This is a genomic window from uncultured Arcticibacterium sp. (assembly GCF_964021845.1).
In the GTDB taxonomy this organism is placed as follows: Bacteria; Bacteroidota; Bacteroidia; order Cytophagales; family Spirosomataceae; genus Arcticibacterium.
In genome coordinates this window covers 576,714-634,384 of the sequence record NZ_CAXHZC010000002.1, presented here as the reverse complement: position 1 = coordinate 634,384, position 57,671 = coordinate 576,714, and the positions used below count along the sequence as shown (strand labels likewise).

Annotated in this window: 49 protein-coding genes (2 of these 49 cut by a window edge); 23 read left to right on the top strand and 26 right to left on the bottom strand. The window is 36.9% G+C overall.

What is annotated here, in order from left to right; genetic code table 11:
• A protein-coding gene (locus AADJ06_RS09410; RefSeq protein WP_341226183.1) for a response regulator transcription factor crosses the window boundary here: on the top strand, positions 1–427 show its 3' portion. The gene continues 218 nt to the left of window position 1, outside the view; 427 of the gene's 645 nt are visible here — the last part of the coding sequence; its start codon lies off the left edge, out of view; the stop codon is at positions 425–427.
• 121 nt (positions 428–548) lie between these two features.
• Here the strand turns inward: AADJ06_RS09410 and AADJ06_RS09405 are convergent, their stop codons facing one another.
• The gene (locus AADJ06_RS09405) at positions 549–2,435 is read right to left on the bottom strand and encodes a hypothetical protein (RefSeq protein WP_341226182.1); all 1,887 of its coding nucleotides are present in this window, start codon (positions 2,433–2,435) and stop codon (positions 549–551) included.
• Between the two features lie 222 nt (positions 2,436–2,657).
• Between AADJ06_RS09405 and pfkA the strand changes: the two genes are divergently transcribed.
• A complete protein-coding gene (gene pfkA, locus AADJ06_RS09400; protein WP_341226181.1) occupies positions 2,658–3,632 on the top strand; it encodes a 6-phosphofructokinase in 975 nt (324 codons plus the stop codon).
• On the opposite strand, the gene AADJ06_RS09395 is transcribed toward pfkA, so the two are convergent.
• Entirely contained in the window at positions 3,633–4,400 is a 768-nt protein-coding gene (locus AADJ06_RS09395) for a YdcF family protein (protein WP_341226180.1), read from the bottom strand.
• A 126-nt stretch (positions 4,401–4,526) separates the two neighbouring features.
• Here AADJ06_RS09395 and AADJ06_RS09390 point away from each other — a divergent pair, with 126 nt between their 5' ends.
• Positions 4,527–5,951, top strand: a complete 1,425-nt coding sequence (locus AADJ06_RS09390; protein WP_341226179.1) for a redoxin domain-containing protein — start codon at positions 4,527–4,529, stop codon at positions 5,949–5,951.
• A 121-nt stretch (positions 5,952–6,072) separates the two neighbouring features.
• Positions 6,073–6,930, top strand: coding sequence for a M23 family metallopeptidase (locus AADJ06_RS09385; RefSeq protein ID WP_341226178.1), 858 nt, complete (start codon positions 6,073–6,075; stop codon positions 6,928–6,930).
• Here AADJ06_RS09385 and pssA read toward each other — a convergent pair.
• Together pssA and AADJ06_RS09375 are read right to left on the bottom strand one after the other, a co-directional pair.
• On the bottom strand, positions 6,901–7,584 hold the full coding sequence (pssA, locus tag AADJ06_RS09380) for a CDP-diacylglycerol--serine O-phosphatidyltransferase (protein WP_341226177.1): 684 nt from the start codon (positions 7,582–7,584) through the stop codon (positions 6,901–6,903). The genes AADJ06_RS09385 and pssA overlap by 30 nt on opposite strands.
• On the bottom strand, positions 7,584–8,222 hold the full coding sequence (locus AADJ06_RS09375; protein WP_341226176.1) for an MBL fold metallo-hydrolase: 639 nt from the start codon (positions 8,220–8,222) through the stop codon (positions 7,584–7,586). The genes pssA and AADJ06_RS09375 overlap by 1 nt, the downstream gene beginning before the upstream one ends.
• A 182-nt stretch (positions 8,223–8,404) precedes the next feature.
• Between AADJ06_RS09375 and AADJ06_RS09370 the strand changes: the two genes are divergently transcribed.
• Positions 8,405–8,977, top strand: coding sequence for an NUMOD4 domain-containing protein (locus AADJ06_RS09370; protein ID WP_341226175.1), 573 nt, complete (start codon positions 8,405–8,407; stop codon positions 8,975–8,977).
• Here AADJ06_RS09370 and AADJ06_RS09365 read toward each other — a convergent pair.
• The gene (locus AADJ06_RS09365) at positions 8,974–12,675 is read right to left on the bottom strand and encodes an ATP-binding protein (protein WP_341226174.1); all 3,702 of its coding nucleotides are present in this window, start codon (positions 12,673–12,675) and stop codon (positions 8,974–8,976) included. The two genes, AADJ06_RS09370 and AADJ06_RS09365, sit on opposite strands and share 4 nt — an antisense overlap.
• A 200-nt stretch (positions 12,676–12,875) precedes the next feature.
• Between AADJ06_RS09365 and AADJ06_RS09360 the strand changes: the two genes are divergently transcribed.
• Positions 12,876–13,400: a hypothetical protein gene (locus AADJ06_RS09360; protein ID WP_341226173.1), complete on the top strand. Its 525-nt coding sequence runs from the start codon at positions 12,876–12,878 to the stop codon at positions 13,398–13,400.
• A 53-nt stretch (positions 13,401–13,453) separates the two neighbouring features.
• Positions 13,454–13,756: a YtxH domain-containing protein gene (locus AADJ06_RS09355; RefSeq protein ID WP_341226172.1), complete on the top strand. Its 303-nt coding sequence runs from the start codon at positions 13,454–13,456 to the stop codon at positions 13,754–13,756.
• A gap of 39 nt (positions 13,757–13,795) precedes the next feature.
• Here AADJ06_RS09355 and AADJ06_RS09350 read toward each other — a convergent pair whose 3' ends face one another.
• The 3 genes from AADJ06_RS09350 to AADJ06_RS09340 form a co-directional block, all read right to left on the bottom strand.
• Positions 13,796–14,926: an MBL fold metallo-hydrolase gene (locus tag AADJ06_RS09350; RefSeq protein WP_341226171.1), complete on the bottom strand. Its 1,131-nt coding sequence runs from the start codon at positions 14,924–14,926 to the stop codon at positions 13,796–13,798.
• A gap of 170 nt (positions 14,927–15,096) precedes the next feature.
• Positions 15,097–16,659, bottom strand: coding sequence for a RagB/SusD family nutrient uptake outer membrane protein (locus tag AADJ06_RS09345; protein ID WP_341226170.1), 1,563 nt, complete (start codon positions 16,657–16,659; stop codon positions 15,097–15,099).
• 30 nt (positions 16,660–16,689) lie between these two features.
• Positions 16,690–19,902: a TonB-dependent receptor gene (locus tag AADJ06_RS09340; protein ID WP_341226169.1), complete on the bottom strand. Its 3,213-nt coding sequence runs from the start codon at positions 19,900–19,902 to the stop codon at positions 16,690–16,692.
• Positions 19,903–20,317: 415 nt separating this feature from the next.
• Here AADJ06_RS09340 and AADJ06_RS09335 point away from each other — a divergent pair, with 415 nt between their 5' ends.
• Positions 20,318–20,572 (top strand): type II toxin-antitoxin system prevent-host-death family antitoxin, encoded by a 255-nt coding sequence (locus tag AADJ06_RS09335; RefSeq protein ID WP_341226168.1) that lies wholly within the window; start codon positions 20,318–20,320, stop codon positions 20,570–20,572.
• 1 nt (position 20,573) lies between these two features.
• The gene (locus tag AADJ06_RS09330; RefSeq protein WP_341226167.1) at positions 20,574–20,828 is read left to right on the top strand and encodes a Txe/YoeB family addiction module toxin; all 255 of its coding nucleotides are present in this window, start codon (positions 20,574–20,576) and stop codon (positions 20,826–20,828) included.
• Between the two features lie 58 nt (positions 20,829–20,886).
• Here the strand turns inward: AADJ06_RS09330 and AADJ06_RS09325 are convergent, their stop codons facing one another.
• Both AADJ06_RS09325 and AADJ06_RS09320 read right to left on the bottom strand, forming a co-directional pair.
• Positions 20,887–21,168: a pyrimidine/purine nucleoside phosphorylase gene (locus AADJ06_RS09325; RefSeq protein ID WP_341226166.1), complete on the bottom strand. Its 282-nt coding sequence runs from the start codon at positions 21,166–21,168 to the stop codon at positions 20,887–20,889.
• Between the two features lie 115 nt (positions 21,169–21,283).
• Complete coding sequence (locus AADJ06_RS09320) at positions 21,284–24,958, bottom strand: class I tRNA ligase family protein (protein ID WP_341226165.1); 3,675 nt, start codon at positions 24,956–24,958, stop codon at positions 21,284–21,286.
• A 136-nt stretch (positions 24,959–25,094) separates the two neighbouring features.
• Between AADJ06_RS09320 and AADJ06_RS09315 the strand changes: the two genes are divergently transcribed.
• Positions 25,095–26,345: a glycosyltransferase N-terminal domain-containing protein gene (locus tag AADJ06_RS09315; protein WP_341226164.1), complete on the top strand. Its 1,251-nt coding sequence runs from the start codon at positions 25,095–25,097 to the stop codon at positions 26,343–26,345.
• Here AADJ06_RS09315 and AADJ06_RS09310 read toward each other — a convergent pair.
• Together AADJ06_RS09310 and AADJ06_RS09305 are read right to left on the bottom strand one after the other, a co-directional pair.
• A complete protein-coding gene (locus AADJ06_RS09310; RefSeq protein ID WP_341226163.1) occupies positions 26,339–27,202 on the bottom strand; it encodes a dienelactone hydrolase family protein in 864 nt (287 codons plus the stop codon). The two genes, AADJ06_RS09315 and AADJ06_RS09310, sit on opposite strands and share 7 nt — an antisense overlap.
• Before the next feature lie 90 nt (positions 27,203–27,292).
• On the bottom strand, positions 27,293–28,312 hold the full coding sequence (locus AADJ06_RS09305; RefSeq protein ID WP_341226162.1) for a DUF3500 domain-containing protein: 1,020 nt from the start codon (positions 28,310–28,312) through the stop codon (positions 27,293–27,295).
• An 89-nt stretch (positions 28,313–28,401) separates the two neighbouring features.
• Here AADJ06_RS09305 and AADJ06_RS09300 point away from each other — a divergent pair, with 89 nt between their 5' ends.
• The 3 genes from AADJ06_RS09300 to AADJ06_RS09290 all read left to right on the top strand — a co-directional run bounded on the left by AADJ06_RS09300 (position 28,402) and on the right by AADJ06_RS09290 (position 31,121).
• The gene (locus AADJ06_RS09300) at positions 28,402–29,190 is read left to right on the top strand and encodes a Rossmann-like and DUF2520 domain-containing protein (protein ID WP_341226161.1); all 789 of its coding nucleotides are present in this window, start codon (positions 28,402–28,404) and stop codon (positions 29,188–29,190) included.
• On the top strand, positions 29,187–30,164 hold the full coding sequence (locus AADJ06_RS09295; protein WP_341226160.1) for a formylglycine-generating enzyme family protein: 978 nt from the start codon (positions 29,187–29,189) through the stop codon (positions 30,162–30,164). The genes AADJ06_RS09300 and AADJ06_RS09295 overlap by 4 nt, the downstream gene beginning before the upstream one ends.
• A 165-nt stretch (positions 30,165–30,329) precedes the next feature.
• Entirely contained in the window at positions 30,330–31,121 is a 792-nt protein-coding gene (locus tag AADJ06_RS09290; RefSeq protein WP_341226159.1) for an AAA family ATPase, read from the top strand.
• Here the strand turns inward: AADJ06_RS09290 and dnaB are convergent, their stop codons facing one another.
• The 4 genes from dnaB to AADJ06_RS09270 form a co-directional block, all read right to left on the bottom strand.
• A complete protein-coding gene (gene dnaB, locus AADJ06_RS09285) occupies positions 31,122–32,582 on the bottom strand; it encodes a replicative DNA helicase (RefSeq protein ID WP_341226158.1) in 1,461 nt (486 codons plus the stop codon). It abuts the gene before it with no gap.
• 34 nt (positions 32,583–32,616) lie between these two features.
• Complete coding sequence (locus AADJ06_RS09280; RefSeq protein WP_341226157.1) at positions 32,617–33,480, bottom strand: ParB/RepB/Spo0J family partition protein; 864 nt, start codon at positions 33,478–33,480, stop codon at positions 32,617–32,619.
• Positions 33,470–34,306, bottom strand: coding sequence for an AAA family ATPase (locus AADJ06_RS09275; protein ID WP_341226156.1), 837 nt, complete (start codon positions 34,304–34,306; stop codon positions 33,470–33,472). The genes AADJ06_RS09280 and AADJ06_RS09275 overlap by 11 nt, the downstream gene beginning before the upstream one ends.
• A 271-nt stretch (positions 34,307–34,577) precedes the next feature.
• Positions 34,578–35,492: a prolyl oligopeptidase family serine peptidase gene (locus AADJ06_RS09270; protein WP_341226155.1), complete on the bottom strand. Its 915-nt coding sequence runs from the start codon at positions 35,490–35,492 to the stop codon at positions 34,578–34,580.
• A gap of 261 nt (positions 35,493–35,753) precedes the next feature.
• On the opposite strand from AADJ06_RS09270, the gene AADJ06_RS09265 reads away from it, so the two are divergent.
• Positions 35,754–36,689, top strand: coding sequence for a hypothetical protein (locus AADJ06_RS09265; protein ID WP_341226154.1), 936 nt, complete (start codon positions 35,754–35,756; stop codon positions 36,687–36,689).
• 73 nt (positions 36,690–36,762) lie between these two features.
• On the opposite strand, the gene AADJ06_RS09260 is transcribed toward AADJ06_RS09265, so the two are convergent.
• Together AADJ06_RS09260 and AADJ06_RS09255 are read right to left on the bottom strand one after the other, a co-directional pair.
• On the bottom strand, positions 36,763–37,179 hold the full coding sequence (locus AADJ06_RS09260) for a response regulator (RefSeq protein ID WP_341226153.1): 417 nt from the start codon (positions 37,177–37,179) through the stop codon (positions 36,763–36,765).
• A gap of 6 nt (positions 37,180–37,185) precedes the next feature.
• Positions 37,186–38,556 (bottom strand): ATP-binding protein, encoded by a 1,371-nt coding sequence (locus tag AADJ06_RS09255; RefSeq protein ID WP_341226152.1) that lies wholly within the window; start codon positions 38,554–38,556, stop codon positions 37,186–37,188.
• Between the two features lie 218 nt (positions 38,557–38,774).
• Here AADJ06_RS09255 and rpoN point away from each other — a divergent pair, with 218 nt between their 5' ends.
• The 4 genes from rpoN to AADJ06_RS09235 are packed head-to-tail and all read left to right on the top strand — an operon-like array spanning position 38,775 to position 43,671.
• Positions 38,775–40,115, top strand: a complete 1,341-nt coding sequence (gene rpoN / locus AADJ06_RS09250) for an RNA polymerase factor sigma-54 (RefSeq protein ID WP_341226151.1) — start codon at positions 38,775–38,777, stop codon at positions 40,113–40,115.
• 3 nt (positions 40,116–40,118) lie between these two features.
• Entirely contained in the window at positions 40,119–41,507 is a 1,389-nt protein-coding gene (locus tag AADJ06_RS09245; protein WP_341226150.1) for a sigma-54 dependent transcriptional regulator, read from the top strand.
• Positions 41,507–42,244: a HAMP domain-containing sensor histidine kinase gene (locus tag AADJ06_RS09240; protein WP_341226149.1), complete on the top strand. Its 738-nt coding sequence runs from the start codon at positions 41,507–41,509 to the stop codon at positions 42,242–42,244. The genes AADJ06_RS09245 and AADJ06_RS09240 overlap by 1 nt, the downstream gene beginning before the upstream one ends.
• A gap of 11 nt (positions 42,245–42,255) precedes the next feature.
• Complete coding sequence (locus AADJ06_RS09235) at positions 42,256–43,671, top strand: ATP-binding protein (protein WP_341226148.1); 1,416 nt, start codon at positions 42,256–42,258, stop codon at positions 43,669–43,671.
• Positions 43,672–43,885: 214 nt separating this feature from the next.
• Here the strand turns inward: AADJ06_RS09235 and AADJ06_RS09230 are convergent, their stop codons facing one another.
• Together AADJ06_RS09230 and AADJ06_RS09225 are read right to left on the bottom strand one after the other, a co-directional pair.
• Complete coding sequence (locus AADJ06_RS09230) at positions 43,886–44,872, bottom strand: alpha/beta hydrolase (RefSeq protein WP_341226147.1); 987 nt, start codon at positions 44,870–44,872, stop codon at positions 43,886–43,888.
• Between the two features lie 95 nt (positions 44,873–44,967).
• On the bottom strand, positions 44,968–45,510 hold the full coding sequence (locus AADJ06_RS09225) for a TetR/AcrR family transcriptional regulator (RefSeq protein WP_341226146.1): 543 nt from the start codon (positions 45,508–45,510) through the stop codon (positions 44,968–44,970).
• A gap of 372 nt (positions 45,511–45,882) precedes the next feature.
• On the opposite strand from AADJ06_RS09225, the gene AADJ06_RS09220 reads away from it, so the two are divergent.
• Genes AADJ06_RS09220 through AADJ06_RS09210 form a run of 3 tightly spaced genes read left to right on the top strand, consistent with a single transcriptional unit; the run spans position 45,883 to position 49,145 of the window.
• Positions 45,883–46,479, top strand: a complete 597-nt coding sequence (locus AADJ06_RS09220) for a hypothetical protein (RefSeq protein ID WP_341226145.1) — start codon at positions 45,883–45,885, stop codon at positions 46,477–46,479.
• A 41-nt stretch (positions 46,480–46,520) separates the two neighbouring features.
• A complete protein-coding gene (locus AADJ06_RS09215) occupies positions 46,521–46,991 on the top strand; it encodes a (2Fe-2S)-binding protein (RefSeq protein ID WP_341226144.1) in 471 nt (156 codons plus the stop codon).
• Between the two features lie 3 nt (positions 46,992–46,994).
• Positions 46,995–49,145: a molybdopterin cofactor-binding domain-containing protein gene (locus AADJ06_RS09210; protein ID WP_341226143.1), complete on the top strand. Its 2,151-nt coding sequence runs from the start codon at positions 46,995–46,997 to the stop codon at positions 49,143–49,145.
• Positions 49,146–49,148: 3 nt separating this feature from the next.
• On the opposite strand, the gene AADJ06_RS09205 is transcribed toward AADJ06_RS09210, so the two are convergent.
• Positions 49,149–49,916, bottom strand: a complete 768-nt coding sequence (locus AADJ06_RS09205; protein WP_341226142.1) for an HNH endonuclease signature motif containing protein — start codon at positions 49,914–49,916, stop codon at positions 49,149–49,151.
• 246 nt (positions 49,917–50,162) lie between these two features.
• On the opposite strand from AADJ06_RS09205, the gene dcm reads away from it, so the two are divergent.
• Entirely contained in the window at positions 50,163–51,431 is a 1,269-nt protein-coding gene (gene dcm, locus AADJ06_RS09200) for a DNA (cytosine-5-)-methyltransferase (RefSeq protein WP_341226141.1), read from the top strand.
• Here dcm and AADJ06_RS09195 read toward each other — a convergent pair.
• From AADJ06_RS09195 to AADJ06_RS09180, 4 genes are all read right to left on the bottom strand, one after another.
• Complete coding sequence (locus tag AADJ06_RS09195) at positions 51,380–52,090, bottom strand: PmeII family type II restriction endonuclease (protein ID WP_341226140.1); 711 nt, start codon at positions 52,088–52,090, stop codon at positions 51,380–51,382. The genes dcm and AADJ06_RS09195 overlap by 52 nt on opposite strands.
• A gap of 227 nt (positions 52,091–52,317) precedes the next feature.
• Complete coding sequence (locus AADJ06_RS09190) at positions 52,318–53,061, bottom strand: DUF1080 domain-containing protein (RefSeq protein ID WP_341226139.1); 744 nt, start codon at positions 53,059–53,061, stop codon at positions 52,318–52,320.
• A 46-nt stretch (positions 53,062–53,107) separates the two neighbouring features.
• The gene (locus AADJ06_RS09185; protein WP_341226138.1) at positions 53,108–53,965 is read right to left on the bottom strand and encodes a lysylphosphatidylglycerol synthase transmembrane domain-containing protein; all 858 of its coding nucleotides are present in this window, start codon (positions 53,963–53,965) and stop codon (positions 53,108–53,110) included.
• A complete protein-coding gene (locus tag AADJ06_RS09180) occupies positions 53,958–54,899 on the bottom strand; it encodes a glycosyltransferase family 2 protein (protein WP_341226137.1) in 942 nt (313 codons plus the stop codon). Before AADJ06_RS09180 ends, AADJ06_RS09185 begins: the two co-directional genes overlap by 8 nt.
• Before the next feature lie 125 nt (positions 54,900–55,024).
• Between AADJ06_RS09180 and AADJ06_RS09175 the strand changes: the two genes are divergently transcribed.
• The gene (locus AADJ06_RS09175; RefSeq protein ID WP_341226136.1) at positions 55,025–56,698 is read left to right on the top strand and encodes a glycosyltransferase family 39 protein; all 1,674 of its coding nucleotides are present in this window, start codon (positions 55,025–55,027) and stop codon (positions 56,696–56,698) included.
• 5 nt (positions 56,699–56,703) lie between these two features.
• On the opposite strand, the gene AADJ06_RS09170 is transcribed toward AADJ06_RS09175, so the two are convergent.
• Positions 56,704–57,671 carry the 3' portion of an NAD-dependent epimerase/dehydratase family protein gene (locus AADJ06_RS09170; RefSeq protein ID WP_341226135.1) on the bottom strand. The gene runs 58 nt beyond the window's last position, so only the last 968 of its 1,026 coding nucleotides appear in the window; its start codon lies beyond the right edge, outside the window; its stop codon occupies positions 56,704–56,706.

The window sequence follows — 57,671 nt, the reverse complement described above, 5'->3', positions numbered from 1 at the left end:
GTTTCCTTTCATTAAAATAATGGCTCTCTCTGTGGAGGATGAAGAGGAGTCTATTATAAAGATGCTTCGCTGTGGGGCAAAGGGGTACTTACTTAAAGATTCTGATACTCAGGACTTAAGGCTGGCCCTGGATGAACTAAGTTCAAAAGGTTATTATCACAGTGATTTAGTGGCAAATACGCTTTTGTCTTCTTTGAATGGAAATAAGAAAGCGGTAAAAGTTTCACAAATAAACTATCAAGCTCGTGAGTTTGAATTTCTTCAAATGGCCTGTTCAGAACTTACTTATAAAGAAATAGCAGATAAAATGTGTATTTCGCCAAGAACTGTAGATGGCTACCGAGAAAATCTATTCTATAAACTTGATGTAAAGAGCAGGGTAGGTATGGTGCTTTTCGCTATTAAGAATGGCATAGTCCAAGTATAAGGCAACTCCGGGAAGTAGGGGTTTAATTCTTTTAGACACAGGACACAGGACACAGGACACAAAAAACAAAAAACCACCCTGATTTCTCAAGGTGGCTGTATTATAGATTCAATCCGTAGAATTATTTTAGCGTAGCTATTTCTTTTTCTAATTTCTCAATTCGCTTATTAGCGTCTATTAAATATAGCGTAAGTTCTTCAATTTTTTCCATTTGTTTGGCTGCCATTTCTGCCATGTCAATTCCTGTATCCGCTACCTCGTCTGCTGATGGTACATTTGGCAGGTGGTCGTTTTCGTTAATGAATTTTTCAACTTCGTGTAAAGGCATCAAATTGTAATCATCTTTGAATACATAATCTGCCCATTTAGAAGAAGTGGATACTGCTACTCTTACTCTTTCTGCTAAGATCCCTTTCTTAACATAAAGTAAGTAACCATCAGGAAGCGTTTGAAGACCAGAACCTATAGCTACTTTATTATCTCCAGGCGTAAAAATGATGTTTCCAGATTGACTCCATTTACTGTCTCCGCTGCCTGAACTTGCTCCAGTGCCTCCATCAGAATTTTTTGTTAAAATTACATTTCCATATTCATCTAATGAGAGAGCCAAGCCATTTGATGGGAATGGGGTCGCATAGGTCGAATTTAATTCAGTAAACTTAATTCCACCCCAAGCTACACTCATTCCAAACATTTGAACTCTGTTAGAATGGCCTATGGTGGAGATTAAATCTCCGGCTCCATCTACATACCAAAAGTCTGAACCTGTACCAGAACCGCCACCTGTGTTAGCTGTTGGCATATTTACTGTGATTACGTTACCGTCATTATCAAGGCCCAATATTTTATTAGATTGATTTTCAAAAGGAAGTTTTAATCCTCCAGAGCCTAAGGTTAATTTATTGGCAGCTAAATTACCTCCAACGTTAAGGTTATTTTTAATTCCAACAATTCCAGAATTGCTGTTTTCAATATTGTTTCCAGTAATGTTCCAGAAAGTAGACGTAGATTGACCAACCAAATCAGAAGTTAGAATTACTTCTCCGTTTGCATTTACAGTTAGCACTTTTCCTGAAGGATTAGCAGCAGGCGACTGACTATTTAGTTTTAGAAAACGCAAGCCACTAGCATTCGCTTCGTTGCTATTAATATTTACAGTAGATGTTAATTCTTGAGTATTAAATCCGATTTTTCCTGAGAGGAAATCACCGTATATCAATGGTGTTCTGTTGGCGTCGTTAGAAATAACTAATTTATTACTGCCTTGCTCTGAGTATCCAGATTGAAAACCAAGAAACACATTACTGCTTCCAGTAGCTTTATAACCAGAGAGGGAACCTATGGCTACATTATTATTTCCTGTAATATTCGAAACTAAGGTACCTGTTCCTATCCCAATGTTATGTCCACCACTTTCATTGTTAAACATTGATTGGAAACCAAGTGCAATATTATTGCCACTTGAATTGGCCTTTTGCATGGCTAGCGAGCCAAGAACGACAGAGTTATATGCTGCGGAATTTTGTCCTGAACGATATCCTAAAAACAGGTTGCCTCTTTCAGGGTCAATTAAACCCGACTTATAATTATTAACTTTGAAAACAAGAGCTGTCTCGTCTGTTGTTCCTATAAAATTGTTGTCAGCACTTAAGCCTGCATTTCCAAGGGTACTCCATATAGAAGTGTCTTCTGCCGTTAATCTTGCTTCATTTTGGTTTACACTTGACCAATTTTTGCCATCGTAAACGTACAGCCCTGACATGAAATTAGTTTGGTAAACAATCAAACCTTTAGCGGGTTCTACTATAGCGGCTCTTTCTTTTAAAGACATTCTAGGCAATAGTAAACCTTTGTTATTTGAACTTAGATCTAGTATTGCTGAGTTGTCTGGATCGGTAGTCCCAATCCCTACACCTCCACTGCTCTGAGCCTTAACTTGCTTATTTACAAGTGTTAGGCTAGATATTAACAGTGTTAGGATAGCACTTTTCTGTAATAATCTATTCATTTTCCCTTTTTGACGTAAATCTTTTTATTTGACATTTTTTAGCGTACGGGAATGCAAATCCCAAAAAGCGTGCCAAGGGATAGTAAAAGGAAAAGAAGTATGGTCAGATAATTGTTTTTGGATTAAAAATTTGGTATTCCAGCATAATGATTTGAGTCTTGATGGTGATAATCCCCAATTCTCATTATTTTTGCGACGTTTGTTGAAACCATATTACGTTAAATGAAGAAAGTAGCAATTTTTACATCGGGTGGTGACGCCCCAGGGATGAACGCTTGTATAAGAGCGGTAGTGAGAGGTGGTATTTACCATGGTTTGGATATGTATGGTATAGTACGTGGGTATTCTGGTATGATTTCCGGTGATATTAAAAAGATGGATTCACGCTCTGTTAGTAACATTGTGCAGCGTGGTGGAACGGTTTTGAAATCAGCGAGAAGTATGGAGTTCATGACTCCTGAAGGAAGAAAGAAAGCTTATGATACCTTAATGTCTCATGGAATTGATGGTCTTATCGCTATTGGCGGTAATGGTACATTTACAGGAGCAGAGGTTTTTTATAATGAGTATCAAATCCCTACTGTAGGCTGTCCAGGTACTATTGATAATGATTTATACGGAACAGACTATACCATAGGTTTTGATACTGCAGTAAACACCTCTTTAGAGGCTATTGATAAAATTAGAGATACTGCAGATTCGCATGATAGAGTTTTCTTTATTGAGGTAATGGGTAGAGACTCTGGTTATATAGCTATTCAGTCTGGTATTGGCGGAGGTGCCGAAATAGTGATGGTGCCGGAAACTCATACACCACTAAAGAAAGTTATTTCTACACTTAAGGATGGTTGGAAAAGGTCTAAGTCTTCTTCAATAGTTGTGGTGGCCGAAGGTGATGAAGAAGGACATGCTCCTGAGATTGCTGAAAAAATAAAAAAACAAGTAGGAGATAAACTGGATATTCGAGTAACTACATTAGGACACATTCAGCGTGGAGGTGGCCCAACAGCTTATGATAGAATCTTGGCAAGTAGGTTAGGCCTTGGGGCTATTGAAGGTTTAATAAATGGAGAAAAGAATGTAATGGCGGGTATTGTTAATAATAACCTCGTTTACACGCCATTTATTGACACTATTCAGAGACCAAAGCCTATCCATGAAGATTTATTAAGAATGGTACATATTCTTAGTATTTAATTAAGCATAGCCCATAATCTTATAGATAGTTAAGCCTATTATTTCTTTAAATATTCTACTATTGACAAGTAGCGAATCGGTAGAAGGAAGAAAATCTAGGATAAAGGTATTACGATAAGAACTTATAACATTTGAAGGAAAAGAGGAGACACTGACTCCTCTTTTTTTGAAACAAGCCACTGCTCTTTTCATATGAAAAGCTGAGGTAATGATAAGGCAAGATGCGTCTTTAAATTTCTCATTTAAAATTGTGCTTGAGTTTATGGCGTTCTCATTCGTGTTTCTAGCTTTCTTGTCTAAAAGAATAAGCTCTTTAGCTACTCCATTTTTTATTAAAAACTGGTAGGCATACTCTATCTCGGTTCTTTCTGACTTATTTATGAGAGAAATGTTTCCTCCAGAAATTATGATGTGTTTTATTTTACCTTCTTTAAACAAATGAAGTGTTTGCCAAAGCCTATCGCCAGAAGTATCAAGGTTGAGGTTGTCGGGGTATTTGGTACTTGAGTTAATTAAACCTCCAGTAAGTAATATGCCAACTTCATACGTTGCCAGGTTGTCTATATTCTTTTGAGGAGTTTCCCAATATTTAACCAATGCGTTTTCCAAGATTGGGACACTGAAAAGATATGTTAACAATAAGGTAAGAAAACCGAGTTTTTTAGCTTTGGTACGATTTTTACAAACTATTACACAAAAGGTTAAAACCATGATAATGCCAAGTGGCATCAATAGAAAGGTAAAGAGCTTAGAAACAATGTAGAACATAAAGAAATGTTAATATTGAGAAAAAGTTTTCGTTAATAATTAAATTTGTAAGACTGCATTCTGTTTTTTTAAAAGTGTGGGAAAACAAAAATACATGTCAACTATAATAGTTTTAAAATCAAACCAATGAAAAGATTTACAGTAAGTGCTATTCTAATATTCTCTCTGATCTTTAGTTTATCTGCACAGGAAGGATATGACATCAAAATTAAGTTAGACGGTGGGCCTAAAGATAAGATGGTTTATCTAGCTCACTTTTTTGGTTACAACCAATATATAAAAGTGGACTCTACCATGCAGCAAGATGGTGTATATCATTTTAAAGGAGAAGAGCCTCTTAAAGGTGGTATTTACCTTATAGTCTTGAATCCATCAAAGTACTATGATTTTATTGTGAGCGGAGGAGAACCACAGTTTTCAATGGCTGCCGATACCGTCAATTTTGTGAAGTCGGTATCTTTTACTGGTTCTCCAGAAAACGAAATACTGTTTGGATATAGGAAGTTTTTATCATCAATGAACGATAAGGCCTCGGCAATTAACGCGAGTATTAAAGCTGACGACCCAAATGCAAGTACGCTCAAAAGAGAAAAAATGATGGAGCTGCAGGAAGAAGTAGCAAACTATATTGACAAAACCACAACGGATAATGAAGGCACTTTTGCTGCTAAGGTAATTGCGGCAAATAAGGAGATAGAAGTTCCGAAAGAAATACCTTTAAATGCAGATGGTACCAAAGACAGTACTTTTGCTTTCAGGTATTATAAAGCTCATTATTGGGATAACATAGACTTTAGTGACCCAAGGAATTTAAGAACGCCTTTTTTCTTGTCAAAACTTGAAAAATATTTTAAAGACCTAGTATATCAAGTTCAGGATAGTATTATCACCAACGCCGATCATGTAATCACTCTATCTAAGCAAGATCCAGAGATGTATCGTTATGTGCTTTGGTGGGTAACTAATAAGTATGAAAACAGTGAGATAGTGGGGCTTGATGGGGTTTTTGTTCACTTAGCAGAAGAGTATTACCTTAAAGATGCCGATTGGTTAGATGATGAGCAGAGAAAGAAGTTTCAGGATCGTGTCAAAATTTTAAAACCATTAAGAACAGGTGAAGTCTTCCCTAGGTTGCTGGTTTATGATTTAGAGGGTAATGCTCGGACTGTTCAAGACAGTAAGGGGAAATATACCATTGTGTATTTTTATAGCCCAGACTGCGGTCACTGTAAAGATGCGGCCCCAGAGTTAGTGGAGTATAATGCAAAAGCAAAAGAAAAAGGTATTGTCATCTATAATGTATCTGTGGATTACGAAACTGAAAAGTTGAAAGAGTTTATTGATAAATATAAAACTGGTGACATGTTAAACCTTTGGGATAAAGGGCATCACTACTATTTTAGAGAGAATTATGATGTTTATGCCACGCCTACATCTTTTATTCTAGATTCCGAAAAAAGGATAATAGGTAAGCGAATTCCTATTGAGGAGTTTGATAGGTTTATAGAATTTCATGAAAAACAAATGGCTCGTAAAAGTCAAACTAAGTAAGGAATAAACTTACTTTGTAATTGAGAGTCGCTCCAGGGTGACTCTTTTTTTGTTAATTATCTTCTCAACTTAAGTATTTATTATATTTGGGTAAACTGAGAACCACTCAATGCTGTCAAATTTGTCATACATTTTTTGTATTTTATTAACGCTACTTTCTGGTGGGTGCCGGTCTGATAGCACAGGGGAAACTTTAGAGCGTCCGCCAAGTTTCAAAGAGCTTCTAACTAAAATTAGAGAGCAGGAAATCACGCCAACGGAGGCAGAGACCGAGTTTAAAAGAATAATGGCCGATTGGAACGCCAAGTATCCTAGTCAACCTTACGATTCGCTAAGTATGGATCTAGTTTTTCCTTTAAAAAGGAAGAATTATAAATCTGTAGGTGGGCGTGGTAGGGGTTTTTATGGAAGACATTTTGACCTTTTTGATCATTCAATAGCCAAAAGCCATCCAGCACACGACATCTTTATTTATGATTTAGATAAGGATGATAAAGATGATACTGAGAATGCTTATGTTGATGTTTTAGCGGTGAATGAGGGAGTTGTTATAGCTACAGAAAAGAATTGGACAGAGGGGAATGGATTTAAAGGAGGTAACTATGTTTGGCTTTACGATTTTAAGTCTGGTGGGCTGTGGTATTATGCCCATCAGCGGGAGGTTTTTGTGGTAGAGGGCCAGTTGGTAGAGCAAGGTGATAAGATAGGAGAGGTAGGTAGGACAGGCTTTAGTGCGAAAACGAATAGGTCAGATACGCACTTACATTTAATGTTTTTAAAATTAGATAGTGCTTTTAATCCAACACCTGTAAATCATTACCCGTGGCTTAAAAAAGCTAGAACAGTATTTAAAACGCAGCTGCCAAAGCATTACCCAAGAGAGAGTCTTTCTGCTTCTGAACTAGATGAAATTGAAATGAAACCTTTCAGAAACTCTTTTAAATTAAATCTAGGAAGCGTCTTGGTTAGTCCTAAATAGTAAAGACAAGGCGATGTAAAGAGCTAAGATTATTGGAATAGCTTTAAACTGAAAAAAGACCAAAAGGATTAGTGAACTTATAAGAAAGAGGTACCTGATTTTATTTGGGACCCACTGAAAATTCTTAAACTTTAAAGCTAACATTGGTATGTCTGAGATAAGAATGAAACTTATTAGGACAGAATATATGGCCAAGGTTAAATTTAGGGTATCTGGCCCTAAGAAAGAAAGATCATTATCAAGTATATATGGGAATGAAGCCACTACCATGGCATTAGCTGGGGTAGGCAAGCCTCTAAAGCCATTTGTCTGTCTTGTGTCAATGTTAAACTTTGCAAGCCTTAAAGCGGAGGAAAGAGCAGGTAGGAAGCTTAAATACTTAAGATATTCCGAGTCTTTGAATAAATAAAATAGGATTAAGCTAGGTAGTACACCAAAACTCACCATATCAGCAAGTGAATCTAGTTGTTTGCCAATTTCAGAGTGAGAATTAGTGATTCTGGCTACAAAACCGTCGAGGAAATCTAGAATTAGTGCTATCAGAATTAAAATGGCAGCTTCCTTAATTTGGCCGTTATGGAGAAAAATAATTCCATAAATGCCACAAAGGAGGTTTCCTAGGGTAATGAAATTGGGAATAGTAAATATTTTCATTAGCTAAAAAAGGGGTTACTTTTCTTTTCTTCACCAATAGTGGTTGGTTCCATATGTCCGGCATATACCACGTATTCATCTGGCAATGTAAAGAATTTGGTTTGAATACTTTTCATCAGCTCGGCAGCACTACAAAGTGGAAAATCTGTTCTACCAACACTTCTTTTAAATAAACAGTCTCCACCAATTATATACTTTTCTTCATGATTGATGAAAGCTATGTGTCCAGGTGCGTGCCCCGGAACAAAAACTACATCTAATTTAGTATTACCAAAAGTAAAAGTATCGCCTTCATCTAAAAAGGAATCTGGCTCTACGGGTTCATAACCGGGTATTCCCCATGTTTTACATCGAAGTTCTACATCTGCTAAAACGGGTAAGTCTGCCTTATGCATGTACATTTTTATGCCATATTTTCTTTTGACAAAAGCACTCCCGAAAACATGGTCTAGGTGGGTATGGGTTTGTAGCAAAGCTACAGGCTTGAGGCCTTCTTTACTTATATAAGCATGAAGTTCTTCCTTCTCCGCTTGCGATAGACATCCAGGGTCTATAATTACGGATTCATCTTTTTCGTCTGATATGACGTATGTGTTTTCGCTGAAAGGTGAAAATGTAAAAATTTTTATTCGATGCATGTTACGTTTAACTAAAATCAGAGTCAAAAGAACAAATTAACGAAATGAAATTAGCACAATAGTAATATGATGTTTCATTTAATTTTGGAATGTTGTCGCCGTTTAATAATTTTGTCTCTTTAGTTTTCACAATATCAATCATTTAGCTAACTAGCACTTTAATAAAAAAAATAAACCCCAAAATGATCCAGCCCAACCATACCGGTGAGCAATGGCAAAGAATTATTATTGATGTTCCAGATTTAGAAAATCCACCACATTATGAGGTATCTAGTTTTGGAAGATTGAAAAGTTTCCAGAATAGTCCAGAAGGAAAACTCCTGAAGGGCTCTGTAATACAAGGATATCGTTCTTTGAATATTCGGCTTCCAAAAGGTAAATCCTTCAACCGCTACATTCATAAATTAGTGGCTACTTTCTTCACAGAGAAACCCTCTGATGAACATAATTTTGTCATTCACCTTGATTTTGACAAATTGAATAACATTAATTCCAACCTTAAATGGGTAACAAAGGAAGAAATGCTAGAGCATAATAGGAGTAATCCTAATGTTATTAATAGACCAAGACCTGTTAAATCAAAAAATTACAAGCTTAATGAGTCAAAGGTTCGCATGATTAAGAAGATGCTAAAGTCAGATAAGTCTAGACTTAAGATGATAGCAAAGCAATTTGGTATTACACATACACAACTTAATAGGATTAGATCAGGTGAAAACTGGGGTCACGTGAAATTAGAGGTAGAGGAGGCTTAGGCCTCGTTTGCCAGCGGTAAGTCTACATAAAAAGTGGTGCCTTGCCCTATTTCCGTTTCGAACCAGATGTTTCCACCGCTATGTTCTACGCCACGTTTAGCCATTGCTAAACCTAGGCCGGAGCCACCTATTTTAGTACTGAAGTTAGGAATAAAGACTTTGTTTCTAACATTTTCAGGTATTCCGCTTCCATTATCTTTTACCTCAATAATGGCAAATTTGTCTTTATCGTTTCGATAAACCTTGATTTCTATCTTTGGTTTTCTGTCTTCGGTTACAGATTGTATACCATTAATAACCAGATTAGTCACTACTCTGTTTATTAGTTGATGGTCGCTTCTCACATAAAGTTCTTTCTCTTCTGAAGTGAAAGAAACGTCCACTTTATTGTTTTGAGCATATAGATATGAGGTTTTTTGGACTAGACTAGCTAGTTCAAAAACCTCACTTCGTGGAACGGGCATTTTAGCAAACTCTGAAAAGGAGTTGGCTATTTCTGAAATATTGTCAATTTGTTCAGTTAATGAACCAAGAGCTCTTTCTATTCTTTTTTGAGATTTCTCATCTAAGGATGGAAGAGTTCTTTGTAGTTGTTGGATTGATAGCTTCATAGGAGTTAGTGGATTTTTAATCTCATGTGCTACCTGTTTAGCCATTTCCCTCCAGGCTGTTTGTTTCTCACTTTGTGAGAGAGCATCTTTACTTTCCTCTAACATTTTGAGCATGTTATTATAGGATTTAGTAAGTACACCTATTTCATCATCTGCTTCCCATACTATAGGCTCATTCTGCTTGTTTAAGCTAGTTTTAGTTATTTTTCGAGCCACCATTTTTAGGGGGTTGGTCAGATGGTTTGAGGCAAAATATGATAAAACTAAAAGTATCAAGAAAAGGGCAATACAAATACTTAGAATAGTTGTAAAAACCTCTTTTAATTGCAATTCTAAAGTGTTAGATGAATCAAAAAATGGTATTCCAATAACACCTAAGGGTTTATTTACCTTATCTTTTATTGATAAATAAACAGCCTTATATTTTAGCTCTCCTAAAGATTCTTTAAGCAGAATCTCATTTTCATGTTCCTCAATTATTGCCTGATAGGCACTTGAGTTAACTCTATTAGAAAGTAGGTTGTATTCATAAATTAATGGCCTTGAGCTATACGCTAGTCTACCATCTAAGTCAAAATAGTTAATATCAGATTTAGTATCTTGAGCTAGTTTGTTAATTTCTTGTTTGAAAAATTCAGGACTACTTTTTCCTTCATCTAGATTTTGTAAATGAAGCCTTACTGTAGAGCCTATGTTCTTAGTGTTTTCTAAATAAAAGTTACTCTGAATAGTCAGTAATGTACTTCTTATGACACCAATAATGGCAAATAAGATAAGTAAGAACGGTAACAAAAAGGCTGCATTAAGGTATATCTGAATTTTGGTTGAGAAGTTCATTCTAAGTCTTCTAAGTCCAATTCTTATAGCGTAAATTAAAATCAAGAATGAAATAATAAGAACCAAGAATAGGTATAAGAAAGAAAAGTCAGATAGTAATGAAATAATAATATTCCGCTCGGACGAAATGATGATCTTTCTCCCGTTTTGACCTTTTACGCCTAAATGGTCGTAGTCGTCTATTTGTAGACCTGTTGTAAATAGTTTTGGGTTACTTAGTATTTTTGTGTCGGTTGATTTTAAATAATTAAACCTTCCACTGGTGAAAACCAATTCATCTTTTTCATTGAAAATAGCGTAACTGTAATTCTTAGAGTCCGGGTTTTGAACAAACCTCTTTTCCATCAAGAGCTCAGGATATACGCTTTCGGCGTAGCCATCTCTTTGCTTTAAATCTAAAACTACCGTTCCTGAGCTTTCTTTTAGAGGGACAAAAACGATATATTGTTTTATAAACTGAATGCCTGTTTCGTTTACAAAATAGATGTTAGGATTATCAGTTTTATACTTCTCTTGCTTGTATTTACTTACAAAATCAAGCAAGTTTGGTAGATCTTCTTCTATGCCTAGCTGTTTGCCGTTTCGGTCAAACGAAAGGACACTGGTATTATACTTATCGAAGTAAAGGTCTAGGTGTTTCTCTTTTACAAGAGCCTCAACGGCTTGTTTGGGAAGTAATTCCCTCTTTATACTATTTTGTACATTGGTGTCAGCTTTAATTCCTTGAATAACCTTAGTCAGTAGGCCTTCTCCTAGGGCGTCATTTTCGGCAAGGTACCTTAATCCATAATTCTGTTTGTCAAAAACATTCTTTTTTACAGACTCATTTCTAATAACTAATACAGTTATTAAAGTGTAAACAAAAGCTCCAAGAAAGAAGTAGATAGAAGTATTATACTTAAACGAGTGGAGGAATCTAGTAAGTTTAAAATAATAAACTATAAGGAAATAGAGAGCCCCTAATAGGTAAACCCAAGAAATCTGGTCTAAATAAATTAAGATAAAGAAGGCAAGTAAAGACCCATAAAGCCAATGGATAAAGCCTGTTTTTTTGTTGACATTTATCCTTGAAAAAGTGTTTATCAAAAAATGCTGCGTCAAGAAAAAGACAAAACCTAATAAAATAAAAAAGAGGATTGCGGCTATCTTTAAGTTACTGAATGACGTACTAAATGATAAGTCTAAAAGGAATGACGAATTCTCATATATAGACGATAGACGGTTGAAAATATAGTAAGTACAAGTGACGCTTAATACAATATTAATTACTGATATGACACTTTTAAAAGTACTAGACGACCTTATTAAGTTCTGATGAATTTTTGATCTATAAAAGTATGCAACAAAGAAGAAAACGAATATTCCTAGAAACGCGACATTGACAATGAGGTCACCTAGAGAAGGTGAAATGCTATTAATGGCAAAGAACTTAGGATTGAATAAATCCCACTCATATGAAGAGAAAGGTAAACTATTGGCTAGCATAAACCATCTGGTCAGTACCAAATAGCTTAATAATATAAACGCCGCCAGTTCTATGTTCTGGGTCGTTATTAGTTTGCGAATCAAGAGAAAACAATAAATGCCCAAAAAAGCAAAACCCAAAATCATTAGAATAAGTGTTTCTAAGGTGATTTCGCTCGAGTTTAAATTCTCGGTTCTTGGAGGAACCACAGAAAATAGAAACCTTTCATTTGCATCATGAATGTTGAGATATGAAAAACTACTTGCTGTATTTTCTATCGTTAGCGGACTGGTCGGTAAGATCCTTTTTTCAAATCCAGACTTTAAGTAGTCGTTTTCATTTCTATATTTTTGATATACAGGAATTAAAGAGACCAGTTCTACTTTTTCTTTACGGTAATAAAACGACTGTTTCTTAACTAGGCTGATATGATTGCTCTTAGCTAAAAGGCCATCATTGAAAATTCCAGAAATCCAGTTATACTCTGGTATGTAGCGATGGTCAGACCAATAGATTAACTTACCAGCTTTAAAAATGAAATAAGGAAAGGTGGTTTCTGAGTTCAAAGCCGCAAAATTAACAGTATTGCTCTTTTGAAATAAACCCGTGATCTCGGTAAGTTCAGTGTCGGCTAGTTTTAAGCTCTGTAATACTTTTTTTTGAACAGCTTCTCCGTAGTGTTTTTCGGAAGCTTTTGGGCTATTCTCCTCTAATAGCTGGCTACTCACCAATGCCGTAGCAAAACTGAGTAAAGCCAGAATTAAAAAAATATGTTTTTTTACCAATGAGGAGATCATGTAAATGCTTAACCTAGCTAATTCTATGTACCAATCGAAAAAATCGTGCCAATGGGAGATGTATATACTTATTAGCGAAATTATTTAGATTGATTAGAAAACGAGGGTAGCAAATAGTTATTAAGAAAAGCGTGTAATAGTTTCAGAGAAAGGAATATTATAGGAAATTTAGGCTCAATTGATTTGATATGGAAATAATGGTAGAACTCTTAAAAACAATAATCCCTTTAGGCTTATTGATGATGGGAATGTACTTTTTGGCGAAGACTTTTTTAAACAAACAGTACGAGCAAAGAAAATTAGAATTAAATAGTAAATCGAAGGAGGTTATAACCCCTTTGAAGTTACAAGCTTATGAAAGAATGACGCTTTTTTTAGAGCGAATTACGCCCAATTATATGCTTTTAAGGTTGTACGAAAGGGCAGAGTTAGTTGGTGACTTTCAGGCTATTTTATTGAAAGAAATAAGAGAAGAATATTATCATAACTTAGCACAGCAAATATATGTTTCTCCTGAAGTTTGGGAAGAAATAAAAACTGCAATGAATGACATACTTTCTTTAGTAAATCAATCTGCTGCTGAACTTAAACCTGACGATGGTGCAATAAACTTATCGAAAAGGATATTTGATAAAGTAGTTAATGAAGACATTGACCCTACCAAAAAACCTTTGTTAATGTTAAAACAAGAAGTACAAGAGCTATTTGAATAGTGATTATTAAATGTTTTTTGACTAAATTACTAAAAACAAAGAAGTGAATTAATATGGCGGTTACATCAAAACATTTAGCAACATTTATCCTTGGAGCCGCGGCTGGCGTGGCTATGCATAAGTACCTTCAAACGGAGGAGGGAGAAAAGCTTATGGAGGATTTAAAAACAAAAGGAAACCAACTGAAAGACGAGGCCGAAGATGCTATTGAAAAGGCCCCCGAATATTTTGAGGAATTAAAAGGCGAAGCCTCAAATAAGCTTGCTGATACATTGGCCATGCTAAAAGAAAAATTTCCAGAAGCAGAGGAAATGATAAAGGAGATTATTGGAGGTGCCAAGCCTAAGGCCGTTTAATGCTAAACAAAAGGCGAGCCTTTAAACTCGCCTTTTGTTTTAAAGGTATTTCTCCCACCATTTGTCATTTGGCAGTAACTCTTCATTTATAGCTATAGTTTGCCCAATTTGTGGCAATACCATTTTTACATTCTTTTTTTCAGCTGCTGCTGTAGCTCTTTCTACAGACTCTTGCCACGGATGTAAGGCAAGTGTAAAAGCTCCCCAGTGAATAGGCATCATTTGCTGAGCTTTGATGTCAATACTGGCTTGTACAGTTTCTTCTGGCATCATGTGAATGTTGTCCCAGCGTTCATTATATTGTCCACATTCCATCATAGCAAAATTAAAAGGACCATATTTTTCGCCAATTTCTTTAAAATGCGGGCCATAGCCACTGTCACCACTAAAGTAAATGTTATCTTCTGTTCCTTTTATAACCCATGATGCCCAGAGGGTGGTAAATCTATCGGCAACTCCTCTTCCAGAAAAATGCCTAGCAGGAGTGCAGGCGAGTTTTAAGCCTTTATAATCTGCTTCATCCCACCAGTCAAATTCTTTTATTTTTTCTGGTAAAACGCCCCATTTCTCTAAATGACTTGCCAAACCAAGTGGTACGTAAAACTGTTTTACTTTGTCTTTTAAAAGTAAAATAGATTCATAATCGAGGTGGTCGTAGTGGTCATGGGAAAAGATTACTAAGTCAATTTCGGGAAGTTGTGCTATCTCTATTGGTAATTCTTTACTGTATCTTTTTGAACCTAGAATGGCAACAGGAGAAGGGGTAGCTCCCAGCATGGGGTCAAGTAGTATTTTTAGGCTTTCCATTTCTAAAAGAAAAGAGGAATGCCCAAACCATGTAATTTGAGTACTGTCGCCTATCCTTTTTTGAATGTCTAAAGAGTCTATTTTTAGAACTGGTATGTCAACTTTAGGTTCTCGTCCTTCTTTACTAAGATATTCTGGAATCATTTTGATGGCTTCCCAGGTGCCCATTTCCATATTAGTTTCTATGGCATTTTTAAAGAGTCCGTTGGTATAGTTGTCAGATTTCTTGTAGGATTCCTTTTGAGCTACTGTTGGCTTTCCGCCAAAAACTGGATGGAAATTCATAAATATAGCTGTTCCAGCTATGAGCATAACTAGAATAACCGCAATCGAGAGAAATACCATTTTAAGTGTTTTTTTCATTAGTATGTGAGTAATCACTTACAAAAAGGTTTTTTATATTCTATTAGTTCATTTGTGCTGTCAAATTATTAAAATAATATTTCTATAGTGCGAGATTGTCAAAAAGAAAAAACTCCCTGTCAAAGAATTATGACCGGGAGTTTTATGAAAAGGGAGTGGGTATTTACTTACTATTCTGGATATCCAGTGTTTTGAGGTCTCAAATTAGGATTATTCAGCATTTCTTGTTTTCCTAATGGAAGTAGTAGGTGTTTTTCCTGAAGTGCTTGATTCGAACTCAAATTGATATGCCCTACAAAGGCGTCAAAACCATCAGTGTTTTCATTGTACACCTGTCTTAGTCTCACCATATCAAACCAAGTGATTTGCTCGTAACACAGCTCATGCCACCTTTCTTTCCATACAGCTTCTCTGAAAGAACTTTGGTTAAACTCTCCTAAAGCTGGGGTAGATAAAGTGGCTCGGTCTCTAATTTTCTTTAGAGCGTCATAAGCTTCCTGGGTAGGAGAGCCTAATTCGTTTTGTGCTTCAGCAAATAATAACAATACTTCAGCATATCTTATTTGAGGTACGTTCAGGTTATTTGTTCTAGAGCCTGGAGCATCTTTAGTTCCATTGGCAGTTCTATTAAAGTGTTTGAAGATATAAGAAGCCCCTAGGTCAAACTCTTCACCACTACCATTTGTATAATAAGTGTTATAGAAGTATCCCTCTTGGTTTTTTGCTCTTAGGTCACCGTCTTCATAAGAGTTGTAAAAAGCGGATGTAGGTACTGTACTTCCTGTTCCTGAAGGTCCGTTATAAGTTACAGGCTTAAAGTTTGGGTACATATTACCCATAGGGTTACTTGCCACCACATTGTTATACTGAAGCATGAATAAGTGTTCTACAGTATTTTTTAGGTTTTCTTGATGAACTTCTTCATATGTATCGAAAAGACCTATGGAAGACGGATTGCTATTAGCGTAGTCAATTATCTCCTTAGCTTTTGATGCAGCTAATTGATAATGCGACGCCCCTTTTTGTAAAGGAAAACCAGCCATAGTTAAGTATACACGGGCTAGTTGAGCTTTTACAGCTGCTAGTGATATTCTACCACTTGGGTCCATCCATGCTAGGCCAGCAGATTCAGCAGTTTTTAAATCAGATTCAATTAAGGCATAGATTTCTTCTTGAGAAGTTCTACCAGGCAAGAAATCTTCGGAAGCGGCAGTCTGAGGGTCTGTAATTAAAGGTATGTCACCCCATAATCTTACCGCAGTGAAATAGGCAGTAGCTCTTAAAAAACTGGCTTCACCCAGAATTTTCTTTTTTTGACTTTCATCCATTGGGCTAATGTCTGGAACCTTAGCAAGTACTTGATTTGCCTGAGCAATGACCTTATAAAGACCGTTCCAATAGTTTACTACATGGGCAGTGTTGCCATCATGAACTAAACCATAAAGGTTGTTCAAGTCTGAGTTTTGAGCAGTTTCCGTGGTAGATGTGCCTGAAAGTGCTTCTAAAAGTTGCCAGTTAGAAGAAAAAATTCCAGCACCATTTCCCATGAATCGCATGTCAGCATATACCGAAGCTAAGGCGGCTTCTGCGTGGTCAGGAATTTGGTAGAAACTATCTGGGCTTAAATTTGAGGGAGCCACCTCATCTAGGAAGTCGGAGCAGCTCACTGTGCTGAATAAAATGATAGCACTAAGCATCATTTTACCAATTTGGTTATTTATTAAAAATCTCATTTTGTCGTTCTTTTTGATACTTTAGAAATATTATAATGTTACCTGAAGACCTAGCATAAATGTGGTAGGTTTTGGGTAATTGTGCCATATCATCCCTTGAGAGAATGCACTGTTTCCGTTTCCTTGGTTAAGAGGAGCCGTTTCTGGGTCACCCACAATAGGGTCTTCCACCAATAAGAAGAAGTTTTGGACTGAAGTATAAATTCTTAGTCTATCTAATTTGAGTTTTTCAACAGTTGCTGATGGGAAAGTATAACCAATCATGGCATTTTTTCCTCTTAAGAAAGAACCGTTTTTAATCCAGTGAGAGTCTACATTGGTTACATAACCTGCACGTGTATCTCTAATTTCGGCAATCATTGTGTTTTGGTTATCAGGCGTCCAAGCATCTAATACAGAAGTATAACTGTTAGCAAGAGCTTGACGATCTTCACTAGGGTGAAGGTTCATCATCATAACATCATTTCCGTACATAAACTGCATTTCAAACAATAAGTCAAAACCTTTGTATCTAAGATTATTAGTTATTGCTCCCCATCCTTTAGGGCTACCATTTCCAATGATAGAACGGTCAGCATCTGTAATGGCTTTGTCGCCGTTTACATCAAGGTATTTGATGTCACCAGGTAGCATAGTAAGACCATTTCTATAACTTGTAAATTGAGCTGCTTCATCACGTTCTGCTTCGCTCCAAACGCCTAATCTTGTCAATCCCCAGAAAGAACCTACTGGCTCACCCACTCTAATAATATTTGTAGGGTTGGTAAAGTTTGGTCCACCTACATTAAATATATCAGATGGCGTAGCAAGCGATAGGACTTTGTTCTTATTGAAAGAGATATTGAACGAAGTAGTCCATTCTAGCGGGCCATTAACAATATTGTTAGAGTTAATAGCTAGCTCCACACCTTTGTTTTCCATTGAACCCACGTTCCTACGAATGGTTGCGTAACCGCTTGTTTGCGGCACGGGTGCATCCAAAAGCATGTCAGTAGTTTTTCTGTAGTAGTAATCAGCTTCAATGTTGATTCTTCCTTTGAAGAGACCAAGTTCTACACCGAAGTCGGTTTGAGCTGTTTTTTCCCAACGTAAATCTGGGTTAGCTAATCTAGAAATACCTGTTCCTGATACTCTGCTGTCATTATAGATGGTAGAGTAGTTTGAGCTAAGTAGTGAAAGCGATGAGTATGCAGGAATTTCCGAGTTACCCGTTAAACCATAACTTGTTCTCAATTTCAAGTTTGAGATAACATTATTACCCTGTAAGAAACTCTCTTCAGATACACGCCATGCTAATGCACCAGACGGGAAGAAAGAGAATTTATGGTTTTCTCCAAATTTAGAAGAACCATCAGCACGACCAGTAAATGTTACCAAATACTTGTTTTTTAAGCCATAGTTTAATCTGCCGAAGTAAGAGTTAAAGGCATTTCTACTAGCACCAGAACCTACTGATGGATTAAGAGCACCTGCCCCTAAGTTATTGTAAGTGAAATAATCGGTTGCAAAGCCAGAAACGCTAGCACGCATGTCAAAGAAATTGGTCTCTTGCCATGAAATACCCAAAAGACCTGTGATAGAGTGGATGTCTTTAAAGTCTTTAGTGTATGTCAAATAGTTCTCAAGTGACCAAAAACTCTCTTTAGCATTATATGTAGAGGCGTTACCCTGAGAGCCAATGTTTAGTGTTCTCGTTTGAGACTCGTTAATTTCTTGAGTTTTGATATTTGCACCCAATACCGTTCTCATTTCAAGACCTTCCATAAACTTGATATTGGAGTAGATACTACCAATAGAAGTTTGTGTGTTCATTACATATCTTCTGTTTGTCGATCTATGGACAGAACTCATAGTACCTTCAGCAAAAGGGAAGTCTCTGTTGTTAGCAAATGTGCCGTCTTCGTATCTTACTGGGAGGAAAGGGAAATCTTCTACTATTTGACGAGCCACAGCATCGTTAATGTCTACTACATTTTCTGTTTGGTTATTATAGCTCAAAGTTCCACCTACTTTTAACCAGCTAGTAATGTTATCATCAATAGTAAACCTAGCAGAATATCTTTTAAGGTAAGAGTTTATCAAAAGACCTTGGTCATCTCTGTATCCTAAAGAAAGGGAGTGCTGCGTTTTTTGATTTCCGCCGCTAAATCCTAATTGGTGATTTTGAGATATTTTATTTTGAACATTTGCCTCCAACCAGTTAGTATCATATTTAGGATTGCCGTTAGCATCAAATACTCTTGGGTCGGTACGGCGTAGTGCAGGGTTTAGGTATTCCCATTTTCCTGCAGCCCAGCCATCTGGGTCATATTTTGCCATGTTTGCCCAAGCTAAATCTTCTACAGCCATGTATTGTTCTGCGTTAAGAACTTGTGGCGGATTTGGACCAATGACGTTTAAAGAGAAGTCTGAATTATAGGTAACGTGGCTGTCTCCAGCTTTACCTTTCTTTGTAGTTACCAAAATCACACCATTAGCACCTCTTGCACCGTAAATGGCGGTGGAAGAAGCATCTTTCAATACTTCAACAGATACGATGTCATTCGGATTAATGTAATCAATGGCTGAAGTAAACTGAGATTGATTTCCCTGAGGAAGCATTACACCATCTACTACGTAAAGCGGATTGTTAGAAGAGTTAATGGAGCTAAAACCTCTAATTCTTATTTGAGTTCTTCCGCCTGGTCTTCCAGAGTTAGAACTAACCTGAACACCTGCCATTCTTCCTGATAAACCTTGGGCTAAAGAAGGAGCTGGTCTTTCAAGGAGTTGTTCCTCTTTAACAGTACTTACCGAGCCGGTTAAATCAGATTTTTTAAGTGTACCATAACCAATAACTACTACTTCTTCTAGTACTTTATCGTCTGGTGACATAGATACATTCACTAGTGTTTGGTTTCCAACCAAAACCTCTTGAGTACCATAGCCTATAAGTGAGAATATTAGCGTAGCACCGCTGTCTGGCACGTCAATTTGATACGTTCCGTCGGCATTAGTGATAGTACCTCTCGTGGTACCTTTCAAAACGATACTAACACCAGGTATACCTGTGTCTGTTTCGTCTTTAACTGTTCCGGTTATTTTTTTTTCTACCGCTGTACTAGTCGTGGTTTTAATGTTTAGGTTACTGTTGTAACCTTCTGCAATAGAGTTGGTTGTGGAGCTTAGTAAGAGGGCTGATACAGCCATAGTTACTTTAATTCCTCTAAACCACAATTTGCGGGTCGAGTATAATTTTAGCATAGCTAGGGTAAATTAATTAAGAGTGATTGAATTGAATAATTTTAACTAAAAGTAGTCCATTATTAACATTTCTTAAAAAATACTAGATTGTATTATGCTTAAATAGTACACAAATATCTTTTCTGAATACCAAACTTATGAAAGTGTATATGACTGGAAATAGACGAATTAGGAGTGTATTTTTGTCATTTTAGCTGGGAGTAATGACTTTTTTTGATGTAGCCGCTTAATAATCAATTAGTTTCGTTTTTGTGTTAAATTGATACTTTTGTTTAGAGTTCGTTATTTACGGACTAGTTGGCTATGGGGAATCTGGAAAAATACATTTGTTTTTTTGGAGAGCTCAGTTTAAGCTTGATTTGAATTCTAATCTATGTTAGCTTTTCTTATATTAAGTACTTATAAATGTAATTTCATGCAAGTAATTAATTATTCTGACTTCAGAAGTCACCTGAAAGCAAATCTTGACCAAGTCAGTCAAGATAACGAAACGGTAACTGTTAGTCGACCAAGAAATGAGAATGTAGTGGTTATTTCTCTAAAAGAGTATAATGCCATGCAAGAGACTCTTCATCTTTTAAGCTCAGACAACAATAGGGAACGATTGTTAGAAGCTGTGGAAAGAGATAAGGCGGGTTATCAAGAATCATATGAGTTAATTGAAGATTAGAATGACGCTTTCTTGGGATTCTAATACTTGGCAAGATTATACTTACTGGCAGGGCATTGACAAGAAAATGGTCAAACGCATCAACGAACTTATCAAAGAATGTGTAAGGACACCATTTGAAGGAAAAGGAAAGCCAGAAGCATTAAAGGCTAATTTAAGAGGCTACTGGTCTAGAAGAATAACCGATGAACATAGATTGGTTTATCGCGTTCATGACAACCGAATTCATGTTTTACAGTGTCGCTATCATTATTGACATAAAAAAACTGGCAGGAAGATTCCGTACCAGTTTTAAATAACTTTAAATATATTTTCTATACGTACTGACACATATAAGAAGTCTGCGTGTCTACTTTTACATTGAAAGATGAATCTCCAATCACATTAAAGTGCTCTCCACCTTTAAATGTTTTCCATTCTGTTTCGCCAGGTAAAAGTACTGTAAGGGCTCCCTGAATCACATTCATGATTTCTGGTGCACCTGTGCCAAAAGTGTATTCTCCGGGCTCCATTACACCAATAGAAGATTTTCCTTCCGGAGTTTCATAGCCTAGTGATTTTACATTGTTGTCGAAATATACGTTTGCTTCTATCATTCTTTCTTATTTATATGATTTTTATCGGTTGTTTTTTGTCACGTGCTAGATGTCGGATGCGGGATGTTTTATGTAAGTGAAAATCACCTAACATCAGGCATCAAACATCTAACATTCAAATTGCCACACTTACATTCAGAATAAGAAGGTATTCTTCCATCTCAATTTCAGTACTATCGGCTACAGAAGGGTTCACTTCTAAGGTAAGAGCTTGCACTTCTTCACAGATGTATGCTTTATTGGCCTGTATAGCAGCTGCTAGTTCTTCATTGTTATTCTGAAGCTTAATATTGATTTTATCAGTTACTTCAAAGCCGCTGTCTTTACGGTAGTTTTGAATTTTATTGACAAAGTCTCTTGCTATTCCTTCATGTTTTAGTTCTTCAGAAATATGCACATCCAAGGCTACCGTAAGGCTGCCATCTTGTGCCGTTAAGTATCCTGGTAGGTCTTCTGTTAGTATTTCTACGTCGGAAAGTTCTATTTCTCCTACAGCCAATGTCAGTTTTCCATTAGCTTCTATTTCCTTAATAGCTGCTGCGTCCATTCCTGATATTGCCCCAGCTACAGCCTTCATTTCTTTACCAAATTTAGGTCCTAAGGTTTTGAAGTTAGGCTTCACCTTTTTGCTTAATACACCCGAGGCGTCATCTAGGTATTCTATAGCCTTTATGTTTACTTCCGTTTTGATGAGGTCTTCTACAGAGGTAATTTGAGTTCTAACTTTTTCAGATAAAACTGGAATTAAGATTTTAGCTAATGGCTGGCGAACCTTCAATTGATTTCCTTTTCTCAAACCATGTACCATAGAACTCAGTCGCTGAGCATAGTCCATAGACTCTTGAAGGTTTTCATCTATCCAAGCCTCATTGGCCACTGGGAAATCGGAAAGGTGTACAGATATTTTATCAGCTTCTCCACCTAGGTTTTTATAAAGCCAGTCACTATAAAAAGGAGCAATAGGCGACATCAATTTAGCTACAGTTTTAAGGCAAACGCCTAAAGTTTCATAAGCCAGTTTTTTGTCATCGCTCAGTTCACCCTTCCAAAAACGCCTTCTTCCCAAACGCACATACCAGTTTGAAAGCTGGTCTGTCACAAAACTCTGAATAGCTCTACCTGCCTTGGTGGGTTCATAAGTTTCGTAGGCTTCGTCTACTTCTTTTATAAGAGTCTGAAGCTTAGAAAGCACCCATTTGTCTAGTTCTGTTGCTTTTGAAAAGTCAATTTCACCTGTGAAAGCATACTTATCAAGGTTGGCATATAGGGCAAAGAAATTATAAGTGTTAGTCAATGTTCCGAAGAACTTGTTTCTCACTTCTGTAACGCCGTCCAAATTGAATTTCAGGTTATCCCAAGGCTGAGCATTGGTAATCATGTACCACCTGGTAGGGTCGGCACCATAATTTTTTAATGTCTCAAATGGGTCAACGGCATTGCCTAATCTCTTAGACATCTTATTGCCTTTGGCATCCAAAACAAGACCTGTAGAAACTACATTTTTAAAGGCTACAGAGTCAAACAGCATTCCGGAAATGGCATGAAGTGTAAAGAACCAACCACGAGTTTGGTCTACACCTTCTGAAATGAAATCTGCCGGGAATGACTTGTCAAAAGTACCTTCATTCTCAAATGGATAATGCCACTGAGCGTAAGGCATGGCTCCTGAGTCAAACCAAACATCTATCAAATCAGGCTCTCTTGCATAGACAAGATATTTTCTTTTTGTTCCGTTTGAATTTTCACCAATTAATCCATCCCTATTAAATATGTCAAATTCTTCAATAAGCTGATTATCCTGGATTACTTCTCTTTCGATATTGTCCAAAGTATCAATGAAGAAAATATTGTCAACAAATGGACGATGAAGATCTATCTCTCCACTATCTAAAAAAGCAGATGCAGGTTCCGTAAATTCAAGGAACTTTTCAATGAATTCATTTCCGGCTTTATAAAAACAGAAATCTTTAAAATCGTCTAATTTGTAATTTTCCTCTTTCCATTTTATTATATCCTTCTTAAGTAAATCGTCAGAATCTGTCTGATTGAGTAATATATTTTCAAAATTTTTAATTAGCCTTTCAAACGCTTCTTCACTTAAATACTTAAAGCCTCTATGTCTCAGGTCATCTATAGAGCCAGCCATTTTTAAAAGAATATTGTCTGAAGCGATTGCAGTGGTTTTGATAAAAATAGACGCTCTCCAAATTGGTAAAGGGGTTCCCCAATAGCGTGAACGAGAAAGATTCCAGTCCACTAGGTTTTCTAACCAGTTTCCAAACCTCCCAGAACCAGTTGATTCTGGTTTCCAGTTGATTTCTTTGTTTAGCTTCGCCAATTTTTCTTTGACAGAGGTGGTTTTTACAAACCAGCTATCTAGTGGATAGTATAAAATTGGCTTGTCTGTACGCCAGCAATGCGGGTAGGAGTGCTCATAACGCTGTACGTTAAAAGCTCTGTTTTCCTCTTTAAGTTTTATAGAAATCCTTTCGTCTACAGAAAGATACTTATCTCTTTCTTGCTTTTTCTTTTCTATTTCTATTTCAGCGTCGGTGTAATATTCTGCCTTTACATATTCTAAAGCGAAATCAGTAACTTCTTTTACAAAACGGCCTTTACGGTCAACTAAGGGCATGTCTTTGCCTGTCTCATCCTTTACCATAACGGCTCCAATACCATTTTGCTGTGCTACTTTAAAGTCATCAGCACCGAAAGTAGGAGCAGTGTGAACAATTCCTGTACCATCTTCTGTAGTAACAAAATCACCGATGATAATCTTAAAAGCATCACCATTTGGCTGAACATAAGGAAGTAACTGTTCGTAGTTTATACCTTCAATTTCTGAACCTTTAAAAGTAGCCTCCACTGTCCATGGAATTACTTTTTTGTTAGATGATTCAAATCCATCAAAATCGCCATCTTTTCCTTTTGCAGAGAAATTTTTGCCTATTAAGTCCTTAGCAAGAATCAGGTTGACTGGTAAGAAAGTATATGGGTTGAAGGTTTTTACTAAAGCGTATTCTATGTTTTTACCTACGGTCAATGCCGTGTTAGAAGGCAGAGTCCAAGGCGTAGTGGTCCATGCCAAAACAAAGACCTCTTCATTGCTGGCAGCATCAAAAATAAAGGATGATTTGGCATCTTTTATCATTTTGAACTGTGCAGTCATGGAGGTATCTTTCACATTTTGATAGGCTCCGGGCTGGTTTATTTCGTGTGAAGATAATCCCGTACCTGCAGCTGGCGAATATGGCTGAATGGTATAGCCTTTATAAAGCAAGTCTTTGTCGTACAGTTTCTTCAGAAGACTCCATACAGATTCTATGTACTCGTTTTTGTAAGTGATATATGGGTCGTCCATGTCTACCCAGTAGCCCATTTTATCTGTCATGTCCTGCCAGATACCCGTAAATCTCATGACCGCTTCACGGCATTTTTGATTATACTCGGCTACAGATATTTTCTTGCCAATATCTTCCTTCGTTATTCCAAGTTCTTTCTCTACCTGAAGCTCCACAGGAAGTCCGTGTGTATCCCAGCCACCTTTACGGTTTACTTGGAATCCTTTTAGGGTTTGGTACCGACAAAAAATATCTTTAATAGTTCTAGCCATCACATGGTGAATACCAGGCGTTCCATTGGCAGAAGGAGGTCCTTCATAGAAAGTGAAAGTCTTATTTCCTTCACGCTCTTCAATAGACTTTTTGAAGACATTCTCAGATTTCCAAAATGCTAAAACTTCGTCTGCTACATCGGCATAATTGACCGATTTATACTCAGGATATTTCATCTAAAAACTAACCAATTTGGTGTAAAAACATTTGCCAGTACTCTGGCCTTTGAAATAGTGGGCAAAGATAGGGAATTCAATATTATAAAGGTTTCAAACTTGGCATATGTGGTATATTTGTGTTTAATTTTTTTAAATGACTTTCATTCTAGACATACTTTATTCAATTTCCATCCATTTTTTCAATTTGGGAATCAAGTTAGCGAGCTTATTCAGCTCAAAAGCTAAGCTTCGTTCCGAGGGTCAAAACAACTGGAAGAAGGAAGTTTCAAAAAGAGATTTAAACAGACCTTTGGCTTGGTTTCATTGTGCTTCTTTAGGGGAGTTTGAACAAGGGAGACCTGTAATAGAAGCTTTTAAAAGTAAAAAGCCTAACCATCAGATTCTATTGACATTTTTTTCGCCTTCTGGTTATGAGGTTAGAAAAAACTATACAGAAGCGGACATCATTTGTTATTTACCTTTGGATACAAAATCTAATGTAGAAGAGTTTTTAGAAGCTTTTCAGCCAAATATTGCATTTTTTGTCAAATATGAGTTTTGGCGAAACTTCATTGCTGGATTGAAAGAAAGAGATATTCCGGTGATTTCGTTTTCAACCATTTTCAGGGCAAGTCAAATGTACTTTAAGCCATTTAGTGGCTTTGCTAGAAAACCACTTTTGCAGATTGATAAGTTTTTTGTTCAAAATCAAGAGTCAGCAAATCTGTTAAAGAAGATAGGTCAACATAATGTTGAAATAGCTGGTGATACAAGGTTTGACCGTGTGGCGGATACTTTAAAAAACATCCGAGAGATAGAAGTTGCTAAACGTTTTAAAAATGATAGGAAGACGCTAATAGGAGGTTCCGTTTGGCCGGAAGACATGGAAGTTTTGATTCCTTTTATTAATGCTTCGTCGGATTTGAAATTTATTTTGGCTCCACATGAAATCAAGGATAAACAAATAAGTGAATGGGAGGGGCAAATGAAAAACAAAAAGGTTATTCGCTTTTCTGCGGCAGCTAAAACGCCAGATTTAGAAGGTTTTGATGTTCTGATAATTGATAATGTAGGAATGCTTTCTTCACTTTATCAATACGGCGAATTTGCATTTATTGGTGGAGGTTTTGCCACCGGACTTCATAATATATTAGAGGCAGCTACTTTCGGTATGCCTATATTTTTTGGAGATAAGGCTTTTGAGAAGTTTCAAGAAGCCAGAGAATTGATAGAAGAAAAAGGAGCGTTTAGTGTAAAAGGCTTTGATGATTTTAAGCAGATTATGGAGAGACTTCTTGAAGATACTACTTTCTTTAAGGAGACTAAAAACATCACATCCAAATACGTAAAAAATCACACCGGAGCTACCGATGTGATTTTAAATTGGCTTCAGAGATATCAATAAGAACTGAATCCGAATCGCTCGTTCAAATAGTTCATGGTCATTCCGTTGGCCTCCTTGGTGGCCTTTGCGTCATGTTTTGGGTTGCTAGGGTTGGCAAAACCATGCACAGCATCAAATATCTTGTAAGTCAATTTTTTGTCAGCTCTTCTCATATTGGCCGCAAATTTTTCAATGACCTCTTTGCTAATCCATTTCTCGGTAGCAAAAAGCCCAAGAACATCAGAATTTAAGGTTTTTAGTTGCTCTACGTCATCAACTGGCATTCCGTAATACATAACAGTTCCTACTGCTTGCTGCCCTTCTAATAAAGCCGATCTAAGTGATAAACCACCACCAAAACACCAGCCTACACTTGCTATTTTGGCATCTTTGCCAGCGTAATTGATACCCGCTTTCATGATGTTTTCTAGTCTAGTTTGGTCTGCACCACTCATTAGTTTTCCTGCTTCATCTGGGCTTGTGGTAGTTTTGCCATCGTACATATCAAGAGCTAAAACATTGACTTGGCCGTTAAAATTTTTGAAATAGGAGTTTGCTTCGTTTTTGATATTATCATTAAGTCCCCACCATTCTTGATATACCAAAAGCCATTTATTTGACTTTGATGTGGCTTTGATAAAATATGCTCCTGCGTCTTTGCCATCTGGAGAGCTTATTTTAATTTCTTCTCCTAAAGCTTCTAGGTTAATTTGAATAGGAGTAGGATGCATTTTGACAAATTCAGGGTCATTAACAAAATCTGCCATGCTTTCTGGCATAACATTATGACACATGGTTATTTCTGAGTTATCTTCTGGTTCATTTTTAAAACCTAAGAATGTCCAGAATAAGAGAAAGAAAGCGGATAGTTTGAACATAGATAAAATGATTTTTGGTTAAAAAAGGTACGGACTGTTTCTCGCTTGAGATTTAATCTTAAAACAAATTTGTGAAACAAAGGTTCTCGGCTAGTGGTCGTTTTTAATATGATTGGCTATCACATCTTCTCCCCAGTCGTTCGTTAAATCTCTCACCACAGAATGCACATGGTTGTTATTATTTTGGGTGCAGTCATATTCTATGAGTAAAACAGGATTATGAATTCTATAATAATGACCTTCGCCCCATTTTTCTCCACCCATCCATACAAAATGTAAGTTTTCTAAGCCTGCTTTTTCCGTTTTTAGTATCAATTCTTTGGCAAAACCCTGTGGTGATCTTTTGATATGATGACTTATTATTTTCATTAATTGCAATTGTTGCGGTTGCGTCATCTCACTGAATGGCAAACCTTCATTTTGTTTTATTTCTGCCAATGCACTATTTGAATTTACCATGTCATAAGGGGCTTTGTCGTTTATTTTGGCTTTATCATGTTGCTTTTTATTTAATGCATTTATAAATGCAAAACCCATGGCTGTTTCATCTTTTAAAACCTCTGTACCTTCTGGTAGTGGCATGTTGGCAGGAACTCGTGCAGGATTTGTTCCAAAAAATAGCGGGGTAGCGGAGTCAATTTTACCATTTTCGGAAGAATAGTTTAATGATAAATGATGTCCTTCTATTCGCCATGCCCATGTTTCACTTTGGTCTGGGGTTCCAAAAAATGAAAAGAAGTATTTTTCAGGGTCGCGACGGTCATTATCTTCAGGTAGCTTTTCTAGTATTTTTAAAACACTTTCTAGCTGCATTATGGCTAAAGCCGTTTTATAACCAGTTTCGCTTAATGATGCTTTCAGCATATTTTTGGCGAGTATTTTTTGGGGCTCAGAGAGTTTCCTGTAGTCCAGGCCTTTTCTCGGTACTGGTGTGTAAAACCATGATTTACGTTCTGGGCTTTCAAAATCAAACTGAGCTTCAGATTTTAAATCCTCAGAAAGGGAAGCTAAAAACTGCTTTGAAGCGTTTAATACTTCAGTATTGACGTTTTTTTGACCAAAGCACGGGGCTATTGTTCCTAATAAAAGGAATAGGATAATTTTTTTCATATGTGTTAATAGGATGGAATACTTGTTCAATCTATAGATATTAACTTGAAAAAAATACCTTTGAATTATAATTAAAGTAATAACATCAAATGACAGTTAGCATTATTGGAGCTGGAAATTTAGCTTGGCATTTAGTTAATGTTTTTGAAGAACTGGATGTTCGGGTGGCTGAGGTGTATGCTAGGAAAAAGAAAAACGCCGAATCTATAACTGGTTATTTGTATGATGTTAATGTAAAAACGGACTTAGATTTTTCTGATAGTCCTTCTAAATTATTCGTTTTGGCGGTTTCGGATGATGCTATTGAAATAGTTGCTAAACAAATAATACTTCCCAATGATAGTATTTTAGTGCATACTTCAGGAGCCAAGGGAATGGATGTCTTGAATTTTGCTAAGTTTCAAAACCTAAGTTTAAATGTTGGTGTGTTTTATCCACTTATGACTTTTAGCAAGGGCATAAAGGTTGATTTTAAACTAATTCCACTATGTATAGAAGCAGAAAACGAATCAAGCCTGAAAATTTTAAGGAAGTTAGCCCTGTCAATTTCTGATAAAGTAGACGTAATAGATTCCGAACAAAGGGTTATTCTTCATGTAGCAGCGGTTTTTTCTTGTAATTTTACTAATCATATGTGGGCTCTAGGGAAAGAGATAGCGGATGATGCCGCTCTGGATTTTGAAATGCTCAAACCGCTAATTAATGAAACATTTAAGAAAGCTATGAAAGCAGTGCATCCTGCTAATGTGCAGACTGGACCGGCGGTAAGAGATGATTTTAGTACCATCGAAAAGCATAGAAATATTATAAAAGAAGACGAAGAACTTCTAAGGGTATATGATTCTTTAACAAAAAGTATTCAAGACTGGTATCAATGAAAAATGTATTAAGTGTATTGTTTTTAGGTTTAGTGATTTTAGGCTGTAACTCTTCCGAGCAAAAAGAAGAAACTAGTGAAAAGCCTTCTTTTAACCCAAGGGCGGAGTTACCGAGTACGGTTCTTTATGTGGGATTAAAAGAACCTGAGCAGAATGAGATTGTGAATATTGAAGAAACGGTTCCTGAAAACATGATTGCTATTTCTGGGGGGAATGTAAGAATAGGTTCGGAAGAAGGTTTCGCTCATGAGCGTCCTATGTTTTGGGCTACGCTTAAACCATTCTTTATGGATAAGTCGCCTGTGACAGTTGGCCAGTTTAGAGCGTTTGTTTTGGCTACAGATTATAAAACAGAGGCTGATAAGTTTGGTAACGCCGGTATTATTCATGAAAGCACCGATAAGAATTGGATTTTAAAAGATGGTGCGAACTGGGAGTATCCTTTAGGAAAAGACTTTCCAAAAGCAGAAGACAATCATCCTGTTACGCAGGTTTCATGGAACGATGCAACGGCTTATGCCAAATGGGCTGGGAAAAGGTTACCGCATGAAATAGAGTGGGAGCATGCTGCAAGAAATGGAAAGAATACCAGAGATATTTATGCTTGGGGAAATGAAATAGCCGAAAATGACAAATATTTAGCCAATGTTTGGCAAGGGACTTTTCCAAATTTTAATGAAAATACCGACGCCTTTACAGAGACATCGCCGGTAGGTGCCTTTGGCGAAAGCCCAATAGGCTTGACAGACTTATCCGGAAATGTATGGGAGTGGTGCTCTAATTATGTTTTTGATTACAGGTCTTTAATAATGGAAGACGTACCTTCAGACTTTAAAGGAGAAAAGGCCGAAAGAGGTGGTTCTTTCCTTTGTGAGCCTAGTTGGTGTCATGGATATCGGGTTTCTGGACGATCTTCATCTTCTCCGGAAACTAGTCTGTTTCATGTAGGTTTTAGATGTGTGAAAGATATTTAAATTGTTAGTAAAGAGATGTCTTACTTTACCTTATTCCCATTTGGGAATCATTACATTTGTTTAACGACTTGTCCATGAAAATGAATTAGGAGTAATTCAAATGAACTAATACCGTTATTAGTACCAAGAATTTAAGGCTCTTAAGAATTGAAGTCAGCTTTCTGAATGATACCAAAAGTAATAGCAATTTCTAATCAAAAAGGTGGAGTAGGTAAAACTACTACCAGCGTCAATTTATCTGTTGGCCTTGCTATGCGTGGCTATAAAGTGCTGCTTATTGATACCGATTATCAAGCCTCCTGCACGGTGGCATTGGGTATTGATTTAGAATACGATAATAAAAGTATTTATGCCGCTTTGGTAGGTTTAGCTCCAATTCAAGATTGTATTGTGCCGTCTGGTAGAAAAAATCTTGATGTTATTCCATCAACACAGCACCTAGTAGGTGCAGAAATTGAGCTTATAACTGCTACTGAGCGAGAGTTTATTCTTTCTGAAAAATTGGAAATCATAAAGCCACTCTACGATTTCATTTTTATTGATTGTCCACCTTCTTTGGGTATAGTTCCTATAAATAGTCTGGTGGCATCCGACTCTATTATTATTCCACTGCAGTGCGAGTTTTTTGGATTGGAGGGAATGCAAATGCTACTTGATACCATAAAAATTCTTCAAAGCAGACTAAGACCTGAGCTATATGTTGAAGGTATCTTAATGACCATGTTTGATGACGAAGCTGAGTTTTCAAGAAAAATTATGGCACTTATGAGAACGGAATTTAAAGATGAGGTTTTTGATACTTTTATTCCTAGAGACCCAGATTTCATTGATTCCACAGCCAGTCAAATACCGGTTATTGCTACAGGTAAAACAGATTCCATAGGCTTAAAGGCGTATGAAAGGTTAATATTAGAATTTCTGGAAAAATATAATTTAAGGAAAAGAAAACGAGCTTAGTTACATCTGATTTGCCTTACTACCGGCCACTGTAAATCCTGCTCTTTCTTCGTACTCATCAGCAGATACACTGAAACCGTCAAACTCAGCAAAGCGGGTATATTTTCCAATAAACTTTAGTTTAACATCGTCTATACTACCGCTTCGGTTTTTAGCAATAATCATCTCAGCCATACCCGTAGTGCTGGTGCCATCTTCCAGCGTATCAATATCGTAATACTCTGGTCTGTAAAGGAACATTACCACATCAGCATCTTGCTCAATAGAACCTGATTCTCTCAAATCTGACAGCTGTGGTCTTTTGTCTCCACCTCTAGTTTCTACCGACCTACTTAGCTGAGAAAGAGCAATTACTGGGATGTTTAGCTCCTTCGCCAAAGTTTTTAATCCTCGGGAAATTGCTGCAATTTCCTGCTCACGATTCATACCTTGCTTTTGACTACCTGCTGTCATTAACTGCAAATAATCTACAATAAGAATCTTAATATTATGAAATGCTTTTAGCCTTCTGGCCTTAGTTCTAAGTTCTAGAATAGAAAGTGCAGGCGTGTCATCAATATAAATAGGAGCAGTAGAAAGATTATTTAGCCTGCCATGCAGTGCATGCCAGTCATTTTCATCTAAATCGCCTTTTCTTAGTTTATGACTGTCAATTTCAGCTTCGGCAGATATAAGCCTAAGCATAACCTGCTGGGCAGACATCTCTAAAGAAAAAAGTGCGGCAGGTAAATGAAAGTCGATAGCCGCATTTCTAAGAGCAGATATTACAAAGGCAGTTTTACCCATACCAGGTCTAGCCGCAATGATTATAAGCTCGGTATTGTGAAAACCACCAGTCAACAAATCTAAAGAAGGAAAACCCGATGGCACATTGGAGTGGTCAGAGTTTTCGTCGGTCTTGTTTTTTATTTCTTGAATAGTCTTTTGAACCACCGCACTCAGTTCAGGAATATTCTTATTTAAGTTTCCTTCCTGAATATCTCTAAGGCTTTGCTCGGTGCTGTCCATTAAGCCATACACATCGGTGGTGTCTTCATAGGCTTTGGTTTTTACGTTATCCAGCGTGTCCACTATTTTTCTACGAATAGCATATTGTACAATTATCCTAGCGTCTTGCTCAATGTGAGCTACGGTAGAATTAGCCATGATATTAGCCGCATAAGAGGCTCCGCCAATAAATTCTAGCTCGCCGTTCAGCCTTAGCTGATTAGTTACAGTAAGCAGGTCAATGGGCTCAGTTTTACCAAATAACTGCAAAATGGCTTGATAAATAGCCACATGCCTTTCGTCTTGAAAACTATCTGGTTTTAAAATGTCAATGACAGAAGTCAGTGCATCTTTTTCTTTAATAACGCCACCTAAAACGTTTGCCTCTAGGGTTCTGACATGAGAAAGCTGCTGAAAGAGCGGCTGCTTTTTCTCTGTGTTTTTATCAGGAAAACGTCTTCTGGCTTTAGCCATTAAATGTTTTTTTAAGTAGTATTGAAAATATTATTTAAGCCAGACCAAGTGTTTCCACTATTTCGGCTAATTGTTCTTCGTTGTCAAAAGGCAGAGAAATCACCCCTTTATCTACCGCATTAACTTTTATCTTAAGCGGCACTAAGGTTTTTCCTTTGAGTGATATTTCTTCAATTCTCATATCTTCTCTAAAACCTTCTAAAGGAGATAGGTTAGCACCAAAAGCGTTTTCTTGTTTTACTAGTTCTTCCACTTTTCTGGCAGAAAGCCCTTGAGAAATTATTTTTTGGAATAACTCTAATTGAAAAGCTTGGTCTTCTAAAGTTATAAGAGGCCTAGCTTGTCCCATTGTTAATTGGCCTAAAACTATTCCAGATTGAATAGCAGCAGGTAATTGTAACAAACGCAGGTAATTGTTTACAGTAGTTCTGTTTTTTCCTACACGTCCACCCAGCTCTTCTTGTTTAAGACTACACTCTTTTATCATTCTTTCAAATGAAAGTGCTACTTCAATGGCATTTAAGTTTTGTCTCTGAATATTTTCAATTAGAGCCATTTCCAAAGAACGCTGGTCGTCTACATTTCTAATGTAGGCGGGCACCTTTTCAAGGCCTACTATCTTTATTGCTCTTAATCTTCTTTCTCCGGAGATTAATTCATAAGAACCATCCTTAGACTCCCTTACGGTCAATGGCTGAATAATGCCATGAATCTTAATAGAATCGGCTAATTCATTAAGAGCCGTTTCGTCAAAGTCTGTTCTTGGTTGGTGTGGGTTTATTTTAATCTTATTCACTAAGACCTCTTTCACTCCTCTAAATGAAGTTAGCTTCTGGCTCACCACCGAATTACTATCACTCAATAAGGAGTTTAGGCCTTTTCCCATATCATTCGACATTTTCTAATTCAGCTTTAAACTCAGGCAAATTATTTCTTCTTAAGAGTTCTTTAGCTAGGTCAATATAGCTAATCGCTCCTTTGTTTTCTAAGAATTTGATATCAAACTCTTCCGCTTTCTCTCCAGAGAACATTAATAAAGCGGGCAGTCCGTAACTAGGAGCCTCTGCTAACTTCACGTTTCTAGGTACTATGGTTTCAAAACATAGTTCGTTAAAATACTTTCTAACGTCTTCCACCACCATTTTAGATAAATTAGTACGTCCATCATACATGGTTAGTATATAACCTTCAGACTCCAGTTCAGGGTTAAGGCGTTTTTGAATAATATCAATGGTGTTTTTAAGCTTCGCAATACCCTCAAGAGCAAAATACTCACACTGAACTGGTATCAAAACCGAGTCAGAAGCTACTATGGAGTTAATTACCATCAAACCTAAAGAAGGAGAGCAGTCTATAAATATAAAGTCGTAATCATCTTTTAATGGCTGAACCAAATCTTTCAAAATGTATTCTCTAGCTACCTGATTAACTATCTCTAATTCAAAACCTGCCAAATCTATATGGGAAGGTATCACGTCTAAATTAGGTATCTGAGTAGAGACTATGCAGTCTTTGATTTCAGACTCGCCTATTAAAGCCGAGTAAATATTATCTTTTTGCTCCTTACTGTCAATACCTAAACCCGAACCAGCATTTGCTTGAGGGTCAGTGTCCACTATCAGGATTTTGTAATCCAAAACAGCTAAGGAAGCAGATAAATTAATAGCGGTCGTAGTTTTACCAACACCACCTTTTTGGTTTACAATAGAAATTATTTTACCCATATTTTTGATTTTTGCGGAAACAAATATAATCGTTTTTAAGGCTAGATGAGGTTTGTGAAATGGGATTGTAGATAAGTTTCGAAAATGTGGATAAGTGTTTTCGAAGTCAAATTAAATCAAGGATTTGTTATATCAAATTCGGGTAAAGTTGGTTACAGTATGCCTTATGGAGGCAAATAGGCTACTTTCCGCCAGTTTACTTATGATTTAGGGTAAAAGAAAATCCCCACCGCCAGAAGCAGTGGGGATTGTTATTTAGCATATCTAACCACTATTTTACATTTTTAATAAAGCTTATAACATTATCAGTAATACCTCCCATCTTATCTCCTAAATCATGCGTCGCTTCTGGTATTACTAAAAACTCAGTTTTAACATTTTTACTTTGCAAAACTGCGTTGAGTTTTTCGCCTTGTTCTTTCTTTACTAAATTATCGTTCCCTCCGTATATAAGAATGGTGCTTACACTATTCTTATTGGCAAAATAATAGGGGCTCGCTTCGTGATAGGCGTCAGGGTTTTCACTGTATGGCTTGCCTATTAAAAGCTCTGTTAAGTTTCTGTTTTTATCATCAAAAATTCCTTGATGAATGTAGTCATCTGTTAGGTCTGTAGGAGCTACTAAAGCAGCCACTGCGTCTATCTTTACTTTAGAAAATTGGTAAGCATAACTTAGTGCCAAATGCCCTCCTGAGCTATAACCCCAAAGTATAACATCGTCAGATAAGTTAAGGTCAGTTTTTAAACTATCGTGATGTTCAAAGAACAGGTCGAAGTCATGCATGATGTCTGCAAAGCGAACCCCGTCAATACCTGCTAAACGATGATTTATATTGAAAATAGTAAGGTTTAAGTTCTTTTTCTTGTATTCTTCTACCACAGAATTTAGGAAACTTTTATCCAGAATACTCCAGCCACCACCATGAACCATTACCATGGTTACAGATTTCATATTGCTTATACTAGTGTCAATTTTGGGTGTATATAGATCGTATTTTTGAAATCTATTTTCGCCGTAAGATTGGTCCATTTTGACCTCGTAACCTTGAACGTTATTGGCTGTTAGTTTTTCTTCAAAACTGATAGTTTTTTTGTTTGAAGTTAGGGGGCTTATTATATCGAAATTACTACAAGAAATAAGCCCTAAAAACGATAGGAAAATCGCGGAGGTATATATTGTTTTCATTTCTTAAAATAGATTGGTTTACATATTAATGTATAAAATGTGTTCCCTACTTAAATTGGAATATTTGGGAAAAAATGGGGAAGTAGGCTCTACAAAATTCCCCAAAAAATACATGCTCGCTAGTATTTCCGCGAATTGCCCCAATCCGCCACAAATGGGAAATAGTTGACCCAAAGAAAGTCTGCATTACTACTGTTTCAGCTCAGGAATAGAAATTTTAGAACGGTTAGCAGAAACCAAAAAATATAAACAATACATAATATGGAAAATTCTAACGTAAAAGGTTCTGGGATAGCAACGATACTATTAGGAGCCGCTTTTGTAGCAGCAGCAGCTGTAGGTGTTTATCAATACCAAAATGTAAAAGAAACAGAGCAAGAGATAATCGCTTTAAATAATCAAGCGGAAGAGCTGTCTTCTAATAAGGTGGTTCTTGAAGGCGAGGTGGAAAGCCTTTCAGAAAAATTAAGAATGAAGATTGCGGAAGCGGAAGCATCTGCCGCAGAACTTGAAGAAATTAAGGAAGCAAGTAAGAAAAGTAAAGCTTACTCTTTCAAAGCAGCCAATAGAAGAAAAGAACTGGAAGCTGATTTGGTTACAAAGAATGAGGAAATCGGAGTTCTTCAAAACGAAATTTCTTCTTTACAAGAAACAAATATGAAGCTGGAGAAAGACCTAGAAGTAGTTCCAGTTTTAGAAGCTGAAGTAGTAGACCTTAAAGGTCAAGTGGCTGAGTGGGAAGAGAAATATGCATTATTAGAAAAAGACTTCATGGATTTAGATACCAGGTATCAAAAACTTATTTATGATGCTCCTGCTGATAATTTCAAAGTAGAAATAATGACTTCTAAAGGTAAACTTACATCTAGAGCTAGAAGAGCTGATCAAATTAATATCTCTTTCTTAATGCCAGATTACCTGCAGAAAGAAATGGGCGAAAATGAGACAATTTACTTGAGCCTTTTTGATGAAAAAATTAACCCAATAGAAGGTTGGTTAGAAGAAGTAAGTGTTAACACTACAGAAGGTGCAATTCCCGTACAGGTTCATGCAGTAAAAGAGATAGATTATAGTAAAAATCCTCAAGTGGTTACTTTCACAGTAAACACAGAAGATAAATTTGAACAAGGTTTTTACAAAGGAAAAGTTTACACTAAAGGTGATTACTTAGGAACTGTAGACTTCAGATTAAGATAATAGAGACAAGGTTTTTAATCAATAATTCAAATGCAATGCTTTAAAAGTCTGCCAGATTCTGGCAGACTTTTTTTTATGCCTGGCTTAAGGTAGCAGCGTTAAAATAAAATGAAGTAAGATGATTTATCAGTTTCAGTAGGTCGTCATAGTTAGCTGGTTTTACTAAGTAGGCTGCAGCTCCTAAATTATATACATTTTTGACCTCAGCCACAGCACTAGATGTTGATATTATCATGGTAGGAATATGACGATAAACCTCGGAGTCTTTGATTATTTTAAGCACGGCTTTACCATCTACTTTAGGCATGTTTAAATCTAAAAGTATTAGTGAAGGGATGGTTTCACTCGCTTCTAGGTATTCCATGAGCTTTTCACCATCAGGCACAAACTCCAATTGGCATTCAACCTTATTGTCTTTAAAAGCAGACTTCATAAGCATTTGGTCGTCTTCGTCGTCTTCTGCTATTAATATAAGTGGTAATTTCTTCATATTGTTTTATTCATGGGGGAAATACAAATGAAAGGTAGCTCCTGCATTCACGGCACCTTCAGCATCTAATTCCCCTTCGTGGTTTTGCATAATTCTGGAGCAGATTGATAATCCTATTCCAGTACCAGCTATATCAGAGGTCTTGTCCAATCGCCCAAAAATGGTGAACATCTTATTTTTAAATTCATTATCAAAACCTTTACCATTATCTCTCACTGCTATATGGTGGTAGTTATAAGAAATGTCTCCTTCCCATTTAGTGACTACATAATTTCTAACAGAAATCTCTAAAGGAATATCTTCTCTTCTAAATTTAATGGCATTGCCAATCAAATTTTGGAAAAGCTGATGAAGTTGTCCAGCATAGCCATCAATACTCGGTAGGTCTGAATGGCTGAAATCAATACTATTTTCCTTTATGATATCTTCAAACTCTAGAGCAACCTCATCTACAATGTTGTTTAGGTTTACTTTTTCTGGAGCAGGATTTTCGGAGGTCAAGCTTGACAGACTAAGTAAATCTTTTATCAAGATAGTCATTTTTTCTGCCGAGTTATTCATTCGGAGCAGCATATCTTTCCCGTCGCTTTCTAGGGCTTCTCCGTAATCGCCCAGCAGTTTATTACTAAAAAGCCTGATTTTTCGGAGTGGTTCCTGAAGGTCATGCGATGCTACATAGGCATATTGTTCCAGGTCTGTATTTGATTTATTAAGTTCTTCTATACTCTGTTCTAAGAGTTTGGTGGTTTCGTCGCGTTTTTTGAGCTCCGCTCCAATAATCACAAAAGAGTATATGATTATTCCCATGGCTATTAAAGCCAAAATAAAAAGTAAAAATGGAGTAAATTCCTCTTCAAATTCTTTTATGACCAGCCTACGGCTCAATAGTTGTTTTTCATGATTGTCAACGGTCTCTAAGAGGTCAAAAAAGTTTTTATTGATTTCGTCATTGGCCGAAATAAGCTCTAATTGATTGTATTTGTATTTAGCACTTGAGGTATCATTAATTATTTCTAATAGTAAGCTTTGAATCCTATTATCAGACTCTTCTTCTATTTTTTTAATATAGTGTTGATGTACTTTATTTCCACGTGTTAGTTTTTTGAATAGCTGAATACTATGACGTAAAGAGTCTTTTTCTGACTGAAACTCATTATAGTAAGCCACATTTTTGGTCAATAGATAGCTACGCTGCTCAGCTATGGATGTATTAAAACCAGAACGCATGTTTGAAATGACCAGCAAAACTTTGTGGCTGTTGTCAATAATCTTTGTGTATTTATTGAAATTACTTAACCTGTCAAAGGTCATTATACAGAGTAGAAGAAGAATTCCGAGTGAAATTCCGAAAATAAGATTGACCAGTTTTTTGTTCATCACTATTTGTATTTGAAATACCTCATTTTGGGGAATTACTTCCCCGTTAACTTAACGTAATATACGGCGTATTTTCACTCTCGTATTTTTTTGAAAGTGAATTTAGATTTTAATGTACTGTGGCTCTGTTTGTTATTGGAATATTATTTTTTGGCTGTGCTCAAATTTAAATAAATGGACTCCAAATTGAATAATGTTATTACAAAACACTACCACTTATGCCGAGTCAAAAACTAGTACTAAGTCAAAAACAAGGTCTTAAAATAAGTCCTCGTCAAATTCAGTTTCTTCACTTTCTTCAGTTTAACGAAGCTGAATTAGAGCAAGAAATAAAAAAAGAATTAGAAGAAAACCCTGTGTTAGATTTTGAAGAAGAAAATGATTCTGAGATTTACGATTTTCAAAGAAAGCCCCAGCACACCGCCAACGAAAAACCGCTTAACTTTTTAGAGAATAATCAGGCGGTTGGTTTTAACATCATTGCGGAGTTGAAAGAGCATTTTAGGTACTTAAATTTATCTGAAAAAACAGAACAAATAGCCGACTTCATTTTAGACTCTGTGGATGAAAAAGGATACCTAAATTACTCTTTAGAAGAGCTAGAGGATGTTCTTTCCTTTGGGATGAACATGCTGGTAGGTGAAGGAGAAATAGCAAAAGTGATTGAGCAAATAAAGCATCTGGAGCCCAATGGAGTAGGCTGTAAAAACTTGCAAGAATTTATGCTTTTTCAAGCCCAAAAACTTAAAAGCTCAGAAACGTTATTAACAGTTTTAGGTGAACACTTTGACTTATTAGCCGAAAGGAAATTTGATGAAATGTGTGAGCATTTAGAAATATCAAATGACGACTTAAAGTTGGCATTAGAGGGTATTGTAAATTTAAAACCTTACCCACTACATGGTTTTGAACTAGCTACTATGCAAAAAAATGAAAGTATTGTTCCAGAATATAAGGTTGATTTTAGAGACGGAGAATTAGTATATGGAACACTTTCTAAAAGTGGTAAGAAACTGGTTTTTAATGAGAACTACGGCAAAGAATTTAAGGTGAAGTCTGACAAGAAGCTGCATAGGTTTCTAATGGAAAAAAGAGAGTCGGCAGTTTGGTTTATGCAGGCTGTGGAGGAGCGTGAGCATACCATGAATGTTTGTATTGAGGCTGTAGTGAAGCTTCAGGAATCTTATTTTAAGTCTGGAAGCACATCAGATCTAAAACCAATGGTGCTGAAAGACGTAGCTATGCTCACAGGAAAAACCATTTCAACACTTTCTAGAGTAACCAGCCAGAAATATGTGCAAACCCATTTTGGGCTAGTACCTATGAAGAGCTTATTTACAGAGGCTATCCAGAAAAATGATGGGCAATTAATCAGTAATAAAGAAGTTCAAGAAATTGTGAGTAAATTAGTATCGGATGAAAACAAACAAAAGCCTTTGACAGATGCGGAAATCTGTAGGAAATTAGTTTCTGACGGATTTTCATTGACAAGGAGAACCATTACAAAATACAGGGAGAATATGAACATCCCTTCCTCAAAACTAAGAAGAGCACTTTAATATATGCCAAAAATATTAGTCATAGACGACGACCAAGACATTTGTCTTTTGATGAACCGTTTCCTTACTAAAAACGGATATGAGGTAGAAACTGCCATTTCAGGACTTTTAGGGCTTAAAAAATTAAAAGAATTTAAGCCAGATTTATTGTTGACAGATTTTAAATTGGGCGATATAGATGGCTCGGAGGTTTTGAAAAAAGCCAAAGAAATGATGCCAAGTTTGCCTGTAATAGTGATTACAGGATATTCTGATATTAAGGTGGCCATTAATGTTATGAAAATGGGTGCCTTTGACTACGTCACAAAACCGCTTTTTCCTGATGAGATATTACTTAATATAAAGAAAGCTCTTCATACGGAATCTGTATCCGAGGCTACACCAAAGACCTCAAAAAGTAAAACTAGCGGAAAGGAGTCTAATTATATTTTTGGGAAAAGTGCCATTGCGAAAAACTTGGTCAAACAAGTTAACCTAGTGGCTCCCACTAATTTTAGCGTAATTATTTACGGAGAAAGTGGTTCTGGAAAAGAGGCTATTGCCAAAACTATTCATAAAAAGAGTAAGAGAAAAGACGGGCCTTTTGTAGCGATGGACTGTGGAGCTATTTCTAACGAACTGGCTGGTAGTGAGCTTTTTGGTCATGAAAAAGGTTCTTTTACAGGAGCTATTCAGCAGAAAATTGGTCATTTTGAATTGGCAAATGGCGGTACGCTGTTTCTAGACGAAGTAGCCAATCTTTCTTATGAGGTGCAGGTGTCTTTATTAAGGGTGGTGCAGGAGCAAAAAGTAAAACGTATAGGAGGTAATAAAGAGATAAACCTAGACGTAAGAATTTTGGTGGCCAGTAATGAAAAACTTAGCGAAGCCATTAGTAAAGGAAAGTTTAGAGAAGACCTTTACCACAGGTTTAATGAATTTAATGTGGAGGTGCCAGCCTTGAGAGAGCGGGGAAATGATGTTTTTGAATTTGCGGAACACTTTTTAAAGGAGACTAATGCCGAGTTAGAAAAGAACGTGAAGGGATTTTCTGAGGAAGTTAAAAAGCATCTTTTAGATTATCCATGGTACGGTAATTTACGAGAGCTTAACAATGTCATAAAAAGAGCAACATTACTGACCGAAGGAGAGCTTATAGAAGCTGCTAGCTTACCTTTCGAAATAGTCAATCATGAAAAAATGCTTTTTGCAGAGAAAAAAGATGAAACTGATAAAAGCGATTCCCCAGCAAATGCTGGTTCGGGTCACTTAAAAATGGCGGCCTCGGAGGCGGAATATCAGATGATTTTAGAAGCTCTAAAAAAAGTTAATTTTAATAAAAGTAAAGCAGCAGCACTCTTAGACATTGACAGGAAAACGCTTTACAATAAAATGAAAAGACTGAAAATTTAATGAGTGACTTTACAACTATAGAAAAGGAAGTTCCTGAAGAAGTATTGGCTCTTCAAAATGAGTTTGATGAGTTTATTTATTTGGCTTCTCATGATTTAAAGGAACCTGCCCGAAAGATTACAACTTTTGGCCAGAGGCTAAGTAAAAGTCTTAAAGGTAAATTAAGTGAAGAAGAGGAAGATTTCTTTGCCAGAATGATGGATGCCGCCAATAGGCAGCAGGCTATGATTGATGATTTATTAAAGCTGTCTAGAATTAATACGGCAGACTTTAAGAGGCAACGGATAATGCTTCATGAATTAGTAGAAGAACTAAATATTGATGAAAGAACAGAGTTCAAATATCAATGTCCAAAAATTGCTTATGGCGATAGGCCACAGCTGAAAATTGCCTTACAAGAGGTGATTGACAATGCCGAGAAATTTAATATTGGGAAAGTTAAAATTAAGCTTTCGACCAAATCTATTTTTTCTACCGTAATAGCTTCAAAAGGCTTAAATCCTTCAAGAAACTATGCATATTTGATATTTTCAGATAATGGAATAGGAATTCCTGAAGACCAAATGTCAGACATTTTCAGACCTTTTTATAGGGTTAATGGAAGGTCGGAGTATGATGGGGCAGGAATGGGGCTTTCTATAGCCAAAGCCATTTTGGAAAAAATGGGTGGAGCCATTTGGATGGAAAAACCATTTTCTTCAGGAACATCGGTGCATATTCTTTTACCAGCCGCTTAATGAGTGCAAAATTGAAAATTTTATTAGTAGAAGATGATGAGGACGATTACCTCATTACTCGGTCTATTTTAAGAGAAATAGTACATCTTTCTTATGATTTAGAATGGGTCAAATCTTACGAAATGGCGGAAAAAACCATTTTAGAAAAAAATCATGATATATACCTTTTTGACTATTTACTTGGTCGAAAATCAGGATTGGAATTACTCAAACTTTTGAAAACTAAAAACGAAGATTTGCCCGCCATTTTACTAACGGGGAAGGGCGATGAAAAAATTGACCAACAAGCTATTGAGCTTGGGGCTTATGATTATATAGAAAAAACTTCTTTAGATGCAGACTCCCTGGGGCGTAGTATTAGATATGCAGTAAAACATGCGAATACGCTGAAAGCACTACGTGAAAGTGAGAAGAAATATAGACGGGTTTTTGAGGGCTCTAAAGAAATAATTTTCATAGCCAATGAAGATTTTAACATTATTCATGTGAGTAAGGCGGTGGAGGCCTATATGGGTTATACACCAGAGGAGGTGTATGCTATGCAGAGTCATGAATATTTTGAGAATCCACTTCAGATAGTGGAAATGCAAGACCAAATGACTGATGGAAGCATAAAAGATTATTTAATTCATTTAAAAGCCAAAAATGGAGAGGTTAAGTCTGGATTAGTATCTGTAGTGGTTGAATATGATGCCGACGAACGCTTCTTTTTACATGGAATATTTTCTGACCAAACAGAAAAACTTAAAGCCGAAAGAGCTTTAAGACAAACCAGAAAACTGGAGTCTACGGCCCGACTGATGCAGGTGCTAGCTCATGAGGTTAGAAACCCGCTGATGAATATTAACCTTTCTTTAGAAAGTCTTACAGACAAAGTGTCGGAAGAAGACGAGTCTGTTTTAGAGATTATTCAAAGAAATGCCAGAAGAATAGATAAACTTATTAACGAAGTTCTTCATGCGGCTTCTGAAAAAGAGGTTACCAAGCAATCAACGGATTTGTCGAAGGTAATTAAAAAGGCCATAGCTCAAATAAAAGACCGAGCAGACATGGTGGGTGTCAAAATAGAGACCGACATTAATAAATGTCCAAAACTAAAACTTAACGCAGAGCAAGTTTGTACCGCTTTGGTCAATATCATACTGAACGGCATAGAGGCTTTAGAAGGTATTGAAAATCCGAAAGTAAGTGTCAAAAGTTTCGCAAAAAATGATAGGGTGATTGTGGTGATTGAAGATAATGGCATCGGAATGGATGAGAAATTACAGTCAAAACTATTTGAGCCATTTTATACTGCTAAAACAAATGGCGTAGGTTTGGGTTTAGCATCTACATTAGGTATTCTAAAAGCTCATGATGCGGAAATAGAGGTAGACTCTGAAATAGGAAAGGGTTCTACATTTACTATAGAGTTTGGCTTGAATTGATTAATTATAGTCATAAGCTGTTGCTTGTGTTCTACTATTTTTTATCAAATTCCACACTTTCTGAAATGGAATAAGTTTTTAAGCTCTTAGGTAAAAACTTAAAAATATGCATCCATCAGAAATTTTATATTATACCGTATTCGGTCTATCATTTTTAGTAGTAGTGGTTAGTTCAGAAATCATTGTTAATTCAGAAGATGAGGAATAAGTTACCTCAATTCTCACTTCTATATTTTGACAAGATGAAATCCATAATCCACTTTTGGGTAGAATCCATTTGAGCTTGCTGAGCATCTATAAAACCATGATTTACTTTTTCTAACACATGAATTTCGTTTTCTACTTTCAGCGAATCTAAAAGCTTCTTAAGACTTAAAGACTGCGTAATAGGAACCACTTGGTCGGCGTCTCCATGAATCATCAGGATAGGAGGAGAGTGTTTCGTCAAATAACGATATGGCGAATATAAACGCATGATACTATCGGCCTTTACGCTATCTGCCTTAGGGTCAAAGCCAAAAATACGCTTCGCTATATCAAAATCATCTCGGAAATATTCGGGCAAAGTAGCCACTATGTTTCCTAAACTGTCTGCCAATTTACTTCTATAAATACCTTTAAGGTCGTTTGGCCCGTATACATCTACCACATAATTAAACTTTATGCTGTAAAAAGTACTATCAAAACTTAATTTGGTAGGAAATGCATTCATCATGGCTATATGTGCTCCTGCTGATTCTCCAAAAATCCCAAAATTATCCAAGTCAAGTTTTAAAGAATCTGCATTTTCTGCCGTCCATTTAATCGCCTGATTTATATCAATAATACAATCTGGGAACGCTCCTTTACCGTTTACTGCCACGCTGTAGTTTGGACTTATGACAGTATAACCTTTTTCACGAAGTTGGTTTATGGCAGCATTAAATCTGTTGTTATTTATAGATTCTTTTACGCCACCTATCCAAGCTCCTCCGTGAATGTAAAGCACCACCGGAGATTTCTCGTAAACTCTTTTAGTAGGTGTATAGATGTCTAGGTCGAGGTTTTCTTTATAAAGTTGGCTATAAATAACATCGCCATTAAGAATGGGAGCTTCATTTTTTACGAAGAAATAGACCAGCCATAAGGCCAGTAGCAGAAATAAAAGCACAAGGCTAATACCCGTTTTTTTGAAGAAGCCTTTTAAGGTTATATTTTTCAATGACAAAGTGTTTTATTTATCTCACTAAACATCAAAAAGTTATACTAAGGTTCAAATTTGATGGATATAGCTTTTCTAGAAATAAATCAATTTTTTCAAACCCTATATTTGCCAAACAGAAAATCTAAATACTGCTGCTTGTCTTTTAGCTCTCCTCTGACGAGCGAAAGCGAGATAGACTCTACCAATTGATTTAGGGCTTTAGCTTCAAATTCAGGATGTTTAGCACCTAACTTTTTGAAGGCTTCTATGAGTTTATCAGTTAAGGGTGCCATTTTGTTAGGATTGTAATAGGCAGAATCCCACTTCAGTTTCATTTGTAATCTCCAGAAAGCGTATTCGGACTCATCTACTGAAAAAGGAAGTTCCAAAGTCTTTTTGATGATTTCCTTTGGCGAATTCTGCAAAAGAATAGGCCCCATGAACTCCATAAATTTTTTCTCGCCTTGCTCAAAAATAGCATCCAAAAGCCCCTTTTTATTCTTGAAATGACGAAATATCAAGGCCTCCGAAACCCCAGCTTTTTTAGCAACCGAGCTAGTAGAAGTCGCAGCAAATCCCTCATTAGCAAATAGCTGAAGAGCAGTGGATAATATGTTGGCTTTTTTGTCTGTCAATGAATGTAAGTATTTACTCACAAATATAATTCATCAAAACTCCGACAACAAATCAAGAACTCCCTAAACTTTTATCAAGAAACCTCGTATTTTAATTAATGAAAATGAATAAATAAAAGTGAAATCAAGATTCCTTATAAAGCCCTGTGCTGTTTGAGCACGGTCAAAATTTAATTTGATAAGTTACTTGCAACTTTTTTGAATTTACAATTTTGATTGTGTGAGTTTACAGGGTTGTGTTTTTTGCTTCGTTTTTCAAAAAACGACGTCCCTGCTGGAAGGCAAACCAAGGAAAAGAAAGCGATAAACTTAACTAAGATTAAGTATCTAGGTTGAGGTGGGTTTTGTCAGTTGAATCGGAAGTGAATTGCTAATATTGAAACAAGTAAAACGATGAACATAAAAAAACAAATACTAATCCTATCATTACCCTTAACAGCATTACTATTTAACTTCAGCCAATCAAAGAAAGAAGAAGTTGAACCTGTAAAAACAGAATTGATAGAAGAACAACCTTTTGACACCATGATGAAGGTGTTGACCCATAAAAGATGCATGAATTGTCATCCATCAGGAGATAAACCAAGGCAAGGGGAAGATAGCCATTTCCATAATTTTGGGGTAAAAAGAGGTCCAGACGATCATGGGCATCCTGCAGCGAAATGTAGCACCTGTCACCAATCAAAGAACAATGACAATTCGGGAGTTCCGGGTGCACCACATTGGGGTTTAGCTCCCCTGAGTATGGCTTGGGAAGGTAAATCTAGGGTGGAGATTGCTAAAATAATTTTAGATAAATCAAGAAACGGAAATAAGTCAGTAAAGGAAATAGAGAAGCATTTGACAGAAGACGACTTAGTACTTTGGGCTTTTGAGCCTGGTATTAATGCGAATAAAGAGGAAAGAGAAAAACCTCCAGTCTCTAAAGAAGATTTTATAGTCGCCGTGAAAACTTGGATAGCTGATGGGGCTCAGATTCCAGAAGAATAATTGTACCTTTTATCCAGTCTAGCACTTCATAATAAACAGAAATGAAAATAAACTTCACAATAAACGGAAAACCACAAACCGTAGAGACGGATGGTAGTACGCCACTTCTCTGGGTGGTAAGAGATATTTTAGACTTGAAAGGCACTAAATATGGTTGCGGTAAAGCGGCCTGCGGTGCTTGCACTTTACACATTGACGGTGAAGCCGTACGCTCCTGCTCTTTTCAGGTAGAGTTTGCAGAAGGAAAAGCCGTGACCACTATTGAAGGTTTATCAGACTCAGAAGAAAATTTGCACCCTGTGCAGCAAGCCTGGATAGAAGAAGTAGTGCCGCAGTGTGGCTACTGTCAGCCTGGTTTTATGATGGCCACGGCTGCATTGCTGAATAAAGTACCCAAACCTACGGACGAGGACATTGACAATAACATCATCAACGTATGCCGCTGTGCCACGTATTATAGAATGCGTAAGGCCATTCACCGAGCTGCTGAAATTCAAAACACTAAATCCTAAGTCATGGCTAAACAATCGAGAAGAAAATTTATAGTAAGGTCTATTTTGGGTGGAACGGGGCTTTTGGTGGGTGCCACCTATGTTTTTAATGGCTGCATCAGACGTGGTTTGGCAGGAATGGTAAACACTACCGAGTCGCCGTATGCTGGTAATACATCTGACCCTGAGGTTTGGTTTGAAATAAGTGCCTATAATCAGGTGACTTTATACAGTCCTAAAGTAGAAATGGGGCAGGGGACTTTTACGGGCATGGCTCAGTTAGCGGCAGAAGAATTAGAGATAAACATAAGTCAAATTCAAGTAAAACATGCTCCCTCTAGCATGCAGGTAGATAAATTTGCCACTGGCGGAAGTACCTCTATTTCTAGCTTGTGGGTGCCTTTGAGAGAGTTGGCTGCCACTACCAGAGAAATAATCAAAGCAGAAGCTGCTAATAAAATGGGTGTGGCTTTAGCTTCGCTCAAAGTTACGGATGGAGTCATAAGTTCAGGTGCCAAAACGATGACTTACGGCGAAGCTGTAAAGGGCATCACAAAATGGGAAATAGGAGATAAACCTGCTCTAAAAAGTCTCAAAGAGTATAAATACATAGGAAAGCCCGTTAGCCGGGTAGATTTAAAAGATAAAGTGCTAGGCAAACCAATGTATGGAATGGATGCCGCCATGCCAGACATGCTTTTTGGTGCCGTGGTGCGTCCGTCTGCCATTGGAGCAAAATATATTAGTGCTGACACTACAGCCGCAGAGAAAATGCCTGGCGTAGTAAAAGTGGTAAAAGAAAAGGACTTTGTAGGTGTGGTGGCCACATCCAGAATGGAGGCAGAAAATGCCAAAGAAGCCATAAAAGTGACATGGAAAACAGAAAAGAAATGGCAGACCAAAGACATAACCGACATGATAAAAGTGGGCCAAGGGAAAGCCTACGTGATACAGAAAGAAGGTAAACCTAAAAGCTCTTTAGAAGAGGAGGATGGACTGATTACCGCTGAATTTACAAGTCCGCTGGGTGCTCACGCACAAATAGAACCAAATGGTGCGGTAGCGTATGTAGAGAAAGATAATGCCACGCTAATGCTATCAACCCAGGTGGTAGATATTACCAGAAAAGAGGTGGCAAAAAGGCTGGGTTTTGATAAAGAGCAAGTAGAAATTATTCCTACCTTTTTAGGTGGAGGTTTTGGGCGGAGACTGCATACGCCAAATGCTATTCAGGCAGCGGTGCTTTCAAAAGCTGTAGGAAAACCTGTCAAATGCTTTTTTAACAGGAAAGAAGAGTTTCAAAACGATACTTTCAGACCGCCAACGCACCATGTTTTAAAAGGTAAATTAGATGCTAAGGGAAACATAGAAGCTCTGGAGCATAATGTGTCTAGTGGTGATGTGGCTTATGGGTCTGCCATAGTGCCGCATATAGCTAATCTGGCTCTAGGGGCAGATTTGGGAGCTTGGCGTGGTGGTATGATTCAGTATGGTGCTATCCCAAATTATCAGGCCATTTCTTGGCGTGTGAAACTACCTTTTGCTACTAGTTGGTGGCGAAGTTTGGGGCTATTAGCCAATACTTTTGCCATAGAGAGTTTCATGGACGAACTCGCCGTAAAGGCGGGCAAAAATCCATTAGATTTTAGATTAGCTCATATTCAAGACGACACCGCAGGTTTCAGACTAAAAGAAGTATTAAAGGCAGCTGCCGCAAAGGCAAATTATAAAGATGAAGTGGTAGACGGAGTAGCCATGGGATTGGCCTGCTCTACCGATGTAAATACGCCTGTGGCTCAAATAGCGGAGGTTTCTATAGTAGATGGCGAAATAAAAGTACATAAAGTAACCTGTGTTATAGACCCAGGTTTGGCGGTAAACCCAGACCAAATAAGAGCTCAGTGCGAAGGAGCCATCATCATGGGCATGAGTGCAGCCATGTTTGAAAAAATGGAAGTAGTAGATGGACAACTAGACCCAATCATTTACGGGCCATACCAAATGGCCATGATGCGTCATGCACCTAAAGATATAGACGTAGTGATTCTAGAAAATGGAGAAAGCCCAGGTGCCGTAGGCGAACCACCACTAGGCCCAATTGGTGCTGCTATAGCCAATGCCGTTTTTCGCTTAACTGGTGAGAGGGTGAGGGATATGCCTTTTGGGGTGGGGTAGGGTTTATTTGTTGAAGATGTGGTCTAAATGATATTTTATAAACTCTTGGTTTGGAGGATATTTCGATGGTATTGCTAATTGATGTCCTTCGTGCTTTTCGAAAGTTTCATTGAAGAAATTTTTTTTCGAGAATTCCTTCAATTTTGGGGAAAATATAATGGTTAGGTCAGAGTCAATACCAATAAAGCCTCTATCAAAAGCCTTGTCGAATGTAGCGGAAAGGCAAAGGCCATTCTCGGGATTTAATCTTTCTTTTTCATTCTTTGACCATGGAATGATATGACTAGCCAAAAGTAATTCTGGAACTTCAATACCTGTTATGGCACATTTAGAATTATAATTAGCCAAAACCATTTGTCTGAAAACGGACTGGTTCACTCTAGTTTTGACTGTCCTTAAAACGGTTTCACCTATTAAGCCTTTTAAATCGTATAATTGCTCTTGATATTTATCTTCAAGACTGATGTTTTCTTTTCTGGCGAGTATTTCTTCACTTAGGAATATTAATTCTTCTTGATTATTGAAGAACTCGTCCCAAATTGGTTGTACCTGTTTTTTACCTCCTTTCAAACCTGATATGCCTCTTTCTTGGTGATAAGGGTCTACGCTTGCAAAATTTCCTAGTCTCATACTTATTGAACTAGGTGTACGACCTATCAAATTTGCTAAAACTATTATGTCAGGATTATGCTTGTGCATTTTACCAAAAGGAATTTTTAAGTATAAATTAAAGGCAAGAATTAATTCCTCTTTCGTCCAGTTTCTTCTCATTAGTTCCTACGGATAAAATTGTGTTGCTATTTATATTCTAAGTGAATATAGAAACAAAATGTAAATTGAGCGTGTCTTTTCCTGTTGAATAAAAAATGAGAATGTTTTATACGCTAATTGCCAATTTGTTAAAGAATATGCTTTTGGTCAAGACGAGGTATATTCCCTATTGCTAAAAATTTAAGCAGAAAAATCGAAACATTACCGTTAAGTTTGTAACCATGTATAATGTTGTATAAGTTGGTTATGAGTGATTACTATTCTATTTCTGAAGTTGCTGAAATTCTTGGCAAAAATACCGAAACTTTACGTCGTTGGGACAGAGAGGGCAAATTGACTGCTGCTCGGGAGCCTATGAGTAATTATCGGGTCTATAAAAGAGAGTCTTTAGAGCTTTTTCCTGAGTTTAGAAACTATGTAAATGCAGGTGACAGATTAGATAATTTTGAAGAAACACAGCATAATTATTCTGTTTTAGAATTGTTTGCAGGAGCAGGTGGCTTGGCTATAGGTATGGAGCAGGCTGGTTTAAAGTGCGTAGCACTTAATGAAATAGACAAATGGGCTTGCCAGACTTTACGTCAAAACAGACCAAACTGGAATGTTTTAGAAGGCGATATCAAGAATTTCGATTTCAAAGATTTAGAAAACAAAGTTGATGTAGTTACTGGCGGTTTTCCATGTCAGGCTTTTAGCTATGCAGGGAAAAAATTAGGTCTTGATGATGCCAGAGGGACTTTGTTTTATGAGTTTGCCAGAGTAGTTCAGGAGACTAAACCTGCTATCTGTATTGGAGAGAATGTTCGCGGTTTACTTTCGCACGAAAAGGGCAAAACCTTAGAAGGGATGATTTCTATTTTGGACGAAATCGGATATAATGTGGTAAGCCCTGTGAGAGTGTTGAAGGCCATTCACTATAATGTTCCTCAAAAGCGAGAACGTTTGATTTTGGTGGGTGTCAGAAAAGATATTGATTTAGAATATGCTTATCCGCTGCCAAGCGAAAAGATTTATAATTTAAGTGATGCCTTAAAAAAAGGAGAATTATATAATTCTGATGTGCCAGATTCTCCTGGTACAAAATATCCAGAGCATAAAAAGAAAATTCTTGATTTAATTCCTCAGAAGGGTTATTGGAGAGATTTGCCGCTTGATTTGCAAAAAGAATACATGCAAAAGAGCTTCTATTTAGGAGGCGGTAAAACAGGAATGGCAAGAAGAATTGGTTGGGATGAACCATGTTTAACACTTACTTGTAGTCCTGCTCAAAAACAAACAGAGCGATGTCACCCAGAAGAAACAAGACCTTTTACGGTGAGGGAATATGCAAGAATTCAAACCTTTCCAGACGATTGGAAATTTGCAGGTGCGGTTTCTCAGCAATACAAACAAATAGGGAACGCAGTGCCTTGCAACCTCGGAAAGGAGATAGGCTTTTCTATTATTAAGTTTTTGAATGCTTATTACTCAAAATCAAAAAGTGTCGAAGCTTCGATTTCTACCGCAAGTTTTTGACAGCCTTCTTCAAAGAAATTCTCAGTATCTAGTTCGAGGATCATTTTATCTAAAATTGAGACAAGTTTGGCGTAAAAGTCAGAGTAGCCAGTTATTCTATGCCAAAACTCAGTGCCTATATATACAGGATATGTAGCATCAATCTTTTTATAATGTTGGCTCAGTTGACTCTGTTCTCCATATAAAACTCCAAGAATTAAGTCTGAGTTATTTAGACTCATTGTATTTGTTCTGGCAAGATTTGAAACTTTTGAGAATTTTCGAATTAACGGGCCAACGTCTCCTGCGTTAATAGTATTTGGTCCAGACTTAAGTTGACAATATTTTTTTCGATTATCGACTTTGTCGACAAATTCAATGTCCATTTCTGGAATAAGTGAACCTTTTGCTAGATTCAGTTCAACAAACATTTTCTGAATTCTTGTTCCAAAAGAGGTAGAAATTGACGTCCCTAAAACTCTGGGGTAATATAAAGCCTTTGCTATACCTAATGGAGTAAAGTTGTCTTCAAGAATTTTAGATAAGTATTTTACAAGAATTGGATTAATTTGATAAGAACTTAGTTTCGTGTGGTTTTTTAATACATTGTTTTTGTGGTTTTCAAAGATGACTTCTTTGAAATATTTCGTTATGGCTTCTAGTAACTGATTTTCATTCATATGTAAATATAGAAAATTGGAATTGATAGAGAAGGTAATATTGACCCGAAAGTTAATCCCCACCTTTCCCCAAACCACCTCAAATTCATGCGAAAAGAAAACGGAACAGTTTTGTTGAATCGTCAAGGAGAGCCATAAGCTTTCTGGGAAGGCTTACGTGCTTTTGTAGTCACTTCCCCTTTTATTAAATCTGCAGGAAGAAGCCGAGAGGCTTCTTTTTTGTGGGTTTACTTCTTTAGGTCTTGTATCGTGATGTTTCTATAAAACACTTCTGAGCCTTCAGCTTGAAGAAGAATCTGGCCTTTGGTGAGCGGTACCCAAGTTTTGGTGCTTTCGTCGTAACGCTGCATATTAATGGCTTCGTTAACTAATTTTCCGTTGATGAAAAATTTGGCATTATTGCCGTCTACGGTCACCATTACGTTATTCCAGCCTGTGTGCTCCCATGAGTTTATTCGTGATATACGGCTATAAGTATCTTTTTCCCCCTTGGTTATAAGCTTGCCTTTCGGACTATAGTTATTGTTTCCGTTGCCATCTACTTTAGAGCTGGCTCTGGCCTTTATTATCCATAAATCGCCGCTGTCACCTTCCTGTATTTGACATTCTATGCCCGATGGCCATATTTCTCTCTTGCCAAAAATGTGAAATAGCACACCAGCGTCTCTTACATCGTTTTCTCTGGGAGCAAATTTCTTGTCACCCCATTTATACTCTAGTTTTAAAATGTAGTTTTCATACTCCTTTTCTGTGATAATAGCCGCAAATGGCTGTTTGCTGTTTGCCTGTTGGTTAGGATATGCGTGTATGGCATTATCTTTTACACCAAAATAGTCTTCGCCAGGAGAATCGTCTTGCGATATCATGTACCAGCCATCTAAGTCGCTTCCGTTAAAAAGTGAAGTAACCGGTAAAACTTGAGCTTGAGACAGCAAAGAGGAGGCTATAAGGATTAGCGAAAGGAATTTCATTTGGCTTGCATTTTATTTCAATGCAACAATGTACAAAAAAATGAAATTAATCTTCCAGTTTTAATTCTGGCTTTTTGATATGATAAATGATACCAAAAAGGGAGATAACCGCCGTAATAAAAGAGAAAAGGAAACCTACTGTAACGGCCAGTGTACTATCAAAAGCAAAGAATACGGCAGCTTGGTAAAAGATGAGTTCTCTAATACCAATGCCAGAGAAAGAGAAGATAGAAAGTGCCGAAGAAACCAAAAAAACAACAGCGTAAACAATGCTATCGGTAGGTTCAGAAATACTGTAGAGTAAGGCTATCAAACTTAAAACCTGTAAAGCCTGAATGAGGAGTGAAAGAAGTAAAGGGCGTAATAATATGTCTTTGAAAGACGCGAAAAACCTTTTGATAATAAGATAGAATAAAGCCAAACCTACTGGTATGGCAATAATAAGGAGTGCCGCTAAAGGCATGGTTTGAAATAGTGGCAGGCTCAGAGCCAGCAGGCAAGTCAAAACTCCTATGGCGGCCAAACCCGTAAGACGGTCTATAAAGAGTACGGAAGTTAGTTTTTTTGCCGACCAGCCAAACTTTTTGTGCATGGCATAGACCTTGTAAGCATCGCCACCTATTCCGCCCGGAATAAAGAAATTATAAAACATCCCGAGCAAATACAGGGCGTAATTGCTGGCTTTAGAGATATTGAAAGTATTTTTTGAAAGTAAATAACGAAGCCTTTCTGCCGAAACCCATTGAGAAAGAAAAAGCAATACTCCCGCTAAAACTAGCGGGAGTATCTGTGCATCTGCCAATACAGACTTAATTTTTTCAAATTCAATTTTGGTGAATACCACATACAGCAGCACCAACGTAAATAAAATCTTAAGAGCCGTTATAAGTGATTTCTTATTCAAAAGTGGAGACTTTTCTAATGTTATATGGTTTTTTATCCTGCGACTCGTAATAGGTTTTCATCAGCAAATCAGACACTATACCGATGGTGAAAAACTGAATACCCACCAACACTAATAGCACTCCAAGAATAAGTAATGGTCGGCCGCCAATGTCTTCTCCCATCAGTTTAACCACAAGTAGGTAAAAGTTTATCAAGGCACCAATTCCAAAGAATGTCATTCCCAAATTACCAAAAAAGTGCAGCGGTTTCTGCATGTATTTCTGTTGGAAAAGAATAAGCAGTACATCATTTATAACCTTGAAGGTTCTTCCCAATCCGTATTTTGAAACCCCAAACTGACGAGCATGATGTTTTACAGGAACTTCCGTAATTCTAGCACCTTCTATATGAGCATTTAGAGCTATAAACCGATGAAGTTCGCCATAAAGTGGAACACTCTTGGCGGTTTCGGCAGTCATCACTTTTAGGGCACAGCCGGCATCTGTAATATGAAATTTGGTGGCTTTTCTAATAATGTAATTGGCAATTTTGCTTGGCAGTGTTCTTAGGAAGTTATCCTGTCTTTTCTGCCTTTGTCCTGTCACCATGTCCCATTCTTCATTGATAGCTTTATTCAGCATCATGGTAATGTCAGAAGGGTCGTTTTGCATGTCACCGTCCATCGTGATTACATAATCACCAGTGGCATATTCTATTCCTGCGGCTAGTGCAGAACTTTGCCCGTAGTTTCTTTTAAGCTCTATCAGCACCACATTTGGGTTTTTGAATCCTTTTATTTCTTCTCTTGTGCCATCGGTAGAGAAGTCGTCCACAAAAATGATTTCATATTCGTAGGCACTAAGTTCTTTCCCTATGGCTTCGCATAGTAAAGCGTTGTTTCCCTCTTCGTTAAAAACAGGAATTACAATGGATAGTTTGGGAGATTTATTCATGAAAATATGTTATTGGCTAGCTTTAGATGCTCTTTTTAATATTTAATTTTACACTCGGAATAGAGAAATAATTTACTTTCAAATTCATCTTAATATTTGCCCTTTTAAGACTAATCTGACAAAAAATGAAGAGTATTACTTCTAAAGACAATTATAATCTTCTGTACTTTTTACTGGCCGCGGTATACTTGGTGGGCTTGTTTATTCCTTTAATGGAAAATGACTCTGCCCAGCATGCCACTATGGCCATGCAAATATACCTAGATAATGATTTTCTACACCTCTTTAAGGGTGGGATTCCTTATTTAGATAAGCCGCACATGCACTTTTGGCTTTCAGCCATTTCATTCAAAATTTTCGGTATTTCACATATTGCTTACCGTTTACCTGCTATTTTGTTTACGGCTATTGGTGCTTATTCATGTTATAAATTAGCTAAAGAGTTTTATGGAGAACATGCCGCTCAAATAGCTCCATTGATTTTTCTTTCTACTTATGCCATTATTTTGGCAAATCATGACGTCCGTACAGATGCTGTTTTGACAGGTGCTTCTATTTGGAGTGTTTGGCAGTTAGTCAGGTATATTCATACCTCTCAGCTTAAATATTTGGTGGTGGGTGCTTTTGCTGCTGCTATTGCTTTTTCGTGCAAAGGGCATTTGAGTGTTTTTATTACAGGTGTGGTTTTATTGGCCTATATGGCTTATGCCAGAAAATGGTCGGCCTTTTTTAGCTGGAAATCGCTTTTAGGTTTGGTGGTTTTCGGTTTGGGAATATTACCTGTAGTTTATGCCTATTATGTGCAGTATGATTTACATCCAGAATTAGTTATTGAGGGTCAAAGAAATGTTTCAGGTGTTAAATTTATACTCTGGGACCAAAATTTCAATAGGCTTACCGCCAAAGGTTTTGGAGAAAATAACCCTGATTACCTTTTCTTTTTTCATAACCTCCTTTGGGCTTTTATTCCTTGGTCATTCATTGTTTATCTTGCCTTTTTTGACAGAATAAAATCTTTGGTCAAAAACAGATTAAAGTATGAAAAGGGTTTAGAGGTTCTGACTTCTGTCGGAGTAATAATTGTCTTGTTTGTTATAAGTACTTCTAAATTCAAATTGCCGCATTATTTGAACAGTCTATTGCCTATTTTGTCGGTTTTGGTGGCGGGTTTTCTTATCAATCTAAAAGATAGGAATAGCCTGAAAACATTGAAAACAATATTGATAGTGCAGTATGTTTCTTTGACGCTCATAGCGGGAGGCGTTCTTTATCTTACCTTTTGGGCTTTTGGCGTGCCTTCGCCCATTTTACTTGGAGTTCTTGGGCTTTTCACTGTAGTACTTGTTTTTATTATTAAAGAGAAGATGGAGCTTTGGCGAAAAATAATCTTTGTTTCAGTCTCTTATGTGGCCATTATAAATTTCTGTTTAAGCACGCATTATTACCCAAACATTATGCCCTTTCAAGCCGGAATTCAAGCTGCGGAAGTTATTGAAGAAGAAGGCATTCCTACCCAAGATGTTTTTCTGCTTTTTGGGAAATATAGTTGGTCTTTAGACTTTTATACGGAAAGAAATACACCTAGAATTCCTTTGGATGAAGTTAAAGAAACCGTGAAACCTGGACAATGGCTGTTTTTCTATGGAGAAGATTTAGAAGCGGTAGAAGGTGCTGAGATAAAATGGAATAAGAAATTTCATTTCAAACACTTTAGAGTATCCAAGCCGCGGATTGATTTTTTAAATCCTAATAACAGAACATCAGTTTTAGAGTCGGCTTACTTGGTTCAGGTGAAATAATATGATTAAGCTTTAGCATTGTAGGTTTTAAACCAATCTGCAAAATGCTTAACACCATTTTTTAGAGAGGTGTTTGGGGTGTATTCAATAGCTTTTTCTAAACTTGAAATGTCGGCATAAGTTCTTTTGACATCGCCTGGCTGCATAGGCATCATGTCTTTTTTACTTTCTATTCCAAGGTTCTCTTCTAGTTCATGAATGAAGTCTAATAATTTAATTGGCTGGCTGTTTCCTATATTATGGAGCGTGTAAGGCGGCTCATTATTTTCGGAAACTGGTGCTTTTATACATAGTCTAGAGATTCCTTCTACTATGTCGCCCACGTAAGTGAAATCTCTTTCCATTTCGCCATTATTAAATACTTTGATGGAGCGTCCGTTGGTCATGGCGTCTGCAAAAAGCGTAGGAGCCATGTCTGGTCTTCCCCATGGGCCATAAACGGTAAAAAATCTTAAACCAGTAGTAGGTATTTGGTACAAATGGCTGTAGGAATGAGCCATTAGTTCATTACTCTTTTTTGAAGCGGCGTATATACTTACTGGATGGTCTACTTTGTCTTCTACCGAAAACGGAATCTTGGCATTATTACCATAAACCGAAGAACTAGAAGCATAAATTAAGTGCTTAACAGGATATTTTTTGCAGGCTTCTAATACATTCAAAAAAGCATCAACATTGTTTTTGATATAGGTTCTTGGGTTTTCTATGCTATATCTTACGCCAGTTTGTGCTGCCAGATTTATAACTACCTCAAACTTTTCTTTTTCAAAAAGATGTTCCAGTTTCTCGCTGTCTAAGAGGTCACCTTTAATAAATGTATAATTCGGATATTTGGAAGAATTGACAATGCTATTTAAGGGTAAATCTTCATTTGCAGAAATTCCATTTTCAGCCAGTCTGTCAAATTTGAGTTTAGTAGAATAGTACTTGTTTATACTGTCAAAACCCACTACCTCATGCCCTTCACTTATTA

Bases quoted from the DNA above. Each gene is read 5' to 3' on its own strand.
- AADJ06_RS09305 (WP_341226162.1), bottom strand. From the start codon at position 28,312: ATGAAAAAAATTATCCTATTCCTTTTATTAGGAACAATAGCCCCGTGC.
- AADJ06_RS09370 (WP_341226175.1), top strand. From the start codon at position 8,405: ATGATCCAGCCCAACCATACCGGTGAGCAATGGCAAAGAATTATTATT.
- AADJ06_RS09240 (WP_341226149.1), top strand. From the start codon at position 41,507: ATGAGTGACTTTACAACTATAGAAAAGGAAGTTCCTGAAGAAGTATTG.
- AADJ06_RS09330 (WP_341226167.1), top strand. From the start codon at position 20,574: ATGACGCTTTCTTGGGATTCTAATACTTGGCAAGATTATACTTACTGG.
- AADJ06_RS09375 (WP_341226176.1), bottom strand. From the start codon at position 8,222: ATGCATCGAATAAAAATTTTTACATTTTCACCTTTCAGCGAAAACACA.
- AADJ06_RS09260 (WP_341226153.1), bottom strand. From the start codon at position 37,179: ATGAAGAAATTACCACTTATATTAATAGCAGAAGACGACGAAGACGAC.
- AADJ06_RS09405 (WP_341226182.1), bottom strand. From the start codon at position 2,435: ATGAATAGATTATTACAGAAAAGTGCTATCCTAACACTGTTAATATCT.
- AADJ06_RS09315 (WP_341226164.1), top strand. From the start codon at position 25,095: ATGACTTTCATTCTAGACATACTTTATTCAATTTCCATCCATTTTTTC.
- AADJ06_RS09360 (WP_341226173.1), top strand. From the start codon at position 12,876: ATGGAAATAATGGTAGAACTCTTAAAAACAATAATCCCTTTAGGCTTA.
- AADJ06_RS09325 (WP_341226166.1), bottom strand. From the start codon at position 21,168: ATGATAGAAGCAAACGTATATTTCGACAACAATGTAAAATCACTAGGC.
- dcm (WP_341226141.1), top strand. From the start codon at position 50,163: ATGAGTGATTACTATTCTATTTCTGAAGTTGCTGAAATTCTTGGCAAA.
- dnaB (WP_341226158.1), bottom strand. From the start codon at position 32,582: ATGGCTAAAGCCAGAAGACGTTTTCCTGATAAAAACACAGAGAAAAAG.
- AADJ06_RS09350 (WP_341226171.1), bottom strand. From the start codon at position 14,926: ATGAAAAAAACACTTAAAATGGTATTTCTCTCGATTGCGGTTATTCTA.
- AADJ06_RS09390 (WP_341226179.1), top strand. From the start codon at position 4,527: ATGAAAAGATTTACAGTAAGTGCTATTCTAATATTCTCTCTGATCTTT.
- AADJ06_RS09340 (WP_341226169.1), bottom strand. From the start codon at position 19,902: ATGCTAAAATTATACTCGACCCGCAAATTGTGGTTTAGAGGAATTAAA.
- AADJ06_RS09205 (WP_341226142.1), bottom strand. From the start codon at position 49,916: ATGAGAAGAAACTGGACGAAAGAGGAATTAATTCTTGCCTTTAATTTA.
- AADJ06_RS09195 (WP_341226140.1), bottom strand. From the start codon at position 52,090: ATGAATGAAAATCAGTTACTAGAAGCCATAACGAAATATTTCAAAGAA.
- AADJ06_RS09190 (WP_341226139.1), bottom strand. From the start codon at position 53,061: ATGAAATTCCTTTCGCTAATCCTTATAGCCTCCTCTTTGCTGTCTCAA.
- AADJ06_RS09180 (WP_341226137.1), bottom strand. From the start codon at position 54,899: ATGAATAAATCTCCCAAACTATCCATTGTAATTCCTGTTTTTAACGAA.
- AADJ06_RS09280 (WP_341226157.1), bottom strand. From the start codon at position 33,480: ATGTCGAATGATATGGGAAAAGGCCTAAACTCCTTATTGAGTGATAGT.
- AADJ06_RS09245 (WP_341226150.1), top strand. From the start codon at position 40,119: ATGCCAAAAATATTAGTCATAGACGACGACCAAGACATTTGTCTTTTG.
- AADJ06_RS09310 (WP_341226163.1), bottom strand. From the start codon at position 27,202: ATGTTCAAACTATCCGCTTTCTTTCTCTTATTCTGGACATTCTTAGGT.
- pssA (WP_341226177.1), bottom strand. From the start codon at position 7,584: ATGAAAATATTTACTATTCCCAATTTCATTACCCTAGGAAACCTCCTT.
- pfkA (WP_341226181.1), top strand. From the start codon at position 2,658: ATGAAGAAAGTAGCAATTTTTACATCGGGTGGTGACGCCCCAGGGATG.
- AADJ06_RS09255 (WP_341226152.1), bottom strand. From the start codon at position 38,556: ATGAACAAAAAACTGGTCAATCTTATTTTCGGAATTTCACTCGGAATT.
- AADJ06_RS09215 (WP_341226144.1), top strand. From the start codon at position 46,521: ATGAAAATAAACTTCACAATAAACGGAAAACCACAAACCGTAGAGACG.
- AADJ06_RS09345 (WP_341226170.1), bottom strand. From the start codon at position 16,659: ATGAGATTTTTAATAAATAACCAAATTGGTAAAATGATGCTTAGTGCT.
- AADJ06_RS09210 (WP_341226143.1), top strand. From the start codon at position 46,995: ATGGCTAAACAATCGAGAAGAAAATTTATAGTAAGGTCTATTTTGGGT.
- AADJ06_RS09175 (WP_341226136.1), top strand. From the start codon at position 55,025: ATGAAGAGTATTACTTCTAAAGACAATTATAATCTTCTGTACTTTTTA.
- AADJ06_RS09270 (WP_341226155.1), bottom strand. From the start codon at position 35,492: ATGAAAACAATATATACCTCCGCGATTTTCCTATCGTTTTTAGGGCTT.
- AADJ06_RS09320 (WP_341226165.1), bottom strand. From the start codon at position 24,958: ATGAAATATCCTGAGTATAAATCGGTCAATTATGCCGATGTAGCAGAC.
- AADJ06_RS09295 (WP_341226160.1), top strand. From the start codon at position 29,187: ATGAAAAATGTATTAAGTGTATTGTTTTTAGGTTTAGTGATTTTAGGC.
- AADJ06_RS09335 (WP_341226168.1), top strand. From the start codon at position 20,318: ATGCAAGTAATTAATTATTCTGACTTCAGAAGTCACCTGAAAGCAAAT.
- AADJ06_RS09265 (WP_341226154.1), top strand. From the start codon at position 35,754: ATGGAAAATTCTAACGTAAAAGGTTCTGGGATAGCAACGATACTATTA.
- AADJ06_RS09290 (WP_341226159.1), top strand. From the start codon at position 30,330: ATGATACCAAAAGTAATAGCAATTTCTAATCAAAAAGGTGGAGTAGGT.
- rpoN (WP_341226151.1), top strand. From the start codon at position 38,775: ATGCCGAGTCAAAAACTAGTACTAAGTCAAAAACAAGGTCTTAAAATA.
- AADJ06_RS09395 (WP_341226180.1), bottom strand. From the start codon at position 4,400: ATGTTCTACATTGTTTCTAAGCTCTTTACCTTTCTATTGATGCCACTT.
- AADJ06_RS09300 (WP_341226161.1), top strand. From the start codon at position 28,402: ATGACAGTTAGCATTATTGGAGCTGGAAATTTAGCTTGGCATTTAGTT.
- AADJ06_RS09355 (WP_341226172.1), top strand. From the start codon at position 13,454: ATGGCGGTTACATCAAAACATTTAGCAACATTTATCCTTGGAGCCGCG.
- AADJ06_RS09275 (WP_341226156.1), bottom strand. From the start codon at position 34,306: ATGGGTAAAATAATTTCTATTGTAAACCAAAAAGGTGGTGTTGGTAAA.
- AADJ06_RS09220 (WP_341226145.1), top strand. From the start codon at position 45,883: ATGAACATAAAAAAACAAATACTAATCCTATCATTACCCTTAACAGCA.